This is a genomic window from Terrabacter sp. C0L_2 (genome assembly GCF_036352015.1).
In the GTDB taxonomy this organism is placed as follows: domain Bacteria; phylum Actinomycetota; class Actinomycetes; order Actinomycetales; family Dermatophilaceae; genus Terrabacter; species Terrabacter tumescens.
In genome coordinates this window covers 3,135,410-3,191,940 of the sequence record NZ_CP143557.1, presented here as the reverse complement: position 1 = coordinate 3,191,940, position 56,531 = coordinate 3,135,410, and the positions used below count along the sequence as shown (strand labels likewise).

At 71.8% G+C, this 56,531-nt stretch carries 54 protein-coding genes and 1 tRNA gene (2 of these 55 running past the window's edge); 25 read left to right on the top strand and 30 right to left on the bottom strand.

Going from position 1 to position 56,531, the window contains the following annotated elements:
• The 4 genes from arc to U5C87_RS14540 form a co-directional block, all read right to left on the bottom strand.
• A protein-coding gene (gene arc, locus U5C87_RS14555; RefSeq protein WP_330473255.1) for a proteasome ATPase crosses the window boundary here: on the bottom strand, nt 1-1,345 show its 5' portion. Its footprint begins 443 nt before the window's first position; only the first 1,345 of its 1,788 coding nucleotides appear in the window; it begins with the start codon at nt 1,343-1,345; its stop codon lies beyond the left edge, outside the window.
• 56 nt (nt 1,346-1,401) lie between these two features.
• Nucleotides 1,402-2,514: a tRNA (adenine-N1)-methyltransferase gene (locus U5C87_RS14550; protein ID WP_330473254.1), complete on the bottom strand. Its 1,113-nt coding sequence runs from the start codon at nt 2,512-2,514 to the stop codon at nt 1,402-1,404.
• Nucleotides 2,515-2,525: 11 nt separating this feature from the next.
• Nucleotides 2,526-3,053, bottom strand: a complete 528-nt coding sequence (locus U5C87_RS14545) for a single-stranded DNA-binding protein (protein WP_330473253.1) — start codon at nt 3,051-3,053, stop codon at nt 2,526-2,528.
• 238 nt (nt 3,054-3,291) lie between these two features.
• Nucleotides 3,292-4,437 carry a site-2 protease family protein gene (locus U5C87_RS14540; protein WP_330473252.1) on the bottom strand — a complete coding sequence of 382 codons (1,146 nt, stop codon included), beginning with the start codon at nt 4,435-4,437 and terminating at the stop codon, nt 3,292-3,294.
• Nucleotides 4,438-4,542: 105 nt separating this feature from the next.
• Here U5C87_RS14540 and U5C87_RS14535 point away from each other — a divergent pair, with 105 nt between their 5' ends.
• Nucleotides 4,543-5,382, top strand: a complete 840-nt coding sequence (locus U5C87_RS14535) for a RecB family exonuclease (RefSeq protein ID WP_330473251.1) — start codon at nt 4,543-4,545, stop codon at nt 5,380-5,382.
• A 93-nt stretch (nt 5,383-5,475) separates the two neighbouring features.
• Here U5C87_RS14535 and U5C87_RS14530 read toward each other — a convergent pair whose 3' ends face one another.
• Nucleotides 5,476-6,855, bottom strand: a complete 1,380-nt coding sequence (locus U5C87_RS14530; RefSeq protein ID WP_330473250.1) for an aspartate aminotransferase family protein — start codon at nt 6,853-6,855, stop codon at nt 5,476-5,478.
• Between the two features lie 13 nt (nt 6,856-6,868).
• A complete protein-coding gene (locus U5C87_RS14525) occupies nt 6,869-8,368 on the bottom strand; it encodes a CoA-acylating methylmalonate-semialdehyde dehydrogenase (protein ID WP_330473249.1) in 1,500 nt (499 codons plus the stop codon).
• Between the two features lie 60 nt (nt 8,369-8,428).
• Between U5C87_RS14525 and U5C87_RS14520 the strand changes: the two genes are divergently transcribed.
• Nucleotides 8,429-9,781 (top strand): aminotransferase-like domain-containing protein, encoded by a 1,353-nt coding sequence (locus U5C87_RS14520; protein WP_330473248.1) that lies wholly within the window; start codon nt 8,429-8,431, stop codon nt 9,779-9,781.
• 19 nt (nt 9,782-9,800) lie between these two features.
• On the opposite strand, the gene U5C87_RS14515 is transcribed toward U5C87_RS14520, so the two are convergent.
• Nucleotides 9,801-11,237 carry a carboxylesterase/lipase family protein gene (locus U5C87_RS14515; protein WP_330473247.1) on the bottom strand — a complete coding sequence of 479 codons (1,437 nt, stop codon included), beginning with the start codon at nt 11,235-11,237 and terminating at the stop codon, nt 9,801-9,803.
• 79 nt (nt 11,238-11,316) lie between these two features.
• Nucleotides 11,317-11,688 carry a DUF5997 family protein gene (locus U5C87_RS14510; RefSeq protein ID WP_330473246.1) on the bottom strand — a complete coding sequence of 124 codons (372 nt, stop codon included), beginning with the start codon at nt 11,686-11,688 and terminating at the stop codon, nt 11,317-11,319.
• Between the two features lie 124 nt (nt 11,689-11,812).
• Here U5C87_RS14510 and U5C87_RS14505 point away from each other — a divergent pair, with 124 nt between their 5' ends.
• Both U5C87_RS14505 and U5C87_RS14500 read left to right on the top strand, forming a co-directional pair.
• Complete coding sequence (locus U5C87_RS14505) at nt 11,813-12,628, top strand: LysR substrate-binding domain-containing protein (protein WP_330473245.1); 816 nt, start codon at nt 11,813-11,815, stop codon at nt 12,626-12,628.
• Nucleotides 12,629-12,702: 74 nt separating this feature from the next.
• Nucleotides 12,703-13,218: an SRPBCC family protein gene (locus U5C87_RS14500; RefSeq protein ID WP_330473244.1), complete on the top strand. Its 516-nt coding sequence runs from the start codon at nt 12,703-12,705 to the stop codon at nt 13,216-13,218.
• Here the strand turns inward: U5C87_RS14500 and U5C87_RS14495 are convergent.
• Both U5C87_RS14495 and metH read right to left on the bottom strand, forming a co-directional pair.
• Nucleotides 13,181-13,888: an HAD family hydrolase gene (locus U5C87_RS14495; RefSeq protein ID WP_330473243.1), complete on the bottom strand. Its 708-nt coding sequence runs from the start codon at nt 13,886-13,888 to the stop codon at nt 13,181-13,183. The two genes, U5C87_RS14500 and U5C87_RS14495, sit on opposite strands and share 38 nt — an antisense overlap.
• Nucleotides 13,889-13,892: 4 nt before the next feature.
• On the bottom strand, nt 13,893-17,675 hold the full coding sequence (gene metH / locus U5C87_RS14490; protein ID WP_330473242.1) for a methionine synthase: 3,783 nt from the start codon (nt 17,673-17,675) through the stop codon (nt 13,893-13,895).
• A gap of 285 nt (nt 17,676-17,960) precedes the next feature.
• Here metH and U5C87_RS14485 point away from each other — a divergent pair, with 285 nt between their 5' ends.
• Complete coding sequence (locus U5C87_RS14485; protein ID WP_330473241.1) at nt 17,961-18,815, top strand: PAC2 family protein; 855 nt, start codon at nt 17,961-17,963, stop codon at nt 18,813-18,815.
• A gap of 123 nt (nt 18,816-18,938) precedes the next feature.
• Here the strand turns inward: U5C87_RS14485 and mshC are convergent, their stop codons facing one another.
• The 4 genes from mshC to U5C87_RS14465 all read right to left on the bottom strand — a co-directional run bounded on the left by mshC (nt 18,939) and on the right by U5C87_RS14465 (nt 22,339).
• Nucleotides 18,939-20,195, bottom strand: a complete 1,257-nt coding sequence (mshC, locus tag U5C87_RS14480) for a cysteine--1-D-myo-inosityl 2-amino-2-deoxy-alpha-D-glucopyranoside ligase (protein WP_330473240.1) — start codon at nt 20,193-20,195, stop codon at nt 18,939-18,941.
• A 63-nt stretch (nt 20,196-20,258) separates the two neighbouring features.
• Entirely contained in the window at nt 20,259-21,068 is an 810-nt protein-coding gene (locus tag U5C87_RS14475) for an SCO1664 family protein (protein WP_330473239.1), read from the bottom strand.
• Nucleotides 21,052-21,597 (bottom strand): DUF3090 domain-containing protein, encoded by a 546-nt coding sequence (locus tag U5C87_RS14470; protein ID WP_330473238.1) that lies wholly within the window; start codon nt 21,595-21,597, stop codon nt 21,052-21,054. Before U5C87_RS14470 ends, U5C87_RS14475 begins: the two co-directional genes overlap by 17 nt.
• A gap of 10 nt (nt 21,598-21,607) precedes the next feature.
• A complete protein-coding gene (locus U5C87_RS14465) occupies nt 21,608-22,339 on the bottom strand; it encodes an MSMEG_4193 family putative phosphomutase (protein WP_330473237.1) in 732 nt (243 codons plus the stop codon).
• Nucleotides 22,340-22,429: 90 nt separating this feature from the next.
• On the opposite strand from U5C87_RS14465, the gene corA reads away from it, so the two are divergent.
• Nucleotides 22,430-23,431: a magnesium/cobalt transporter CorA gene (corA, locus tag U5C87_RS14460; RefSeq protein WP_330473236.1), complete on the top strand. Its 1,002-nt coding sequence runs from the start codon at nt 22,430-22,432 to the stop codon at nt 23,429-23,431.
• Nucleotides 23,432-23,530: 99 nt separating this feature from the next.
• On the opposite strand, the gene U5C87_RS14455 is transcribed toward corA, so the two are convergent.
• Together U5C87_RS14455 and U5C87_RS14450 are read right to left on the bottom strand one after the other, a co-directional pair.
• Nucleotides 23,531-24,391, bottom strand: a complete 861-nt coding sequence (locus tag U5C87_RS14455; protein ID WP_330473235.1) for an undecaprenyl-diphosphate phosphatase — start codon at nt 24,389-24,391, stop codon at nt 23,531-23,533.
• 141 nt (nt 24,392-24,532) lie between these two features.
• Nucleotides 24,533-25,645: an LLM class F420-dependent oxidoreductase gene (locus tag U5C87_RS14450; protein WP_330473234.1), complete on the bottom strand. Its 1,113-nt coding sequence runs from the start codon at nt 25,643-25,645 to the stop codon at nt 24,533-24,535.
• 75 nt (nt 25,646-25,720) lie between these two features.
• On the opposite strand from U5C87_RS14450, the gene U5C87_RS14445 reads away from it, so the two are divergent.
• Complete coding sequence (locus tag U5C87_RS14445; RefSeq protein WP_330473233.1) at nt 25,721-26,656, top strand: aldo/keto reductase; 936 nt, start codon at nt 25,721-25,723, stop codon at nt 26,654-26,656.
• 61 nt (nt 26,657-26,717) lie between these two features.
• On the opposite strand, the gene U5C87_RS14440 is transcribed toward U5C87_RS14445, so the two are convergent.
• Together U5C87_RS14440 and U5C87_RS14435 are read right to left on the bottom strand one after the other, a co-directional pair.
• The gene (locus U5C87_RS14440; RefSeq protein ID WP_330473232.1) at nt 26,718-27,092 is read right to left on the bottom strand and encodes a hypothetical protein; all 375 of its coding nucleotides are present in this window, start codon (nt 27,090-27,092) and stop codon (nt 26,718-26,720) included.
• 283 nt (nt 27,093-27,375) lie between these two features.
• Nucleotides 27,376-28,170: an LppX_LprAFG lipoprotein gene (locus U5C87_RS14435; RefSeq protein ID WP_330473231.1), complete on the bottom strand. Its 795-nt coding sequence runs from the start codon at nt 28,168-28,170 to the stop codon at nt 27,376-27,378.
• Between the two features lie 188 nt (nt 28,171-28,358).
• Here U5C87_RS14435 and U5C87_RS14430 point away from each other — a divergent pair, with 188 nt between their 5' ends.
• Nucleotides 28,359-28,544, top strand: a complete 186-nt coding sequence (locus tag U5C87_RS14430) for a DUF5703 family protein (RefSeq protein WP_030146024.1) — start codon at nt 28,359-28,361, stop codon at nt 28,542-28,544.
• A 40-nt stretch (nt 28,545-28,584) separates the two neighbouring features.
• On the opposite strand, the gene U5C87_RS14425 is transcribed toward U5C87_RS14430, so the two are convergent.
• Nucleotides 28,585-29,967: a M20/M25/M40 family metallo-hydrolase gene (locus U5C87_RS14425; protein ID WP_330473230.1), complete on the bottom strand. Its 1,383-nt coding sequence runs from the start codon at nt 29,965-29,967 to the stop codon at nt 28,585-28,587.
• 121 nt (nt 29,968-30,088) lie between these two features.
• On the opposite strand from U5C87_RS14425, the gene U5C87_RS14420 reads away from it, so the two are divergent.
• The 7 genes from U5C87_RS14420 to U5C87_RS14390 all read left to right on the top strand — a co-directional run bounded on the left by U5C87_RS14420 (nt 30,089) and on the right by U5C87_RS14390 (nt 34,942).
• Nucleotides 30,089-30,175, top strand: a tRNA-Leu gene (locus U5C87_RS14420).
• Between the two features lie 96 nt (nt 30,176-30,271).
• Nucleotides 30,272-30,874, top strand: coding sequence for a MarR family winged helix-turn-helix transcriptional regulator (locus tag U5C87_RS14415; RefSeq protein WP_330473229.1), 603 nt, complete (start codon nt 30,272-30,274; stop codon nt 30,872-30,874).
• Nucleotides 30,871-31,686, top strand: a complete 816-nt coding sequence (locus U5C87_RS14410) for an ABC transporter ATP-binding protein (RefSeq protein WP_330473228.1) — start codon at nt 30,871-30,873, stop codon at nt 31,684-31,686. Before U5C87_RS14415 ends, U5C87_RS14410 begins: the two co-directional genes overlap by 4 nt.
• Nucleotides 31,646-32,467: an ABC transporter permease gene (locus tag U5C87_RS14405; RefSeq protein ID WP_330473227.1), complete on the top strand. Its 822-nt coding sequence runs from the start codon at nt 31,646-31,648 to the stop codon at nt 32,465-32,467. The genes U5C87_RS14410 and U5C87_RS14405 overlap by 41 nt, the downstream gene beginning before the upstream one ends.
• A gap of 48 nt (nt 32,468-32,515) precedes the next feature.
• The gene (locus tag U5C87_RS14400) at nt 32,516-33,784 is read left to right on the top strand and encodes an MFS transporter (protein WP_330473226.1); all 1,269 of its coding nucleotides are present in this window, start codon (nt 32,516-32,518) and stop codon (nt 33,782-33,784) included.
• Nucleotides 33,785-33,788: 4 nt separating this feature from the next.
• Nucleotides 33,789-34,559, top strand: coding sequence for a HipA family kinase (locus U5C87_RS14395; RefSeq protein ID WP_330473225.1), 771 nt, complete (start codon nt 33,789-33,791; stop codon nt 34,557-34,559).
• Nucleotides 34,556-34,942, top strand: coding sequence for a DUF3037 domain-containing protein (locus U5C87_RS14390; RefSeq protein ID WP_330473224.1), 387 nt, complete (start codon nt 34,556-34,558; stop codon nt 34,940-34,942). Before U5C87_RS14395 ends, U5C87_RS14390 begins: the two co-directional genes overlap by 4 nt.
• 7 nt (nt 34,943-34,949) lie before the next feature.
• Here the strand turns inward: U5C87_RS14390 and U5C87_RS14385 are convergent, their stop codons facing one another.
• From U5C87_RS14385 to U5C87_RS14365, 5 genes are all read right to left on the bottom strand, one after another.
• Nucleotides 34,950-35,762, bottom strand: coding sequence for a TrmH family RNA methyltransferase (locus tag U5C87_RS14385; protein ID WP_330473223.1), 813 nt, complete (start codon nt 35,760-35,762; stop codon nt 34,950-34,952).
• Between the two features lie 96 nt (nt 35,763-35,858).
• Nucleotides 35,859-36,629 (bottom strand): sulfite exporter TauE/SafE family protein, encoded by a 771-nt coding sequence (locus U5C87_RS14380; protein ID WP_330473222.1) that lies wholly within the window; start codon nt 36,627-36,629, stop codon nt 35,859-35,861.
• A 45-nt stretch (nt 36,630-36,674) separates the two neighbouring features.
• The gene (locus U5C87_RS14375; protein ID WP_330473221.1) at nt 36,675-37,856 is read right to left on the bottom strand and encodes an SPFH domain-containing protein; all 1,182 of its coding nucleotides are present in this window, start codon (nt 37,854-37,856) and stop codon (nt 36,675-36,677) included.
• Between the two features lie 157 nt (nt 37,857-38,013).
• A complete protein-coding gene (locus U5C87_RS14370; RefSeq protein ID WP_330473220.1) occupies nt 38,014-38,463 on the bottom strand; it encodes an NfeD family protein in 450 nt (149 codons plus the stop codon).
• 130 nt (nt 38,464-38,593) lie between these two features.
• On the bottom strand, nt 38,594-39,379 hold the full coding sequence (locus tag U5C87_RS14365; RefSeq protein WP_330473219.1) for an ABC transporter ATP-binding protein: 786 nt from the start codon (nt 39,377-39,379) through the stop codon (nt 38,594-38,596).
• 60 nt (nt 39,380-39,439) lie between these two features.
• On the opposite strand from U5C87_RS14365, the gene U5C87_RS14360 reads away from it, so the two are divergent.
• Nucleotides 39,440-40,204 carry a hypothetical protein gene (locus U5C87_RS14360; RefSeq protein WP_330473218.1) on the top strand — a complete coding sequence of 255 codons (765 nt, stop codon included), beginning with the start codon at nt 39,440-39,442 and terminating at the stop codon, nt 40,202-40,204.
• 1 nt (nt 40,205) lies between these two features.
• Here U5C87_RS14360 and U5C87_RS14355 read toward each other — a convergent pair whose 3' ends face one another.
• Nucleotides 40,206-40,634: a pilus assembly protein CpaE gene (locus U5C87_RS14355; protein WP_330473217.1), complete on the bottom strand. Its 429-nt coding sequence runs from the start codon at nt 40,632-40,634 to the stop codon at nt 40,206-40,208.
• 55 nt (nt 40,635-40,689) lie between these two features.
• Here U5C87_RS14355 and U5C87_RS14350 point away from each other — a divergent pair, with 55 nt between their 5' ends.
• Nucleotides 40,690-41,421, top strand: coding sequence for a PIG-L deacetylase family protein (locus tag U5C87_RS14350; RefSeq protein WP_330473216.1), 732 nt, complete (start codon nt 40,690-40,692; stop codon nt 41,419-41,421).
• 16 nt (nt 41,422-41,437) lie between these two features.
• Here U5C87_RS14350 and glgA read toward each other — a convergent pair whose 3' ends face one another.
• Nucleotides 41,438-42,640 carry a glycogen synthase gene (gene glgA / locus U5C87_RS14345; protein WP_330473215.1) on the bottom strand — a complete coding sequence of 401 codons (1,203 nt, stop codon included), beginning with the start codon at nt 42,638-42,640 and terminating at the stop codon, nt 41,438-41,440.
• A 102-nt stretch (nt 42,641-42,742) separates the two neighbouring features.
• Between glgA and glgC the strand changes: the two genes are divergently transcribed.
• The 6 genes from glgC (at nt 42,743) to cphA (ending at nt 50,889) form a co-directional block, all read left to right on the top strand.
• Nucleotides 42,743-43,999 (top strand): glucose-1-phosphate adenylyltransferase, encoded by a 1,257-nt coding sequence (glgC, locus tag U5C87_RS14340; protein ID WP_330473214.1) that lies wholly within the window; start codon nt 42,743-42,745, stop codon nt 43,997-43,999.
• Complete coding sequence (locus U5C87_RS14335) at nt 43,996-44,880, top strand: LLM class F420-dependent oxidoreductase (RefSeq protein ID WP_330473213.1); 885 nt, start codon at nt 43,996-43,998, stop codon at nt 44,878-44,880. Before glgC ends, U5C87_RS14335 begins: the two co-directional genes overlap by 4 nt.
• Nucleotides 44,881-44,895: 15 nt before the next feature.
• Nucleotides 44,896-45,627: a ZIP family metal transporter gene (locus tag U5C87_RS14330; protein ID WP_330473212.1), complete on the top strand. Its 732-nt coding sequence runs from the start codon at nt 44,896-44,898 to the stop codon at nt 45,625-45,627.
• Nucleotides 45,628-45,719: 92 nt separating this feature from the next.
• The gene (gene serB / locus U5C87_RS14325; RefSeq protein ID WP_330473211.1) at nt 45,720-46,967 is read left to right on the top strand and encodes a phosphoserine phosphatase SerB; all 1,248 of its coding nucleotides are present in this window, start codon (nt 45,720-45,722) and stop codon (nt 46,965-46,967) included.
• A 9-nt stretch (nt 46,968-46,976) separates the two neighbouring features.
• The gene (locus U5C87_RS14320; protein ID WP_330473210.1) at nt 46,977-47,897 is read left to right on the top strand and encodes a cyanophycinase; all 921 of its coding nucleotides are present in this window, start codon (nt 46,977-46,979) and stop codon (nt 47,895-47,897) included.
• A gap of 115 nt (nt 47,898-48,012) precedes the next feature.
• Nucleotides 48,013-50,889, top strand: a complete 2,877-nt coding sequence (gene cphA, locus U5C87_RS14315) for a cyanophycin synthetase (protein ID WP_330473209.1) — start codon at nt 48,013-48,015, stop codon at nt 50,887-50,889.
• A gap of 279 nt (nt 50,890-51,168) precedes the next feature.
• Here cphA and U5C87_RS14310 read toward each other — a convergent pair whose 3' ends face one another.
• The 3 genes from U5C87_RS14310 to fabG all read right to left on the bottom strand — a co-directional run bounded on the left by U5C87_RS14310 (nt 51,169) and on the right by fabG (nt 55,046).
• Nucleotides 51,169-53,430: a tetratricopeptide repeat protein gene (locus tag U5C87_RS14310; protein ID WP_330473208.1), complete on the bottom strand. Its 2,262-nt coding sequence runs from the start codon at nt 53,428-53,430 to the stop codon at nt 51,169-51,171.
• 39 nt (nt 53,431-53,469) lie between these two features.
• A complete protein-coding gene (gene fabI, locus U5C87_RS14305; RefSeq protein WP_330473207.1) occupies nt 53,470-54,231 on the bottom strand; it encodes an enoyl-ACP reductase FabI in 762 nt (253 codons plus the stop codon).
• Between the two features lie 80 nt (nt 54,232-54,311).
• The gene (gene fabG, locus U5C87_RS14300; protein ID WP_330473206.1) at nt 54,312-55,046 is read right to left on the bottom strand and encodes a 3-oxoacyl-ACP reductase FabG; all 735 of its coding nucleotides are present in this window, start codon (nt 55,044-55,046) and stop codon (nt 54,312-54,314) included.
• Nucleotides 55,047-55,185: 139 nt separating this feature from the next.
• Here fabG and U5C87_RS14295 point away from each other — a divergent pair, with 139 nt between their 5' ends.
• Together U5C87_RS14295 and U5C87_RS14290 are read left to right on the top strand one after the other, a co-directional pair.
• On the top strand, nt 55,186-55,452 hold the full coding sequence (locus U5C87_RS14295; RefSeq protein WP_330473205.1) for a DUF3099 domain-containing protein: 267 nt from the start codon (nt 55,186-55,188) through the stop codon (nt 55,450-55,452).
• The gene (locus tag U5C87_RS14290) at nt 55,449-55,694 is read left to right on the top strand and encodes a hypothetical protein (protein ID WP_330473204.1); all 246 of its coding nucleotides are present in this window, start codon (nt 55,449-55,451) and stop codon (nt 55,692-55,694) included. The genes U5C87_RS14295 and U5C87_RS14290 overlap by 4 nt, the downstream gene beginning before the upstream one ends.
• Before the next feature lie 36 nt (nt 55,695-55,730).
• On the opposite strand, the gene U5C87_RS14285 is transcribed toward U5C87_RS14290, so the two are convergent.
• Nucleotides 55,731-56,531 carry the 3' portion of a carboxylesterase/lipase family protein gene (locus U5C87_RS14285; RefSeq protein ID WP_330473203.1) on the bottom strand. Its footprint extends 672 nt past the window's final position, so only the last 801 of its 1,473 coding nucleotides appear in the window; its start codon lies beyond the right edge, outside the window; it ends in the stop codon at nt 55,731-55,733.

The window sequence follows — 56,531 nt, the reverse complement described above, 5'->3', positions numbered from 1 at the left end:
CGTGCTCGTGGAGCGGCAGGGTGTCGGTGAGGTACTTGCTGAAGATGTCGCGCGCGCTCTCGGCGTCGGGCCGCTCGATCTTGATCTTCGCGTCGAGACGGCCGGGACGCAGGATGGCCGGGTCGATCATGTCCTCACGGTTGGAGGCGCCGATGACGATGACGTTGTCGAGACGCTCGACGCCGTCGATCTCGGCGAGCAGTTGCGGCACGATGGTCGTCTCGACGTCGCTGCTGACCCCCGAACCGCGGGTGCGGAACAGCGAGTCCATCTCGTCGAAGAAGACGACGACCGGCGTGCCGTCCGAGGCCTTCTCGCGGGCGCGCTGGAAGATCAGCCGGATGTGCCGCTCGGTCTCGCCGACGTACTTGTTGAGCAGCTCCGGGCCCTTGATGTTGAGGAAGTAGCTCTTCTCGAGCGGCTGCCCGGTGCGGGCCGACACCTGGCGCGCGAGCGAGGCCGCGACGGCCTTGGCGATGAGCGTCTTGCCACAGCCGGGCGGGCCGTAGAGCAGCACGCCCTTGGGCGGCTTGAGGGCGTGCTCCTTGTAGAGCTCCGGGTGCAGGAACGGCAGCTCGACGGCGTCGCGGATCTGCTCGATCTGGCCCGAGAGACCACCGATGTCCTCGTAGTCGACGTCGGGGACCTCCTCGAGGACGAGCTCCTCGACCTCGAGCTTGGGGATGACCTCGTGGACGAAGTTGGACCGCGGGTCGAGGGTCAGCGAGTCACCGACCCGGATGCGCTCGGCGAGCAGCGGCGTCGCGATGCGGCACACGCGCTCCTCGTCGCCGTGGGTGACGACGACGACACGCTCGTCGTCGATGCGCTCCTTGACGGTGACGACCTCGCCGACGCGCTCGTAGCCGTGCACGGAGACGACGTTGAGCGCCTCGTTGAGCATGACCTCGCGGCCCAGGCCGAGCTCCTGCTGGTCGACGGAGGGGCTGATCGCGACCCGCATCTTTCGCCCGCCGGTGATGATGTCGACGGCGCCGTCGTCGGGTGGGTCGATGACGAGCCCGTAGGTGCTCGGCGGCTGCGCGAGCCGGTCGACCTCCTTCTTCAGGGTGACGATCTGCTCGCGGGCGTCCTTGAGCGTGCGCACGAGGCGCTCGTTCTGCGACGAGAGCGTCGACAGGCTCGTCTGCACGTGGGCGAGCCGTGCCTCGAGCTCACGGGTGCGCTGCGGCGAGTGCCGCGTCACCTCCCGCAGGGACTCGACCTCGGCACGCAGGGCCGCGAGCTCGCGTTCCCCCGCTGCAGCGTCGCCCGCCCCCGGGGCTCCGGGGGCTCCGGCGCCGGCGGCACGCTCAGGGTCTGGGTTGCGGACGTCATCAGACATCTCGGCCTCCTCAATCCGTCACTCGCACATAGTGACGATTCGACCCTAACCCCGGCTCAGCCGATGTCGTCGGACGTTTCAGCCAGTGATCGTCGTACGCGTCGGATCGTCTTGTCGCTCTTGACGCGTTCGCCGAGCGCCTCGGGCGTCCAGGCCTCGGCCGGGATGTCCGTCGCGGTGGTGGAGCCGGGCACCACGGCCGGGCGCTCTGCACCGTCGCCGGGCGTGTCGACCGGGTCCCCGCCGGCGGCTCCGTTGTCGACCGCGTCGCCGTAGGCGCCCTTGGCCGGGCGGCGCTTGCGCTCGGGCGGGACGACCCCGGGAGCGAGGCGGCGCGTGGTGATGAGGAAGCCGGTGTGCCCGTGCATGCGGTGCTGCGGGCGCACGGCGAGGCCCTCGAGGTGCCAGCCACGCACGAGGGACTCCCACGCGGACGGCTCGGTGAAGCCGCCGTGGGCGCGGATGCCCTCGGCGACGCGGCTCAGCTGGGTGGTCGTGGCGACGTAGCAGATGAGCACACCGCCGGGGATGAGCGCGTCGGAGACGGCGTCGAGGCACTCCCAGGGCGCGAGCATGTCGAGCACGACCCGGTCGACGGTGCCCGGCTCGGCGACGGTCGGCAGGGACTCGACGAGGTCGCCCACCGTGACGGTCCACGCCGGGTGGTCACCGCCGAAGAAGGCCCGTCCGTTGCCCCGGGCGATGTCGGCGAAGTCCTCGCGTCGCTCGAAGGACAGCAGCCGGCCGCGCTCACCGATGGCGCGCAGGAGCGACATGGACAGGGCGCCGCTGCCGACGCCGGCCTCGACGACGGTCGCACCGGGGAAGATGTCGGCCATCTGGACGATCTGACCGGAGTCCTTGGGGTAGACGACCGCGGCGCCGCGCGGCATCGACATGACGTAGTCGCTGAGCAGCGGGCGCAGCGCGAGGTACTCCACACCGGCGGTGTTGGTGACGACCGAGCCGTCAGGAGAGCCGATGAGGTCGTCGTGGCGCAGGAACCCACGATGCGTGTGGAACTCGCGGCCGGGCTCGAGCGTGATCGTGTGCAGGCGCCCCTTGGGGTCGGTCAGCTGGATGCGCTCGCCGACCTCGAAGACGCCGCGGCGGTCGTGCGCTCCCGGGACGTGGGACTGCGCTGCGGAGGACTGCTCGGCGTCGGTCATGGGAGCACAGTCTAGGTGCCGGCGGGACCTGCCCCGGACACCCTCCGCAGCGCCGACGCCTCGACCTCGTAGCGGCTCTGCCGACCGCCCGGTCCGCCGAAGAACCGGCGGCGCAGGGCGCCCTCGAGCTCGACGAGGTCACCGGCCCGCAGTCGCATCGCGGTGCGTCGCGCGGCTGCCGTCCAGCACACGACGTCGATGGTGTCGACCGTCGCCCGCCTCGGGCCGTCGACGGCCGGGCGGCGCCGGCCGGCCGGGGCGTCGCGAGGGACCACGACACGCAGCACCGCGATGTGGTCGCCGCTCGGCAGCTCGCGCTCCTCGGCCTCGGCCGCTAGCCGGCCTCGGATGGCCACCTCGTTGCGCCCGGGGACGGTGTCGTCCTGGCTCGCGCCCGTCGTGCTCTTCGTTCCGCCCGTCGGGCCCGTCGTGCTCTTCCTCGCGCCCGTCGCGCTCTTCCTCGCGCCCGTCGCGCTCGTCGCGCTCGCAGTGCTCTTCCTCGCGCCCGTCGTGCTCGTCGCGGTCCGGCTCGCGGCCATGGTGCCTCCCTCCGGCCCGCGTGCCGGGCCACGGACCCACCGTGTCGGGCGGACGCGGCGGGCGCTGCCCCCTCCGGCGCGGCTGTGGACAGCGCCGCCGGGCCCGAGGGAGGTGTGGACAGCGTTGCAACCGCACCCACGGCGGCCGCTCGCCGCGAGAGATGGGCGGCTGCACACGGCATACGACTCCGTGGAGGGACGACCCCACCACCCCGCGGTGGCAGAGGGCCGAGGTGCGTCAGCGGCGGCCGCGGCGGGAGAGCTCGGCCCCGACGACGGCGTTGATGTGCTCGGCGCTCGCCAGGCCGCGGACGTCGCGCGTCACCTCGTCGACGACGACGGCGAGGGAGAGCTCACGCTCGCTCATGACGCGGATGAGCTCGGTCAGGACGGCGTCGCCGGGCAGCGCGATGACCCAGGAGGCCGGCTGCGCGACGGTGACCGACGCGATGGTCGTGCGCCCACGGCTCTCGGCCGGCACCGCGGCGGCGGAGTCGGCGTCGACGACACCGAGGGGCCAGCCGGCGGGGTCCGCCGCAGCGACCCAGGCGCCACTGGCAACCGCAGCCTCGACCTGGGCGACCGAGGCCGTGCCGGCGACGAGCGACAGCGGCTCGAGCACGTCGGTCGCGAGGCCCGCGGTCGCCTCGTGGATGTGCCCGGCGCGGACCGCGCCCGACGCTCCTTGCCAGAGGAAGAAGGCGATCGCGACCGGCCACACGAGGTCGAACAGCTGGGGCGGTCGTCCCTCGGCCAGTGGCCGCACGGCGAACCACACGACGGTGAGCACCGCGACGACCCGGCCGAGCCAGCCGGCCGCGACGAGGCCACGGCCCTTGCTGCCCGTGGCGCGCCACACGAGCGCGCTGACGATCTGGCCGCCGTCGAGCGGGAGCCCCGGCAGCAGGTTGAACAGGCCCACGAGCAGGTTGGCGACGGCGACGATGCCGAGCAGCGTCAGGGCCGTCTCGTTGGTCGTCAGGGAGCGGATGCCCCACACCACCGCCGCGAGGACGAGGTTGGACAGCGGACCGACGACGGCGACGATCGCGGTCGTGGTGGGCGAGCTGCGGGTCGAGTCGTAGACCGTGTGCCCACCCCACACGTCAGCCACGATCCGGCTGACCGGGTGACCGCGCCAGCGCGCGGCCAGGGCGTGGGCCGCCTCGTGCACGAGGACGGAGACGAGCAGCAGGACGGCGTAGCCGGCCGCGAGCAGGTAGCCGTACGAGGCTCCGCGGTCGGCGCGGGCGAGGTTGGGCCCGAAGACGACGACGATGAGCACGGCGATGACCGGCCAGGACCGACCGAGGTAGACCGGTGTCCCGGCGAGGCTGCCGATCCGCCACCCGTAGGCCGCGGAGGGGCGGACGGGAGTGCTCATGCACCCGAGCCTAAGCCCTGCGCGACGCCTCACCCTGTGCCGGTCCCGTGCGTGGCCTGTGGGCGTCGCGGGGGCGGTGTCGCCGCAGCGGCATACAGTCGCCCCATGGTTGCAGCGCTGTCCCCCAGTCGGGCCTCGGACTTCATGTCGTGCCCGCTGCTCTACCGCTTCCGCGTCATCGACAAGCTCCCCTCCCCTCCGACCCAGGCCACGGCGCGGGGCACGCTCGTGCACGCCGTCCTCGAGCGGCTCTTCGACCTGCCGGCCCACGAGCGCACCATCGAGGCCGCGGTGGGGCTCGTGCCGCAGGAGTGGGAGCGCCTCGCCGACGAGGAGCCGGCGATGCTCGACCTACTCACGGAGCAGGACGGGCGCACCGACGAGTGGTTCGCCGGCGCGGCGACCCTGCTGCAGACGTGGTTCGGCCTCGAGGACCCCACCCGTCTCGAGCCCGCCGAGCGTGAGCTCTACGTCGAGACCGAGATCGACGGCCTGGTCCTGCGCGGCTACGTCGACCGCCTCGACGTGGCGCCGGGCGGCGCGATGCGCGTCGTCGACTACAAGACCGGGCGCTCGCCCTCGGAGCACTTCGAGGCCAAGGCGCTCTTCCAGATGAAGTTCTACGCGCTCGTGCTGTGGCGACAGCGGGGCGTCATGCCCAAGCGCCTGCAGCTGGTCTACCTCGGCAACAGCGAGATCGTCGCCTACGAGCCGGACGAGCAGGACCTGCTCGGCACCGAGCGCAAGGTCAAGGCCCTGTGGCAGGCCATCGAGCGTGCGGCGACCACGGGCGACTGGCGGCCCAGCCCGAGCCGGCTCTGCGACTGGTGCGACCACCGGGCGCTGTGCCCGGCCTGGGGCGGCACTCCCCCGCCCCTGCCCGTCGATGCCGCCGAGCGCGCCGTCGACCCCAATGTCACGGGCGTCGTCGAGCTCGACGCCTGACGCCTGAGCCACGTACGACCCGCGGACGACCGAGGACGTATGCCGTGCGGCCGGGCCACGCGGCATACGTCCTCGATGTCGTCCGGTCGGCTCTCAGACGGTGAACTCGTCCGCGACCGAGAGCGCCTCGTCGAGCACCGCGAGACCGTCCTCGACCTCGGCGGCCGTCGTCGTGCACGGGGGCACGACGTGCGTGCGGTTGAAGTGCGTGAACGGCCACAGCCCGCGCTGCTTGCACGCCGCGGCGAAGGCCGCCATCGGGCGGGCCGCCTCGCCTGCCGCGTTGTAGGGCACCAGCGGCTCGCGGGTCTCGCGGTCCCGGACCAGCTCGACCGCCCAGAAGACGCCGAGGCCGCGCACGTCGCCGACGCTCGGGTGCTTCGCCGCGATCTCGCGCAGCCGCGGCCCGATGACGTCGGTGCCGAGCATGCGGGCGTTGCCGATGATGCCCTCCTCGTGGAAGGCGTTGATCGAGGCGACCGCCGACGCGCAGGCCAGCGGGTGGCCCGAGTAGGTCAGGCCGCCGGGGAAGGCGCGCTGGTCGAACGTCGCCCGGATCTCGTCGGAGATGACGACACCGCCGAGCGGCACATAGCCGGAGTTGACGCCCTTGGCGAAGGTGATGAGGTCGGGTCGGACGCCCCAGTGGTCGACGGCGAACCACTCGCCGCACCGGCCGAAGCCGGCCATGACCTCGTCGGCGATGAGCATGATGCCGTGCTCGTCGCACAGGTCGCGCACGCCCTGCAGGTAGCCGTCCGGCGGGACGAGGATGCCGTTGGTGCCGACGACGGTCTCGAGGATGATCGCGGCGATCGTGTGGGCGCCCTCGACCATGATCGTGTCGCGCAGGTGCTGCAGCGCCCGGTCGCGCTCCTGCTCCTCGGTCTCGGAGTGGAACGCCGACCGGTAGGTGTAGGGGCCCCAGAAGTGCACCACGCCGGCGATGCCCGGCTCGGACGGCCAGCGCCGCGGGTCGCCGGTCAGGGTGATCGAGCCGGCCGTGGCGCCGTGGTAGCTGCGGTAGGTCGCGAGGACCTTGTGCCGGCCGGTGTGCAGACGCGCCATCCGGATCGCGTTCTCGTTGGCCTCGGCCCCGCCGTTGGTGAAGAACACCGCCGACAGGCCCTCGGGCGCGACCTCCGTGATGAGGCGCGCCGCCTCGCTGCGGGCGTCGTTGGCGAAGGCGGGCTGGATCGTCGCGAGCCGGGCGGCCTGCTCCTGGATCGCGGCCACGACCTTGGGGTGGCCGTAGCCGATGTTGACGTTGACGAGCTGGCTGCTGAAGTCGAGGTAGCGCTTGCCGTCGTAGTCCCAGAAGTAGGAGCCCTCCGCCCGGGCGATGGGCAGCGGGTCGATGAGGCCCTGAGCGGACCACGAGTGGAAGACGTGGGCGCGGTCGAGCGCGCGGACCTCGTCGCCGGTCATGGCCTCGAGGCGGGCGGCGACGACGGTGTGGTCGATGTCGGTCATGGCGTGGGTCCTCTCAGCGGGTGCGCGGGAAACCGAGGTCGACGCTCGAGGTGGCGGGGTCGGGCCAGCGCTGCGTCACGACCTTGCCGCGCGTGTAGAAGTTGATCCCCTCGGGCCCGTACATGTGGGTGTCACCGAAGAGCGAGTCCTTCCAGCCGCCGAACGAGTAGTACGCGACGGGGACGGGGATGGGGACGTTGATGCCGACCATGCCCACCTCGACCTCGTTCTGGAACCTCCGGGCGGCGCCGCCGTCGCGGGTGAAGATCGCGGTGCCGTTGGCGTACTGGTTGTTGTTGATGAGCGCGAGGCCCTCGTCGTAGGTGTCGACACGGACCACGGACAGGACCGGTCCGAAGATCTCGTCGCGGTAGACCGTCATGTCGGGCGTCACGTCGTCGAGCAGCGTCATACCGAGGAAGAAGCCGTCCTGCGGGACCTCCTGCTCACGTCCGTCGACGACGACGGTCGCCCCCGCCTCGGCGCCGGCGGCGACGTAGCCGGCGACCTTGTCGCGGTGCTCGGCCGTGATGAGCGGCCCCATGTCGGTGCCCTCGTCGGCGCCGGGGCCGACGGTCAGCTTGGGCAGCCGGGACGAGATCGCCGCGACGAGCTCGTCGCCGACCCCACCGACGGCCACGGCGACCGACAGCGCCATGCAGCGTTCGCCGGCCGCGCCGTAGGCGGCCGACACGATGGCGTCTGCGGCCATGTCGACGTCGGCGTCGGGCAGCACGAGAGCGTGGTTCTTCGCCCCGCCGAGCGCCTGCACGCGCTTGCCGTTGGCGGTCCCGCGCTCGTAGATGTACTTCGCGATCGGCGTCGAGCCGACGAAGCTGACCGCGGCGACGTCGTCGTGGTCGAGCAGCGCGTCGACGGCCTCCTTGTCGCCGTGCACCACGGTGAAGACGCCGTCGGGCAGACCGGCCTCCTTCCAGAGCTCGGCGAGGAAGAGCGAGGCGGACGGGTCCTTCTCGCTGGGCTTGAGGACGAACGCGTTGCCGCAGGCGATGGCGTTGGCACACATCCAGAGCGGCACCATGACGGGGAAGTTGAACGGCGTGATGCCGGCGACGACGCCGAGCGGCTGGCGGATGCTGTAGACGTCGACGCCGCTCGCGGCCTGCTCGGAGAAGCCGCCCTTGAGCAGCTGCGGCACGCCCGTGGCGAACTCGACGTTCTCGAGGCCCCGCGCGATCTCGCCGACGGCGTCCGAGAGGACCTTGCCGTGCTCTGCCGTCACGATCGCGGCGAGCTCGTCGGTGCGGGTGTGGAGCAGCTCCCGGAAGGCGAAGAGCACGGCCGCCCGCTTCGACAGCGAGCTCGTGCGCCAGTCGCGGGCCGCTGCGACCGCCGTCTTGACGGCGGCGTCGACCTCGGTGGCCGACGCGAGCGACACCTCCCCCGTCACGCGCCCCGTCGCGGGGTCGTGCACCGGAGCGGTCCGGCCTGAGGCGCCGGGCACGCGCGCGCCCGAGATCCAGTGGTCGATGGTCACAGCCTGGGTCGTCATGCCGCCCACGCTACGTGCCACCACTACCCCACACAAAGTGTCGATTGCTATGTTACGAAGATGCGCGCCGTCATCTCAGCCCTCGAGGAGCGTCTCGACGCCCCGACCGCCAAGGGCTTGGCCCAGGCGGTGTCCCGAGCCATCCGCGATGCGGCGCTGCAGCCCGGTGACCAGCTGCCCCCGATCCGGCGGGTGGCCGAGGAGCTGATGATGTCGCCCACCACGGTGAGCGCGGCGTGGCAGCTGCTCGCGCGGTCGGGGACGATCCGCTCGGACGGTCGGCGCGGCACGACGGTCGCCCCCACTGCACGCGGCGGCGAGCGCTACACCCGGGCGCTGCGCCACGACTCCCCCGTGAGCCTCGACCTCTCGACCGGCATCCCCGACGGCGCCCTGCTGCCGCCCGTCGTGCCTGTGCTCTCGGGCCTGTCCGAGCCCGCGACCCCCAGCAGCTACCTCGACGACCCCGTGCTCGACGAGCTGCGCGCCGTGCTAGTCGAGGACTGGCCGTATGCCGCCGAGGAGCTCCTCGTCGTCGACGGCGCCATGGACGCGCTGGACCTGGTCTCCCGCACCCTCCTGCGTCCCGGCGACCTCGTGCTCGTCGAGAACCCCGGCTTCCCACCGCTGCTCGACCTGCTCGAGGACCGGGGGGTCGAGGTCGTGGGGGTGCCGCTCGACGAGACCGGCCTCGACCTCGACCGGGTCGAGGAGCTCCTTCCGAGGCGACCGGCAGCGGTCGTCCTCCAGCCTCGTGGCCAGAACCCGACCGGGGTGTCGATGTCGCCCACCCGCGCGCGCCGCCTGGCCGCGCTGCTGCGCGGGCACGACTGCATCGTCGTCGAGGACGACTCGAGCGGACCCATCTCGACGTCCGCGGCGATCAGCCTCGGAGCCTGGATCCCGGACCAGGTGCTGCACATCCGCAGCTTCAGCAAGTCGCACGGTCCCGACCTGCGCATCGCCGCGATGAGCGGTCCGGCGGCGCTGCTCGCGCCCGTGCGTCACGCCCGGGCGATCGGTCAGGGCTGGACGAGCCGACTGCTGCAACGGGTGCTTGCCGGCCTCCTGCGTGACGACGAGTGCGCCAGGCGCACTGCTGCGGCGCGCGGCGAGTACGCCCGGCGGCGCGAGCTCGTCGTGGATCGCCTCGCGACGCACGACATCGACGTGCCGGGCACCGACGGCCTCAACATCTGGGTGCCCGTGCGTGACGAGGCCGCAGCAGTGCTCCGGCTGGCGAGCCAGGGGCTCGCCGTGACGCCCGGGTCGCCGTTCTCGGTCGAGCACCCGGCAGGCCCCGCCGGCCACGTCCGGGTCACCACGGGACTCGTCCGCGAGAACCACGCCGAGGTGGCCGACCTCATCGCCGAGGCCGCGACCGCGGGGGCGTGGACCGCGCAGCACCGGTGACACCCCGGCTACCGCACCCTCAGGGCGTCCGGGGCAGGTCCAGCACCTCGGGCGCTCGGGTCCAGATCTCCCGCGACACCTTCTCGGGGTACTCCCCGACCGCGGGCTCGCCACCGAACAGACGAGTCGTGCCGGTCTCGAAGCCCGGCCAGCGGGGGTCCCCGTCGCGCGCGAACGAGGTCCAGGCCTCGCGCATCTGCCGCGACAGCTCCTCAGCCTCCGGGCCGGGCTCGCCGATCAGCAGGGCGGGCTGTCCCGCGGTGAGGTTGCCGAACACCAGGGGCACGTCGAGACCGTGGCAGGCGCCGAGCACCCCGCCCATGCCGGGCGCCGGCCAGGTCAGCTCGTAGAGGTGCACCCGCCCGCCGGCCGCGAGCTGCGCCTCGGCGAGCTTGAGCGACGGCATCCGGAAGAGCCAGTCCGAGCGCACCACCTCGTACAGCTCCTCGGGGTCCGGGAAGGCGCGGCGGTAGCGCTCCGGGTCGGGCCCGAAGACCTCGGCGGTCTCCACGGCCTGCGCCGGCGAGACCTCGCCGAGCATCCCGGTGAGGGCCGTGAGCAGCCGCTGCTCCTCGCGCGTGTGCCCGACCATGAGCTCCACCCGACCCGTGAGGCCCTGCCACGGCGTCGTGGGCAGCACGTCCCCGTCGACGACCGGGGCGAAGAGCACCTGGGCGTGTGCCGTCGGCCCCCACCGACGGGTCAGCTGTCCCAGCCGTGCCGAGACGGCGTCACCGGCCGCGGGAAGCAGCCGGGGGTCCACCGAGGGCAGGTCGGCGGGCTCCACGCCCAGCTCCGCGGCGCACTCCCTCGCGATGTCGGCCGCGAGCGCCGGGGTGAAGAAGGTGCCGGGCACGCTCTGCGCGACGGCCCGCTGGAACAGACCCGCGGCCCGGGGCATGGCGAGCAGCGCCCCCACCGACCCGCCACCCGCGGACTGGCCGAAGAGAGTGACCCGCGCGGGGTCACCGCCGAAGGCGCCGATGTTGTCGCGGACCCACTCGAGGAGGGCGACCTGGTCGAGCAGGCCACGGTTGGCGGGCATCCCCTCGACGTGGCCGAAGCCCTCGAGACCGACGCGGTAGTTGAAGGTCACGAGGACGACGCCTGCGCGGGCCAGCGTGCTGCCGTCGTACTCGGGGAGGCCGGACGTGCCGAACGCGTACGCGCCGCCCTGCACCCACACCATGACCGGGAACCTGCCGCCCAGGTCGGGCGACCACACGTTGACGGTCAGCCACTCGTCGCCCGCGTCGCCGAGGGTGTCCATCCCGAACGACCCGGACTGCGGCGGCGGCGGCCCGAAGGCCGTGGCCTCCCGCACGCCGTCCCAGGCGCGGACGGGACGCGGCGCCGAGAACGGGACGGGCGGCGCGGCATACGGGATCCCGCGGAAGACGGCGAGCCCGCCCTCGCTCCTGCCACGCACGACCCCACCGGCGACCTCGACGTCCACCCGAGCAGTGTCGTCGCCGCGGCCGCGGCCGTGCCAGCCGGTTTCCCGTGGCCCTCAGCGGATGCGAGGGCGGCGTGGCTCAGGCGCGCTCGGCGTCGCGCGCCTTGAGACGCGCCTCCTCGGCGCGGACCTGCGCGAGGATGTCGCGCTCGGCCACGAGCCAGTCGGGCATCTCGTCGAGCACGGCCTTGATCTCATCCGTCGTCAGGTGCTCGCCGATGCCGCTGCGGGTCAGGCCCGAGTTGGAGATGCCGAGGCGACGTGCCGTCTCCTGGCGGGTGTGCGGGCCGTTGCGGCGAAGGTTCGAGAGCCACTCCGGCGGCTCGGCCTGCAGGGCGTTGAGCTCGTCGCGGCTCACGACGCCCTCCTGGAACTCGGCGGGAGTCTCGGCCAGCAGGACGCCGAGCTTCTTCGCGGCCGTCTGGGGCTTCATGGTCTGCGGCTTCGGCATGGGGCAAGCCTAGGGCGCCCCCGGACCCCTGCGCGCCACCCCGTCGTCGTGCCGGGCGCCCGGCCCGGCCCGGCGTCGCTGCCGCGTCGCCGTCGGCCCCTGCGACGTCCTCTACGCTCGGACGGTGACGGACGACGCAGCGGTGGACGGCCAGACCGACGGGGTCGCCCGCGACGGCACGGCCTTCCGGGTCGAGTTCGTGCCCGGGGTGACGCCGGACAAGTGGCGTCGTACCTGGCTGCAGCGGCTGCCGGACACCGTCCTCGACCTGGCCCCCGTCGACGAGGCCGAGGCGGTGGCCCACCTGCGGGACGGCAGCGCCTCGATGGCGCTCGTGCGCCTGCCCGTCGACCGTGAGGGCCTGCACGTCATCCCCCTCTACGAGGAGGTCCCGGTCGTCGTCGTGGCCAAGGAGCACCTCGTCTCGGCGGTCGACGAGGTCGACGTCGCCGACCTCGCGGACGAGGTGCTCATGCAGGACCCCGCCTCGGTGCCGGAGTGGCTCGCCGTGGCGACCGCCGAGGCTCGTGAGCGGTCGTCGGCGATGCCGCCCATGACGACGAAGCAGGCCGTCTCGGTCGTGGCGACCGGCTCCGGCATCGTCGTCTTGCCGATGTCGGTCGCGCGCCTGCACCACCGCAAGGACGTCGTGCACCGTCCCGTGACCGGGGTCGCGCCGTCGCGCATCGGCCTCGCCTGGCGCACCGACGACGAGGACCCCCGCATCGAGGGCTTCATCGGCATCGTCCGGGGCCGCACCGAGCGCAGCACCCGAGGGGGCGGCGCGGACGCGTCCCCCAAGGCTGCTCCTGCCGCCACGTCGGGAGGACGCGAGACGTCACCCGGGCGTGCGAAGCACCCCGCTCCCCGACGTGGCCAGCCCGCCGGTCGCAAGGGCGCCCCGCGCGGGGGTGCCTCCCGCCGCAGGGGCCGCCGGTGACCGGCTCCCCTCCCAGCGCCCTGGCTCCGCGAGCCGAGCTGCCTTGGCGTTGGGGAGAGTTCGGCGAATCACGTATGCCGGCACGCCTGGTCGGTCACGACGGCCCGGTCGTGAGCCGGGCCGTCACCGTGCAGGCCCAGCCGCACGTCGTCTTCCGCTGGGTGTGCCAGCTGAGGGTGGCGCCGTACAGCTACGACCTGCTGGACAACCTCGGCCGCCGCAGCCCGCGCTCCCTGACGCCGGGCCTGGAGAGGCTCGAGCTAGGACAGCGTTTCGCGTCGATCTTCACGCTCGTCGACTGGGTGCCCCACGAGATGGTCGCCCTCGAGATCACCGAGCCGGCCGGCATACGCCTCTTCGGGCGCCTGCCGCTCGTCTACCAGACGGTGCCGCTGGCCAACGGTCCCACCGAGGGCGTGGGCGCGCGCACGACGCTCCGCGGCGACATCGCGCTCCCCCGGCCTCGGTCGGCCCTCGCCCGTACGCGCTCCACCGCCCTCGCCTGGGGCGACCTCGTGATGATGCGTCGTCAGCTGCTGACGCTGGCTCGCCTCAGCGAGCAGACCGCACGCTCGACACGATCCTCGTGAGGTCGGCGGCGCCGACTCCCGCGAGGGTGTCGATGTGCACCGCGCCGTCGATGGGCGGCACGGGGACGACGTGCGGGATCGCGATCGTCGGGACCCCCGCGGCCGTCGCGGAGCGCACGCCCGCCGGCGAGTCCTCGATGGCGATGCAGTCGGCCGGGTCGACCCCGACGAGGCGCGCAGCTGCGAGGTAGGGCTCCGGGTGGGGCTTGCCGTGGCTCACCTCGTCACCCGTCACGAGGTGGTCGAAGGCCCCCTCCGGGAGGCGCTGCACGACCATGTCGGCGAGGGCGCGCCACGACATGGTCACGAGCAGCGACGGCACCCCGAGCGTGCCCAGCTCGAGCAGCAGCTCGCGCGCCCCTGGACGCCACGGCACGCGCCGCTCGACCTGGGCGATGACGCGCTGGAGCAGGGCGTCGATGATCTCGGGGACCGTCAGGGAGATCCCGGACTTGTCGATGATCAGCTGCGCCGAGACCTCGAGGGCGTTGCCGACGAGCTGGTGGGCGTACTCGTCGTTCCACTCGCCGCCGTGGGCCGCGACGAGCTCGTGCTCCGCCTGGATCCAGTAGGGCTCGGTGTCGACGAGCGTGCCGTCCATGTCCCACAGCACGGCTGCGGGCAGGGCCGGGACCACGACGTCGGTCTCCGAGGTGTGCGAGAGGGTCACCGGGTCAGTCCTCCGGGTCGTAGGCGAGATTCGAGGACAGCCAGCGCTCGGCCTCGGCGAGCGTCCAGCCCTTGCGGTCGGCGTAGTCCTGCACCTGGTCGCGGCCGAGCCGGCCGACGACGAAGTACTGCGCCTGCGGGTGCGACAGGTACCAGCCGCTGACGGACGCGCCGGGGGCCATCGCCATGCTCTCCGTGAGCGTGATGCCGGTGTTGGCCTCGACGTCGAGCAGGCGCCAGAGCGTCTCCTTCTCGGTGTGCTCGGGGCACGCCGGGTAGCCCGGGGCCGGGCGGATCCCGGCGTACTGCTCCTTGATGAGCGCGACGTTGTCGAGGTGCTCGTCGGGCGCGTAGCCCCAGAACTCCTTGCGGACCCGCTCGTGCATCCGCTCGGCGAAGGCCTCGGCCAGACGGTCGGCGAGCGACTCGAGCAGGATCGCGTTGTAGTCGTCGAGCTCCGCCCTGAACGCGGCGACGCGTTCCCCAGAGCCCAGCCCGGCCGTGACCGCGAAGCCACCGACCCAGTCCTTGGTCCCCTTGGGGGCGACGTAGTCGGCGAGCGACCGGTTCGGCACGCCGGCGCGGTGCTCACCCTGCTGGCGCAGGTGGTGCAGGACGGTGAGCGGCTCGGTGCGGGCGTCGTCGAGGTAGACCTCGACGTCGTCGCCGACGGAGTTCGCGGGGAAGAAGCCGATGACACCGTTGGCGGTGAGCCAGCGCTCCTCGACGATGCGGTCGAGCATGGCCTGCGCGTCGTCGTAGAGCTTGCGCGCGGCCTGACCGCTCGCCGGGTTGTTGAGGATGTCGGGGAAGCTGCCCTTCATCTCCCACGCGTTGAAGAAGGGCTGCCAGTCGATGTAGCGGCGCAGCTCGCCCAGCGGGTAGTTGCGGAACACCTTGACGTGCTGGGAGATCCGGTGCGACCGCGTGATCGACGAGACGTCGTGGTCCTGTTGGAGCAGGAAGTGCGGGTGGGGCGGCCGGTAGCCGGACCAGTCGACGGGGGTGCGGCGCTCGCGGGCCTGCTCGAGGGTGAGCAGCGGCCGGTCCGCCTTGCCGGCGTGACGGGCCCGGAGCGAGTCGTAGTCCTCCTTGACCTGGGCCAGCAGCTTGGGCCGCAGCTCGTCGCTGAGGAGCGCGGCGGCCGTCGGCACGGAGCGCGAGGCGTCCTTGACCCAGACGACCGGCCCGTCGTAGCGCTGGTCCACCTTGACCGCCGTGTGGGCGCGCGAGGTCGTCGCTCCGCCGATGAGCAGCGGGATGGTGAGGCCCTGCCGCTGCATCTCGGCGGCGAAGCTGACCATCTCGTCGAGCGAGGGCGTGATGAGGCCGGACAGTCCGATGATGTCGGCGTCGTGCTCCTTGGCCGCGTCGAGGATCTTCTGGGCCGGCACCATGACGCCGAGGTCGATGACCTCGTAGTTGTTGCACTGGAGGACCACGCCGACGATGTTCTTGCCGATGTCGTGCACGTCGCCCTTGACCGTCGCCATGACGATGGTGCCGTTGGTGTCCTTGGCGGTGGCCAGCTCGGGGTTGTCCGCCTTCTCCTTCTCGATGAACGGGATCAGGTAGGCGACGGCCTTCTTCATGACGCGGGCGCTCTTGACCACCTGCGGGAGGAACATCTTGCCGGCGCCGAAGAGGTCACCGACGACGTTCATGCCGTCCATGAGCGGACCCTCGATGACCTCGATGGGTCGTCCACCGCGCTCGGCGATCTCGGCGCGGAGCAGCTCGGTGTCGGCCTCGACGTGCGCGTCGATGCCCTTGACGAGGGAGTGGGTGATGCGTTCGCCGATCGGCAGGGCGCGCCACTCCTCCTCGCTGACCTCGGCGGCCTGGCCGACCTTGTTGTACTCCTCGGCGATCTCGAGCAGCCGCTCGGCCGCGTCGGGTCGACGGTTGAGGATGACGTCCTCGATGCGCTCGCGCAGCTCGGGGTCGACCTCGTCGTAGACGGCGAGGGCGCCGGCGTTGACGATGCCCATGTCGAGGCCTGCGGAGATCGCGTGGTAGAGGAAGACGGCGTGGATCGCCTCGCGCACCGGGTTGTTGCCGCGGAAGCTGAACGAGACGTTGGAGATGCCTCCGGACACCTTGGCGCCCGGGAGGTTCTCCTTGATCCAGCGCGTGGCCTCGATGAAGTCCAGGCCGTAGGAGGCGTGCTCCTCGATGCCGGTCGCGACGGCGAAGACGTTGGGGTCGAAGATGATGTCCTCGGCCGGGAAGCCGACCTCCTCGGTGAGGAGGCGGTAGGCCCGTGAGCAGATCTGCTTGCGGCGCTCGAGCGAGTCGGCCTGGCCGTCCTCGTCGAAGGCCATGACGACCGCGGCTGCGCCGTACTTGCGCACGAGCCGGGCCTGTCGCAGGAACGGCTCCTCACCCTCCTTGAGGGAGATCGAGTTGACGATGGCCTTGCCCTGCACGCACTTGAGGCCGGCCTCGATGACCTCCCACTTGGAGGAGTCGACCATGACCGGCACCCGGCTGATGTCGGGCTCGCTCGCGACGAGCTTGAGGAAGCGGTCCATGGCCGCGACCCCGTCGATCATGCCCTCGTCCATGTTGACGTCGATGACCTGGGCGCCGCTCTCGACCTGCTGCGCAGCGACCGACAGGGCGGTGTCGTAGTCGCCGTCCTTGATGAGCTTGCGGAAGCGCGCGGAGCCGGTGATGTTGGTGCGCTCGCCGACGTTGACGAAGAGGCTGTCCTCGGTGATGGTGAACGGCTCGAGCCCGGACAGGCGCATGGCCGGGGTCACCGTGGAGGGCTCGCGGGCCGGCTTGCCGTCGACCGCCCGCGCGATCGCCGCGATGTGCTCCGGCGTCGTGCCGCAGCAGCCGCCCACGAGGTTGACCAGGCCCGCCTCGGCGAACTCGCCGACGATGCCGGCCGTCTCGTCGGGGGCCTCGTCGTACTCGCCGAAGGCGTTCGGCAGACCGGCGTTCGGGTAGCAGGAGACGAACGAGTCCGCGAGGCGCGACATCTCGGCAATGTAGGGCCGCATGTCCTTGGCGCCCAGCGCGCAGTTGAGGCCGACGGCGAGCGGCGAGACGTGGCGGACCGAGTCCCAGAACGCCTCGGTCACCTGTCCCGAGAGGGTGCGCCCGGAGGCGTCGGTGATGGTGCCGGACACGACGACGGGCCAGCGCCGGCCCTGCTCCTCGAAGAGGGTCTCGACGGCGAAGATGGCGGCCTTGGCGTTGAGCGTGTCGAAGATCGTCTCGATGAATATGAGGTCGCTGCCGCCGTCGACGAGGCCGCGCGCGGCCTCGAGGTAGGCCGCGACGAGCTCGTCGTAGGAGACGTTGCGTGCGCCGGGGTCATTGACGTCCGGTGAGATCGAGGCCGTACGCGTCGTCGGCCCGAGCGCGCCCGCGACGTAGCGGGGCCGGTCGGGGGTGCGCGCCGTCATCGCGTCGGCCTCGCGCCGGGCCAGTGCCGCCGCCTCGAAGTTGAGCTCGAAGGCGAGCTCCTCCATGCCGTAGTCGGACAGCGAGATCGCGTTGGCGTTGAAGGTGTTGGTCTCGATGATGTCGGCGCCGGCCTCGAGGTACTCCCGGTGGATGCCGGCGATGATCTCGGGCGCGGTCAACGTCAGCAGGTCGTTGTTCCCCTGGACGTCGCTCGGCCAGTCGGCGAAGCGCTCGCCGCGGTAGCCGGCCTCGTCGGGCCGGTCGCGCTGGATGGCCGTGCCCATGGCGCCGTCGAGGATCATGATGCGCTGGCCGAGCGTGGCGGTCAGGCTCTCGGTGGCGTCGGGTCGCTGCAGCGACTGGGACAACGTGGCTCCTCTCGGCGGCACGGGTCTCGTGCCGAGTGACGGGACCGGCCCGATTCTACGGACCCGCCACCGGCGCCGCGTCGCCGCCCGCACTGCGGGCACCTGGCGCGACCACACGGCATACGCCGTCGTATGCCGTGGGGTGGCCGCGGTGCGGCGTCACCGTCCGTACCCGGGTGAGTCCGCGTGCGCCCGGACGCGCCCGTCGGGAGTCCGGTGCAACGGCTCCGGCAGGTCCTAGGCTGGAGGGGTGGACGCGACCGCGGCCACGGTGAAGGAGACAAGGTGCTGGAGTTCGAGGACGTGCCGGAGCTGAACGACCCGGTGCTCATCGCGGCCTTCGAGGGCTGGAACGACGCGGGTGAGGCCGCCACGAGCGCGGTCCGTCACCTCGCCGAGGTCTGGGACGCCGAGGTCGTCGCGGCCTTCGACCCCGAGGAGTACTACGACTTCCAGGTCAACCGTCCCCGCGTCTCCCTCGAGGACGGCCGCCGCACCCTGACGTGGCCGACGACGCGCATCCTCGTCGCCACAGAGACCGGTCTCGACCGCGACGTCGTGCTCGTGCAGGGCATCGAGCCCTCGATGCGCTGGCGCGCCTTCTCCATCGAGCTGCTCGAGCTCGCCGAGCGGTTCGGCGTCACGACCATCGTCACCGTCGGCGCGCTGCTCGCCGACGTGCCGCACACCCGCCCGATCCCGGTCACGGCCACCGCGGAGGACGAGGCGGCCATCCACCGGTTCGACGTCGAGGCGTCGCGCTACGAGGGCCCGACCGGCATCGTCGGAGTGCTCAGCCACGCGGCCACCGACTCAGGGATCCCGACGGTCTCTGCCTGGGCGGCCGTGCCGCACTACGCGGGTGGCGCTCCGTCGCCCAAGGCCACCCTCAGCCTGCTGCGCCGCATCGAGTCGCTGCTCGGCGTCACGGTGCCGCACGGCGAGCTCGAGGAGAACGCCCGCGCCTGGGAGCGCGGCGTCGACGAGCTCGCGCAGTCCGACGAGGAGGTCGCAGAGTACGTCCAGTCCCTCGAGGAGGCGCAGGACACCGCAGAGCTCCCCGAGGCGAGCGGTGACGCGATCGCGCGTGAGTTCGAGCGCTACCTGCGCGGCCGCGACGACGACCAGACCGGACGCTGACCCACCCCGCTCCACAGACCGAACGCAGCGTTCGGTCGCGAACTCACTGTTGGACCAGCGCGTTCGAGACCGAACGCTGCGTTCGGTTGCAGGCGGTGAGCGGGGTGCGGCCGCGGCTGGGGGCTAGATCCGGATGCCGAGGAGGGCGTCGAGGGCGCGGCCGAGCACGCCCGGCGCGCCCGGGTCGTCCCCGCCGCGGCTCAGCGACTGGCTGGCCCAGCGGTCGACCGCCTCGAGGGCCCGCGGGCTGTCGAGGTCGTCGGCCAAGGCTGCCCGGATGTCGTCGACGGTCTGGTCGGCGACCGGTCCGCCGTTGCCCGAGAGGGCCTCGCGCCAGGTCTCGAGACGCTGCTGGGCCTCGAGGAGCTGGTCGTGGGTCCACATCCAGTCGTGGGCGTGGTGGCGCGCGAGCAGGGCCAGCCGGATGGCCATCGGGTCCACACCGTCACGGCGCAGCTGTGACACGAGCACGAGGTTGCCCTTGCTCTTGCTCATCTTCTCGCCGTCGAGGCCGACCATGCCCTGGTGCACGAAGGACCCGGCGAAGGACCCCGACCCGCTGAGGGCACGGCCGTGGGCCGAGCTCATCTCGTGGTGCGGGAAGACGAGGTCGGTGCCGCCGCCCTGGACGTCGACGGGCAGGCCGAGGTGGTCGAGGGCGATGCACGCGCACTCGATGTGCCAGCCGGGGCGTCCGGAGCCGAGCTCCCCGCCGTCCCACTCGGGCTCGCCCTCGCGATGCGCCCGCCACAGCAGGGCGTCGAGACGGTTCCGCTTGCCCTCGCGGTAGGGGTCGCCGCCCCGCTCGGCGAAGACCTCGAGCATGCCGGCCTCGTCGAGGTGGCTCACGGAGCCGAAGCGCGGGTCACGGCTGACGTCGAAGTAGAAGTCCTGCGCACCCGGCCGGGATGCGTCGGGTGCCGGCACGGCATACGCCCAGCCGTCGGCGACGAGCTTCTCGATGGGGCTCACGAAGGTGGGAATGCTCTCGACGGCCCCGAGGTACTCGTCGGGCGGGATGACGGCGAGCGCCGTCATGTCCTCACGGAACAGCGCGATCTCCCGCGTGGCGAGGTCACGCCAGTCGACGGCGTCGCGCTCCGCACGCTCGAGCAGCGGGTCGTCGATGTCGGTGATGTTCTGGACGTAGCGCACCTGGTGGCCGCTGTCGCGCAGCACACGGCCGAGCAGGTCGAAGGTCACGTACGTCGCGGCGTGCCCCATGTGCGTCGCGTCGTACGGCGTGATGCCGCAGACGTAGAGGGTCACGAGATCACCGCGGGCGGCGGGGACCAGCTCGCCGGATGCCGTGTCGCGGACCCGCACCTCGGGTGCGCGGCCGGGGACCTTGGGGATGAACGGCATCGGCCAACTTCTCACGCGCAGACTCTATCCCGGCTCAGGCGGCCCCTCCGGACGGGTCCGAACCGCAGCGACAACGGGTCAGAGCGGCGGCCACGGCACGGACGGCCAGTCGGGGCTCGGGAAGGGGTGGACGCCCCGCTCGAGGAGCGCCACCACGCGCAGCGCGAGCGCCTCGACGTCGTCCTCGGGCAGCAGCGCGAGGAGGCGGTCGAGAGCCGTGTCGTCCTCGAGCGCCCGCCGCAGCCGGGTCAGCCGCTCGACGTCCCGCTCCGCGAGCGGCTCACCCGCCCAGCCCCAGAGCACGGTGCGCAGCTTGGGCGTGGGCGAGAACGTCACGCCGTGGTCGATGGCCCAGAGGCGGCCCTCACTGTCGCGCAGGCAGTGCGAGCCCTTGCGGTCGGAGTTGTTGAGGGCGGCGTCGAGCACCGCGAGCGAGCGCACGTCGTCGGCGCCCGAGTGCACGACGGTCACGGCCGACCCGCCGGGCGTCTCCCCGTCGAACACGGCGCGCCACCCGGACGGGGTGCGCCCCTCGGGCACGAGGTCGACGACGACGTCGTCGGCCACGGGGTCGAACGGGTCGCCGATCCACAGCTGCACCGACCCCGGGCCGAGCGGCCCGTCACGCATGACGGTCGGCGGCACGACCTCCCAGCCACCGAGCTCGGACACGACGTGCGCCGCCACCTCGCGGCCGGCGAGCGTGCCCTCGGGAAAGTCCCAGAGCGGGCGCTCGCCGCGGACCGGCTTGTAGATGACGTGGCCGCCGGGCAGCGTCGAGACCCGCGCGACGACAGCGAGGTTCGAGGAGTCGGTGATGCGCCCGAGGACCTCGATCTCGCCGGTCAGGTCGACCGACGACGGAGTCCCGTCAGCGCTTGTAGCCATTGGCCCGCGGGCAGATGTGGCCCGTGGGGTCGAGCGGGTTGCCGCAGAACGGGCACGGTGGCCGGCCGGCAGCGACGAGCGCGCTGCTGCGTCGGGCGAAGGCGCGGGCCTCAGCGGGGGTCAGGGCCACCCGCAGGGAGTTGCGCCCGAGCGGTCCCACCTCGTCGTCGGCGTCCTCGTCGACCTCGTCGGGATCGTGGTCGTGGCACTCGATGACGAGCTTCTGCGCGTCCTCGTCCCACGCGAGCGACAGGGTCTGCACCTTCCAGTCCTCGTCGAAGGGCGTCTGCAGCGGGTCGGTGTCCTCGGGGGCGCCTCCGGGCTCGCCGGGCTCGGCCGCCGCGGCGGGTGCGAGCTGGTCGAGCACGTCGTTGACGCGGTCGGCGAGGATAGAAACCTGCTGCTTCTCGACCCCCACGGTCACGACCAGTGGGCCGGTGCTCGCCTGGAGGTAGAAGGCCCGCTGGCCGGCGGGGCCGACCGTCCCGGCGACGAACCGGTCAGCGGGATCGAAGTCCTGGACCGTCATGCGTTCGACCCTATCCGACGGGGTCCGGTGTCCCGGCGCCCCCGCCCACGACGGCGTCGCCGTCGTCGGCCGCCGGCTTCTCCGGCGGACGCAGGCCGGTCAGGTCTCCCCCGACGTCGTTGAGCCGCAGCACGAACGGCTTGCGGCTGGTGTAGCGCACGACGCTGACCGATGCGGGGTCGACGTTGATCCGCTGGAAGTCGTCGAGGTGGGCGCCCGTGGCGTGCGACAGGATCGACTTGATGACGTCGCCGTGCGACACGGCGACCCAGACCGCGTCCTTGCCGTGCGTCTCGAGGATCCGCGCGTCGATCTCGCGGACGGCGCGCAGCGCCCGGTCCTGCATCTCGACCATCGACTCGGCGGGGTATGCCGCGGAGTCCGGGAAGCGCGCCTCGCTGGGCCGGTCCTGCACGACCTTCCAGAGCTCCTCCTTGGCGAGCTCCGCGATGGGCCGCCCGGTCCAGGCGCCGTAGCGGCACTCCCCCAGCCCGGCGTGGACGCTGCGGGCGACGTGGGACGGCAGCGGCGCCGCCAGCAGGTCGGCCGTCTGCACGCAGCGGTCGAGCGGCGAGCTGACCACCTCGACGACGGGCAGCACCGCTGCGGCGATCCGCTGCCCGACGGCGGCGGCCTGCGCCTCGCCGGTCTCGTCGAGGAAGACCCCGGGCATCCAGCCGGCCAGGGTGCCGGCGGTGTTGGACGTGGAGCGCCCGTGGCGCACGAACAGGACGGTGGGCACGAGCGCCACCCTAGCCCGCGGACGCGACGCCACCTCCGGCGTACGCCCGTGGTGCACGACGCCGGACGGCGGACGTGGTGAAGTAGTGGCGTGATCGTGGACAAGGCCATCTACCGCAACGGCCGGCGGCAGGGCTGCGGCGACCTCAGCGACGAGCTCGACGTGCTGCGCCTGACCCAGGACGGGTTCCTCTGGATCGGGCTCAAGGACCCGACGGACGCGGAGTTCGAGCTCGTCAACGAGGAGCTGCACCTGCACCCCCTCGCCGTCGAGGACGCCGTCAACGGTCACCAGCGCGCCAAGATCGAGAAGTACGAGTCGTCGGTGTTCGTCGTGCTGAAGACACTGCGCTACATCGAGGCGACGAGCGACATCGAGACCGGCGAGGTCATGCTCTTCATCGGCGACCGTTTCGTCGTCACCGTCCGGCACGGCGAGGGCAACCCGCTTGCGGGCGTGCGCCAGCGTCTCGAGACCGAGCCCGAGCGCCTGGGCCACGGCGCCATGACGGTGCTGCACGCGGTCATGGACTCGGTCGTCGACAACTACCTCGTCGTCGACCGCGAGGTGCGTAAGGACCTCGAGCAGATCGAGGAGCAGGTCTTCGCCTCCAACGAGGGCGGCGACGCCAACACGATCTACCGGCTCAAGCGCGAGGTCCTCGAGTTCCGGCGCGCCAGCCAGCCGCTCGCCGACACCCTGACGCAGTTCATGGAGCGGGCCCGCGGCCGGGGCCTGACCGAGGAGATGCTGCCCTTCTTCCGGGACGTCGCCGACCACCTTCGCCTCGTCAACGACCACGTCGAGTCCTACGACCGGCTGCTGACCGACGTCCTGTCCGCCCACCTCGCGAGCGTCTCGGTCAAGCAGAACGAGGACATGCGCCGGATCTCCGCGTGGGTCGCCATCGCGGCGGTGCCGACGATGATCGCGGGCATCTACGGCATGAACTTCGAGCACATGCCCGAGCTGACGGCGAGCATCCACCTCGGGACCGGCGAGTTCCAGTACGGCTACTTCCTCGTGCTCGCGGTCATGGCCACCGCGTGCGTCGGCCTCTACCGGGCCTTCAAGCGGTCGGGCTGGCTGTAGCGGCTCCTCGACGACGAGACGGCCGGCCCCCGCATGGGGGGCCGGCCGTCCGGTCTGCGCCAATGGCGCGCCGCTGTGCGGCGGCCGGGCGGGCTGCGGTCAGGTCGCGCTGACGAGCCCGGCCCCGAGCACGCCGGCCAGCAGGATGCCGAGGCCGACGCGGTACCAGACGAAGGGCAGCAGGGTGTTGCTCGCGACGAAGCGCAGCAGCCACGCGATGGAGGCGTAGGCCACGACGAAGGCCACGACGAGTCCGACGAGGACCGGGCCGATGCCGAGGGCCGAGAGGCCGTCCTTCTCCTCCACGGCCTGGAACAGTCCGGCGGCCGTCAGGGCCGGGATCGCCAGGAAGAAGCTGAGTCGCGTGGCCGTGACGCGGTCGATGCCGCGGGCGATGCCGGCCGAGATCGTGGCGCCCGAGCGCGAGACGCCGGGGATGAGCGAGAAGCACTGCACGAGGCCGATGACCAGACCGTCGATCGGGCGCACCGAGTGCTCACCGCGCAGCACGCCGCGTGCGTCGTAGCGGGCGTAGACGCGCTCCGCGACGACCATGACGACGCTCCACAGGAGCAGGGCGACCGCGACGACCCACAGGCTGCGGAGCGCACCGGAGATGACGTCGCGGGCGAGGAAGCCGACGATGCCGACCGGGATCGAGCCGATGACGACGGCCCAGGCCAGCCCGTAGTCGGGGTCGTGGCGTGCCTCGGCCGAGCCCAGGCCACGGAACCACGCCACCGCGAACCGCACGATGTCGCGGAAGAAGTAGAGCAGCGTCGCCGCGATGGCCCCGAGCTGGATGACGGCGGTGTAGGCCGTGACGGCCGGGTCGTTCACCTCGAGGCCGAGCAGCTTCTCGGTGATGGTCAGGTGGCCGGTCGAGGAGACCGGGAGGTACTCGGTGAGGCCTTCGACGACGCCGAGGATGACGGCGTCCAGGTAGCTGAGGTCAGCCATGGGTCAGGGTGGGCCTTCTGCGCAGGAGGGACGGGACGAGACCGCCGACCCTGTCGGGTCCGCGGCCGCTGGGCACAATGTCGCACCCTATCCACAACGCCGACTGGGAGCCGTCCGGGACGGGGACGGGCAGGAGAAGTCTCAGGGAACGTCCGGGGTGCCACGTCCAGGCGCGTCGGCGGGCGCGTCCACGGGTGCCTCGAGCCCGGCGATCCCGGCCACGACGTGCAGGGTCGCCACGGCCTGGTCGCGCGACATGCCGCCTCCGACGGCGACGGCGAGCGTCGTCACCCCGGCTTCCTCGTAGCGCCCGAGCCGCCGGGCCACGCGCTGTGGCGAGCCGAGCAGGGCGGTCTCGTCGATGAACTCCAGCGGCACGGCGGCCGCGGCCTCGCGGTGGCGTCCGGCGAGGTAGAGGTCCTGGATGCGGGCCGCGTCCTCCTCGAACCCCATCCGACAGGCGAGCTGGTTGTAGAAGTTCTGCTCACGCGAGCCCATGCCGCCGATGTAGAGCGCGCAGTAGTCCCGCACGTGGTCGGCAGCCGCCTCGACGTCGTCGACGAGCACGACGGGCGTGGTCGCCACGACGTCGAAACCCGTCATCGGCGCGTCGACCGGGCCGCGGCCTCCCTTGCGCCGACCGGTCTCGAGCGTCGAAAGCAGGTCGCCGGCGTGCTCCGGGCTGAAGAAGATGGCGAGCCACCCGTCGGCAATCTCGCCGGTCAGCTCGAGGTTCTTCGGCCCCACCGCGGCGAGGTAGACGGGCACGTCGGGGCGCACCGGACGCGCGGACAGCTTGAGCGGCTTGCCCGGGCCGTCGGGCAGCGGCAGCGGGTAGTGCGGTCCGGCGTGCGTCACGGTGTCGCGCCGCAGCGCCGCGCGGACGATCTCGACGTAGTCGCGGGTGCGACCGAGGGGGCTGCGGAACGGCACCCCGTGCCAGCCCTCGCTCACCTGCGGACCCGACACGCCGAGCCCGAGCCGGAATCGCCCACCCGACATCGTGTCGATCGTCGCGGCGGTCATCGCCGTCATGGCCGGCGTGCGCCCCGGGATCTGCATCACGGCGGACCCGAGGCCGACGTGCTCGGTCAGCGCGCCGATCCACGCGAGCATCGACGGGCTGTCGGAGCCGTATGCTTCCGCGACCCACACGCTGTCGTAGCCGAGCCGGTCGGCGGCCTGCGCGACCGCCACCTGGTCCGCTCCGGTCGTGCCGCGTCCCCAGTAGCCGAGATTCACACCGATCCTCATGCGGGGCAGGCTATCGGCGTCACCCTCGTCGTGCCGGTCGCTCGCGGTGCGGCGTCGCCCACTACCGTTCGTGACATGCGCAGGCGTCTCGGCTCGTCCGGTCTCTCGGTCACCCCACTGGCACTCGGGACCATGCTCTGGGGCAACTCCGTCGACCGCCACGAGGCCGGTGACCACCTGCGCGCGTTCGTCGAGGCGGGCGGCAACCTCGTCGACACGGCATACGGCTACGGCGGCGGCGACGCCGAGACGATCCTCGGCGGCCTGCTGGCCGGGACGGTGCCGCGCGACGACCTCGTCATCTGCACCAAGGCGGGCATCTCGCGGGCGGGCGGCGAGCGACGGGTCGACGTGTCGCGCCGAGGGCTGATGTCGCAGCTCGAGACGTCGCTGCAGCGGCTGGGCACCGACCACGTTGACCTCTGGCTCGTGCACACGTGGTCCGACGACGTCCCGCTGTCCGAGACGCTGTCCGCGTTGGAGTGGGCCGCCGCGTCGGGCCGTGCGCGCTACGTCGGCGTCTCCAACTACTCCGGCTGGCAGTCGGCGCGCGCCTTCAGCCTGCTCGAGTCCGCCCGGATCCCCTTGGTGGCCAACGAGATCGAGTACTCCTTGGTATGCCGTGTGCCTGAGCAGGAGGTCACGCAGGCCGCGACGTCGCTGGGTTTCGGGCTGATGCCCTGGTCGCCGCTGGGACGAGGCGTGCTCACCGGCAAGTACCGCAACGGCATCCCGTCGGGGTCGCGCGCGGCGTCGGCGGACTTCCCCGGTTTCGCCGAGCGTTTCCTCGACGAGCAGACGACCCGGGTGGCCGACGCGGTGGCGATGGCGGCCCGCGGTCTGGCCGCCAAACCGTCTGAGGTGGCGCTGGCCTGGGTGCGGGACCGCCCCGGCGTCGCGGCCCCCATCGTCGGCGCCCGGACCTCGGCCCAGCTGCGGTCGGCGATCGCGAGCCTCGAGCTGACGTTGCCGTCGGAGATCGTCGCGGCCCTGGACGACGTCTCCGCCTAGCGCAGGACCGCTTCGCGCTCGGAACCAGGGCGTGAGGCGCGAGGGCCCACAACCACAGGGCTCAGGAGCGCGGCGCGCCGGCTCCGTTGCTCGCCGGCGGTGTGGCGACGGTGCGGGTCGCGCCCGTCACGCCGTCGTCGAGGTCGTCGTCGTCCTCGTCGTCATACTCGTAGTCGTCGTCTTCGTCGTCATCATCGTCGTCATCATCGTCGGCGTCGTCATCGTCGGCGTCGTCGTCGTCATCGTCGTCGTCGTCTTCGTCGTCGTAGTCGTCCGAGTCGAGGCCCGCGTAGACCCGACCCTCGGTGCCGTCCTCGTCCTCGTGGCCGTCGAAGTCGTCGCCGTAGATCGCGAGCGGCGTGGCGACCTCGGTCGCCTCGTAGAGCGCCTCGTCGTAGTCGTCGAAGGCCTCGGCGAGGTCCTGGGCGGCCGCCATGACCATGGGGTGGTCGGGGTCTCGGCTCGCGTTCGCGGCCTCGAGGTGGCGTTCGAGGGCGGCGATCAGCTGCTCGAGGGCGGCGCGGGGGTCGGCGGTCATGCTTCGACCGTAGTCGACCCGTGCGCGGCGGAGCACCGATTCGGCGGCGGTTTCGGGCCCGACATGCGACGATCCCGCAGCGCCACGTGCTCGCTGCGGGATCGTTCATGCGTGGTCGGCAGGCCGTTCACCCACCTCGACGCGGAAGGTCACGTGCTCGTCACGTGACACTCACCAGCTGTCACATGGGCGCCTTGACGGTCTCGCCGGCGGGCGGGGCGGTGATGTCGACGGGCTCGCCGTACTTGCTCATCGTCATCTCGGCCTTGACGCCGGACAGGTCGAAGGTGACCTTGCGCAGCTGGTCCTTCTCGTCGAGCCACGCGGTGTAGTCGATGGTGCTCGGCATCTGCGTCTTGGAGTCGGCGGGGAGCTGGGCCTGCATCGCCTTCGTGTCGAGGGTCAGGTCGTACTTCCACGTCTTGTCGCCGTCGACGGTGTCCTCACCGACGAACTTGACGTCCGTGACCGCAGCGCCGAACTGGTCGTACATCTTCGTCGGGTCGGCCTGGTCCAGCGACTGCGAGAGCTGCTTGCCCAGGCTCGAGCTGCTGTCGATGACGGCCCACTTCCCGGCGGCGAGGCCCGGGAAGCCCTTCATGTAGACCTTCTTGTCGACGAGGATCATGTCGAGCTTCATGCTCGAGCCCATGTCCATCGACATCTTCATGGCGGGGTTGCTCGCGTCGACCTTGGTGTCGCCGGTGATGGCGATCTTCTGGCCGGCGGCGTCCATGGCCATGGTCACGTGGGCGGTGGTGGCGTTCTTGCCGGCTGCCTTCATGGCGGCGACGAAGGATGCCTTGTCCTTGTACGGCTGGCCGGCGGCCGGCGCCTCGCTGGTCGCGGCGGCCGAGCTGGCCTGGGTCTGACCCGCCGCGGGGGCCGGGCTCTCGCTCTTGCCACAGGCGGCGACGCCGAGGACCGCGGGAAGGACGATGACTGCTGCCGCGATGCGGCGGGTGTTCCATTTCATGTGTGTTTGACCTCCTGGGCCCTTGACGCCGGGCTGTGCCGAGCGGTTCCCCTGTTGCCGCGCCGCACGGGCTCACGAGGAGGTCCGGGCTGCGGTCGGATGACCCAGCGACGGTACCGCGGGCACCTATCCGCCACACCACGCATACGGTCTCGGTGGGGTCACGGTTGGTGTCAGAATGGTGGACGATGACGGATTACGAGTACCGGGTCCTCACGTTCGACCGCCACACGTCGAAGGCCCAGGCGCGGCAGGCGGTGCGCGAGCACGCGGAGTACGGCCGCTGGGAGCTGTCGCGCACGGTGATCTACGAAGGCGGCGTGCGCCGGATGTGGCTGCGGCGCAAGATCATGCGCGTGCAGCGCACGGCCTGACGCGCCCTACCCGCTCTGCCCCAGCGGGCCTTGGCGGGCCTCAGCAGGTCCGCAGGAAGTCACCGAGGACGCGCGCCCCGAAGCGGAGCGAGTCGACGGGCACCCGCTCGTCGATGCCGTGGAACATCGGGGCGAAGTCGAGGTCGGCGGGCAGCCGGAGCGGGGCGAAGCCGTAGCCGCTGATGCCCAACCGTCCGAGCGCCTTGTTGTCGGTGCCGCCGGAGAGGCAGTAGGGCAGGACGGCGGCCTCGGGGTCCTCCCGCAGCAGCGACTGCTTCATCGACTCGACGAGGTCGCCGGAGAAGGGCGCCTCGATCGCGACGTCGCGGTGCACGACCTCGACCTCGACGTGCTCGCCGGCGAGCTCGCGGATCGTGGCCATCAGGGCGTCCTCGTGGCCGGGCAGGAAGCGGCAGTCGACCGCTGCCGACGCGGTCTGCGGGATGACGTTGTGCTTGTAGCCCGACTCGAGCATCGTGACGTTGGCCGTGTCGCGCAGGGTGCCGCGCACGAAGCCCTGGGCGCCGCCGAGGGTGGCGAGCAGGGGCTCGAGGTCGTCGTCGGCCGACGAGAGGCCGGTCATGGTGCTGAGGGTGTCGAGCAGCTCCCGGACCGACGCGATGTACTCGCGCGGCCACTCGTGCGCGGCGATCCGTCCGATCGCGGCAGCGAGCCGGACGATGGCGTTCTCGTCGTTGGGCACGGAGCCGTGGCCGGCGCGACCGTGCGCCCGCAGGCGCAGCCACGCGATGCCCTTCTCCGCGGTCTGGAGCAGGTAGGCCCGCTGCTGGCCCTGAGGCGTCGGCACGGTGACGCTGTAGCCCCCCACCTCGCTGATGGCCTCGGTCACGCCGTCGAACCACTGCGGGTGGTGGTCGACGAGCCAGTGGCTGCCGTAGGTGCCGCCCGCCTCCTCGTCGGCGAAGAAGACGAACGTCGTGTCTCGGGCCGGCTTCGTGCCGGTGCGGGCGAAGTGACGGATGTTCGCGAGGATCATCGCGTCCATGTCCTTCATGTCGACGGCGCCGCGACCCCAGATGCACCCGTCGCGCTCCTCGGCGGCGAACGGGTCGACCTGCCAGTCGGCGGCGTTCGCCGGCACGACGTCGAGGTGGCCGTGCACGGCGAGGCCCGGGCGGGAGGAGTCCTCGCCCTCGAGGCGCACGACGACGGTCGCGCGCCCCGGCTCGCTCTCGAGCAGGGTGCCCTCGAGGCCCACCTCGGCGAGCTCTCCCATGACGTACTCGGCAGCCTTGCGCTCCCCCGGTCCCGAGCCGTCGCCGTAGTTGGACGAGTCGATGCGGATGAGCTCGGCGCACAGCCGCGCGACCTCGTCCTCGGGCGCCGAGGCGGTGCGGGAGGCCGGGGTCGTGGGGTGGGCTGGGGCGGTCGTCACGGGGCGGTCGGCGTCGGCGTGGCTCATGGCGATCAGCGTATGCCGCGGGCTCCGGACCCCTGCAGCCGCCCGTTTGGTCTTTTGGTCGGGCCACGTGTAACGTTTCGCCTCGCCGCAAGGGAATCCCACGAGCCCCTTGCATCACCTTGTCGGGGTGGCGGAATGGCAGACGCGCTAGCTTGAGGTGCTAGTGCCCTTAACGGGCGTGGGGGTTCAAGTCCCCCCCTCGACACCATGAGACCCCCGGGTTCCTGCAGGTCAGGACCCGGGGGTCTTCTCGTACCCGGCATTTTCTCTGGCGACGCCTCTGGCACAGACGTAACCTTTCATCGTGAGCGACGACATCGTGGCCGACGACGACACGGCGGACCTGACGGGCGACGTGACCGGTCTGGCGGACGACCTCTACGACGTCATCGGCCTGCTGCGGCGGCGGTCGCGGCGCCTCGTGGGCGCGCCGCTGCCCGAGCTGAAGCTCTCCGGCGCACAGCTCGAGCTCGTGCGGGTCGTGCGGCGCAACCCCGGCATCACCGTGGCGGAGTCCGCGCGCGTCCTGGGACTGGCCGCCAACACCGTCTCGACCCTCGTGGGACAGCTGCTCGCCGTCGACGTCCTCGTGCGGGAGCGGGACTCCAGCGACCGCCGGGTCGCCCGGCTCGACCTGACCGCGTCGGCGCGCACCGCGCTCGAGCAGTGGCGCGACCGGCGCGCCCAGACCACGGCCACGGCGCTGGCCGGACTCCCGGCCGACGAGCGTGCCCGCCTGGGCGACGCGCTCGTCACGATCGCGCGGATCGCCGCCGACCTGCCGGAGTCCACCGACGCCTCGCAGTCGCCGCCGGCCCCGGCGTCCGGGACGTCGGCCACCTCCCACGCAGTCCCCTCCGGCGCCGTCGCGCGCGAGCACCAGCCCTCGGGCGGCGACGGGTCGTGACGCCGGCCATCGACATCCGGGCGCTGACCTACAGGTTCGGCACCCACCTGGCCGTCGACGACCTGACGCTGGCGGTCGAGCCCGGCGAGTGCTTCGGGCTGCTCGGCCCCAACGGTGCCGGCAAGACGACGACGATCCGGCTGCTCAACACGCTGCTGCCGCTCCAGGCCGGTGAGGTCGACATCTTCGGGCGCTCGGTGCGCACCGACGCGATGCTCGTGCGGCGCCTCCTCGGCTACGTCCCCCAGCAGCTGTCCATCGAGGGCGCCCTGACCGGCCGCGAGAACGTCGAGTGGTTCGCCCGCCTGTTCGACGTCCCGCGCCGCGAGCGGTCTGCGCGCGCGGACGAGGTGCTCGACATGGTCGACCTGCGCACCGACGAGTCACGCCTGGCCTCCACCTACTCCGGCGGGATGGTGCGCCGCCTCGAGCTGGCCCAGGCCCTCGTCAACCGTCCGGCGCTGCTCGTCCTCGACGAGCCGACCGTCGGCCTCGACCCCGTCGCCCGCGACAGCGTGTGGCAGCGGGTCGCCGAGATGCAGCGCGACCACGGCATGACCGTGCTGCTCACGACGCACTACATGGAGGAGGCCGACGCGCTCTGCGACCGGGTCGCCCTCATGCACCGGGGTGCGTTGCGCGCCCTTGGGTCACCCGACGACCTCAAGGCCGCAGCCGGGCCCGGTGCGAGCCTCGAGGACGTCTTCCGCCACCACACCGGAGAGACCCTCGCCGACGAGCTCGCAGAGGGCGAGAATGGAGGGCTGCGCGGTGTCCGAGCGACTCGCCGAACCGCCCGCCGTCTGGGCTGACCGTCAGACCCGGACGGGTCCGGGTCTGCTCGCCTCGCGCATCGGCACGTTCTGCCTCGTCGAGCTGCAGAAGCTGCGGCACGACCGCAGCGAGCTCGTGACACGGGCGATCCAGCCGATCCTGTGGCTCGTCATCTTCGGCACGACCTTCACCCAGATCCGGGCGATCCCCACGGGCGGGATCCCCTACCTCGACTTCCTCGCGCCCGGCGTCATCGCGCAGTCGGCCCTGTTCATCGCGATCTTCTACGGCATCCAGATCATCTGGGAGCGCGACGCCGGCGTGCTGACCAAGCTGCTCGTGACACCGACCCCGAGGTCGGCCCTCGTGGCGGGCAAGGCGTTCGCCGCCGGGGTACGGTCCGTCGCCCAGGCCGTCATCGTCATCGTCGTCGCGGCCCTCATGGGCGTGGCAATGACGTGGAACCCGGTCCGGCTGCTCGGCGTGGTCGTCGTCGTCATGCTCGGCGCCGCGTTCTTCTCGTGCCTGTCGCTCAGCATCGCCGGCGTCGCCCTCAAGCGCGACCGCCTCATGGGCATCGGGCAGGCGATCACGATGCCGCTCTTCTTCGCCTCCAACGCGCTCTACCCGATCGAGATGATGCCGGGCTGGCTCCAGGTCGTCAGCCACGTCAACCCGCTGACCTACGAGGTCTCCGCGCTGCGCGGTCTCCTGCTCGGGACGACGACGAACTACTGGGTCGACTTCGGCGTCCTCGTCGGCAGCGCCGGGGCCGGCATCGTCTGCGCCGCCTCGCTCATCGGCCGTCTGGCGCGCTGACACCGTCCCGACACCGCCCGTTGTCGCCGTGACCGTACGCTGTGCCGCGTGACCTTCCTGCGTGCCCTGTTCACCCTGCTGCGGGGACGCGGATTCCGACGGCTCTTCGTCAGCCGCGTCACGTCCTCGTTCAGCGACGGGGTGTTCCAGGTCGCGCTCGCCAGCCACATCCTCTTCAACCCGGAGCAGGCCGCCGACGCGCAGGGCATCGCCATCGCCTTCGCCATCGTGCTGCTGCCCTACAGCGCCCTCGGCCCGTTCGTCGGGGTGCTGCTCGACCGGTGGCCACGGCGTCGGGTCATCGTCGTCAGTCAGCTCGTGCGAGCAGCCGCGATCCTCGGGGTGGCCGGCCTGGTCTCGGGAGCCGGCACGGGGCCGGCCTTCTTCGGGCTCGTCCTGCTCGTCTTCTCCGTCAACCGCTTCATCCTCGCCGGACTCTCGTCGGCCATGCCGCACGTCGTTCCTCGGGAGTCGCTCGTCAGTGCCAACTCCGTTGCGCCGACGTGCGGTTCGCTCGCCTACCTGCTCGGCGGCGCCGTCGGCACCGGCCTGCGTGCGCTGGGCGGCAGCGACGTCCTCGACGTGCTCCTCGCCGCGGCCGGCGTGGTGGCCGCGACGTGGGCCGCGACCCGGCTGCCGTTCATCGGACCGGACGACACGAGCGGCGCACCGTCGGTCGGCCAGATCACCCGGTCGGTGGTGACGGGCCTGGCCGAGGCCGTGCGCACGCTCCCCCGCCGAGCCCGGCTGCTTCTCGTGCTCGTCTTCCTCACCCGCATCCCCTTCGGCTTCCTCCTTCTCCAGACGCTGCTGCTCTTCCGGGGCCCCTTCGAGTCCGGCCACGGCGCGCGCGGCTTCGGCATCGCCGCGGCCGCCTCCGCCGTCGGGTTCGCCTCGGCCGCGTTCGTCACGCCGTGGCTCGCCCCCCGGCTGACCGCCGTGCCGTATGCAGCCCGCATGCTCGCGCTCGGGGCCTTCGTCTGTGCCGTGCTGGGGCCGTTCCTCACGCCGTGGAGCATCGTCGTCGTCGGCTTCTTCGTGTCCTTCACCTCGCAGTGCGTCAAGATCACCGTCGACTCCCTCCTGCAGGCCCACGTCGACGACCACCTCCTCGGCCGCGCCTTCTCGGCCTACGACGTCGTCTACAACGCGGGCATGGTCGCGGCTGCGGCGCTCGGTGCGCTCGTGCTGCCCGCGACCGGCCTCGCCTGGTGGCCCCTCGCGTCGTTCGCCGTCATCTATGCCTGCGCCGCGATGCTGCTGGGCCGGCTGTGGTCACGCGCCACGGTGCTCGACCACGAGCGGCCACTAGGCTGACCGCGTGCTTCCCGAGCTGACCGCCACCCGCTACGTGACGCCGCTCAAGGAAGGCGGTTCGCTGCCCGGCATCGTCGAGGCCGACGACGACGGCACCTACGTCCTAAAGTTCCGTGGCGCCGGGCAGGGGCTCAAGGTCCTCGTGGCCGAGGTGCTCGTCGCCGGCATCGCCCGCCTGCTCGAGGTGCCGGTCCCCGACCTCGCCGTCATCCGCCTGGACCCGCGGATCGCGAAGTACGAGGCGGACGAGGAGGTCCAGGACCTGCTCACCGCGTCGGTCGGGACCAACCTCGGCGTCGACTTCCTGCCCGGCTCCCTCGGCTACGACGGATCGCGTCCGCCGGACGCCGACCTCGCCGAGCGGATCATCTGGCTCGACGCCCTGACCGCGAACGTCGACCGCACGTGGTCCAACCCCAACCTGCTCGTCTGGCACGGCCGCACCTGGGCCATCGACCACGGCGCCGCGCTCTACTTCCACCACTCGTGGCCGAGCCGGGCGCCCTCCCCCGAGCGCTTCGCCGCCCAGCCCTTCGACGCGAGCCGGCACGTCCTGCGCGACGTCGCCGGTGACGTCGGTCGCCGCCACGACGAGCTCGCAGCCGCCCTGACGCCGAAGGCCCTCGAGGCCGTGGTCGCGGAGGTGCCCGACGAGTGGATCGAGCCGACCCCCGACCTCGCCGACGCACCCGCGGTGCGCGCGGCATACGCCCAGATGATCCGCGCTCGTCTCGACGGGCCACTCACCTGGGTGCCGAGGGGGGTCGCGGCGTGAACGCGTACCAGTACGTGCTGCTCCGGCTCGTGCCGCGCGTCGACCGCGAGGAGTTCATCAACGTCGGCGTCGTGCTCTACTCCCAGGACGCCGGCTTCCTCGACGCCGCCTGGGAGCTCGACGAGCACCGCGCCGCGGCGCTGTCCCCCACCTGCGACCTCGACGGCGTGCGCTCGATGCTCGAGCGGGTGCGGGCGGTGTGCCGGGGCGAGACCGGACGCGGGCTGCCGACGCTCGACAAGCCGGGTCAGCGGTTCGGCTGGATCATCGCCCCGCGCTCGACCGTCGTGCAGCCCGGGCCGGTCCACGGCGGCCTCTGCGACGACCCGGCCGTCGAGCTCGAACGCCTCCTCACCCGGCTCGTCCGGCCGGCGAACGCCTGACCGACCGTCAGCCGCGCCGGCGCAGTGCCCACATGGCGACCGCGCTCGCGGCCGCGACGTTGAGCGAGTCGACGCCCCCGGCCATGGGGATGCGCAGGGTGAGGTCGGCGTCGGCGACGGTCCGGTGCGACAGGCCGTCGCCCTCGGTGCCGACGACGAGCGCGAGCCGCTCCGGCGGCGTCGACTCCAGGTCGTCCAGCGAGACGGAGTCGTCGGAGAGTGCCATCGCGGCGACCGTCAGACCGGCCTCGTGAAGCAGGCCGATCCCCTGCGGCCACGGGTCGATCCGCGTCCACGGCACCTGGAAGACGGTGCCCATCGAGACGCGGATCGAGCGGCGGTAGAGCGGGTCGGCGCACCGCGGTGTGATGAGCACCGCGTCGACTCCAAGAGCCGCGGCGGACCGGAAGATCGCGCCGACGTTGGTGTGGTCGACGACGTCCTCGAGGACGATGACCCGCCGCGCGTCGGCGATGAGCGACTCGACGCTCGGCAGCGCGGGGCGCTGCATGGCAGCCAAGGCGCCCCGGTGGAGGTGGAAGCCGGTCAACTGCTCGATGACCTCGTGCTCACCGAAGTAGACGGGGATGCCGTCCGCCTCGGCCTCGGCGACGATGTCGGCGAGGTCGTCGAGCCAGCGCCGCGCCATGAGGTAGGACCGTGGCCGGTGCCCGGCCCGCAGCGCCCGCCGGATGACCTTCTGGCTCTCGGCGATGTAGAGCCCCTTCTCGGGCTCGTGGCGCCGGCGCAGCACGACGTCGGTGAGGGACACGTAGTCGGCGACGCGGGGGTCGGTGGGGTCGGAGATCTCGATCGGCACGCCCGTCAGGTTAGTGGCGGCCGTGTGTCATCCCGACATCGCGTGAGGAGGCGGCTGGCGCCCTCGGGCAGCCCCGGGCTCCCGAGGCGGCCTCGCTCAGGGGAACCAGACGAGCTTGACGATGGCGACGAGGCCGATGGCGATGATGAGTCCGCGCAGCACGTTCGGCGGGATGCGGCGTCCGACGCGCGCACCGATGATCCCGCCGACGAAGGCGCCGACGCCGATGAGCAGGACGATGAGCCAGTCGATGTGCTCGCGCGCGAAGAGCACGAAAACCGCTGCCGCGACGAGGTTCACGACGAGCGAGAGGACGTTCTTGTAGCCGTTGAGGCGCTGGAGAGGCTCGAGGCTCAGGGCACTGAGCAGGCCCATGAGCAGCACGCCCTGGGCCGCCCCGAAGTAGCCGCCGTAGACCCCCGCGAGGAAGACGCCCGCCGCCATGGCCGGCGTGTGCCAGCGAGGCGTCGGCTCGCCCTCGCCCCGGGAGTGCACGTGGCTCTGGATGCGGGGGCCGGCGAGCACGAGGACCAGCGCGATGAGGATGAGCACCGGGACGATGGCCCGGAAGGCCGACGCCGGAAGGACGAGCAGCAGGCCCGCCCCCACCACCGAGCCGACGAACGACATCGGCATGAGGCGGCGCAGCGTCGGCGCCTGTCCCCCGAGCTCGTGCCGGTAGCCCCAGGCGCCGGTCACGCCCCCCGCGACGAGCCCGATGTTGTTGGACACGTTGGCGACGAGCGGGTTGACGCCGAAGAAGAGCAGCGTCGGGAAGGTGATCAGCGTGCCCGAGCCGACGATGGTGTTGATGATCCCGGCCCCGGTCCCGGCGAGCGCGACGGCGACGGCGGACCAGAACGACACCCGGTCACCCTACAGAGGGTGACCGGGTGTCGTCGGAAGGGACCGTCAGCGCTGCGTGGGCGGGACGTCGGGCAGGTCGCCCGGCTGCGCCGGTGCAGCGATGTCGGGCGCGGGCGGCAGGACCGGCGGCGTCGCGGCGGGCGGCGGCGGCACGTCGAGGCCCTCCGAGCCGTAGCCGGGCTGCTGGCGACCGATGGGCGCCGCGTGCTCGGTGGACTCGGCACTGGCCTGGGCGGCCTGGCCCCGAGCCTCGGCGAGAGCCTTGGCCGGGTCCTCGAGCACCGTCTCGGCGAACGCGTTCTCGACGCTGTCCCCGCTGTCGACCCACTGCTCGTCGTCGTGGTCGCTCGGCGCCTGCTCGCTGCCACCGAGCGCGTTGCCGATGCCCTTGAGGGCGTCGGTCAGCTCCGACGGGATGATCCACATCTTGTTCGAGTCGCCGCGCGCGATCTGCGGTAGCACCTGGAGGTACTGGTAGGCGAGCAGCTTCTGGGTCGGCTTGCCGCGGTGGATGGCGTCGAACACCTGCTGGATGGCGCGTGCCTGGCCCTGGGCCTCGAGGATGCGGGCCTGGGCCGAGCCCTCGGCGCGCAGGATCTGGCTCTGCTTCTCACCCTCGGCCGTGAGGATGGCCGACTGCTTGAAGCCCTCTGCGGTGAGGATCGCGGCACGACGGTCGCGCTCGGCACGCATCTGCTTCTCCATCGTCTCCTGCACCGAGTGGGGCGGGTCGATGGCCTTGAGCTCGACGCGGTTGACGCGGATGCCCCACTTGCCGGTGGCCTCGTCGAGGACGCCACGGAGCTGGCCGTTGATCTGGTCGCGGCTCGTCAGCGCCTGCTCGAGGTCGAGCGAGCCGATGACGTTGCGCAGCGTGGTGACGGTCAGCTGCTCGATGCCCTGGATGAAGTTCGCGATCTCGTAGACCGCGGCCTTCGCGTCGGTCACCGAGTAGTAGATGACGGTGTCGATGTTGACGACGAGGTTGTCACTGGTGATGACGGGCTGCGGCGGGAAGGTCACGACCTGCTCGCGCAGGTCGATGTTGGCGCGCACCTTGTCGACGAACGGGATCAGGAAGTGGATGCCTGCCGTCAGCGTCTTGTTGTAGCCGCCGAGCCGCTCGACGATCTGTGCCGTCTGCTGCGGCACGATGCGCACGGTGCGCAGCACGACGACGAGCGCCACGATGACGATGAGAATTGGAATGATGAGTACCGGGTCCACGACCTTCTCGACCTTCTCCCTGTTGCGTCCGTGCTCCCCCGAGGAGGCACGGCTGGTGCGGGCGGGCCGGTCGACCCGCTCGTTCGTTCGGTGGTGACGGTTGGTGACGGTTGCTGACGTCCCTCTGGCTCGTGCCGTGGTGCCGTGGCCGTTCGGCTCAGCTCCCCACGACGCGTGCGCGGCTCACGATGGCGGTCGCCCCGTCGATGGAGTCGACGACGACCTCCTCGCCGGGTTCGATGTCGTCGCCCAGGGTGCGGGCCGACCACGTCTCGCCGGCGAGCTTGACCTGCCCGCCGGCGGGGTTGACCCGGTCGATGGCAACGGCCGAGCGCCCCACGTGGGCGGCGGTGCCCATGATCTGCTGGGGAGTGCTGGCCTGGAGCCGGTTCTTCAGCCACGGGCGCACGATCGCCAGCAGCGCGACGGCGACGAGCGCCGCGACGACCGCCTGCACGACCGGTGGCGCTCCGAAGGCCGCCGCCACCGAGCCGCCGACGGCACCGCCGGCGAGCATGAGGAAGGTGAAGTCGACGGTCACCGTCTCGATGGCCACCAGCACGAGGGCCACCCCCAGCCAGACCATCCATGCGTGCCCCTCGAACACGTGCCCCCACCCTGCCTTCGATCGAGCCGGCGACGGACGCCGACGTCCCGTGCGTCACTCCAGTGACGTTCTCGATTCTGCCTCAGTTCCCTCCACCGACCTACGGATCGGGGCGGTGGGCAGGTTGCGATCAGGACTCGGCGCGCGCCGACCAGCGCTCACCGTGGTGCTCGAGCACGAGCGGCAGCCCGAAGGTGGCGCTGAGGTTCTCGGCGGTGAGGGTGATCGGGATGGGCCCGGCGGCGACGACCTTGCCGTCGCGGATCATGAGGACGTCGGTGAACGACGGCGGGATCTCCTCGACGTGGTGGGTCACGAGGACCATCGCCGGGGCCTCGGTGTCGGCCGCCAGGTCACCGAGCCGGCGCACGAGGTCCTCGCGGCCACCGAGGTCGAGGCCGGCGGCGGGCTCGTCGAGCAGCATCAGCTCGGGGTCGGTCATGAGGGCCCGCGCGATCTGGACGCGCTTGCGCTCACCCTCGCTCAGCGTGCCGTAGGCGCGGTCGGCGAGGTGGTCGGCGCCGAGCGCCTTGAGCAGCTCCATGGCGCGGACGTAGTCGACGTGGTCGTAGCTCTCGCGCCAGCGGCCGATGATGCCGTAGGACGCGGTGACGACGACGTTGCCGACGAGCTCGTCGCCGGGGATCCGCTCGGCCATGGAAGAGCTGGCCAGACCGATCCGGGGCCGCAGCTCGAAGACGTCGACCGCGCCGAGGACCTCGCCGAGGATGCCGGCGACGCCGGACGTCGGGTGCATGCGGGCGGCGGCGATCTGGAGCAGTGTCGTCTTGCCGGCACCGTTGGCGCCCAGCACGACCCAGCGCTCGCCCTCCTCCACCTCCCACGTGACGTCGTCGAGCAGCGTCGAGGCACCGCGACGAACGGTGACTCCGGCGAAGGCGAGGACGTCGCTCATGGCTCGACCCTATGGCAAGGCACTCCGGGGTGCCGACGCGGAGCCCCCTAGGATGACGACGTGTCCGAGCTGCCCGCGTCCGTGCGCCTCGCGCTCTGGGTGACGGCCTCGTGGCGCGGTGACCTCGGCACGACCGATGCCCTCGCCCGCGCCTTCCCGGACCTCGACCACGTCGCCGGTGACCTCGCCCGCCTGGACGTGTGGCGCGACCTCGGGGAGCGCGCGCTCTTCGTGGCGCTGCCCCGTCCGGGCGACATCAGTCGTATGCCGCGTGGCTCGGCCGAGGCGACCGCCCACGCCGCCGACGCCGGCGAGTGCGTCTTCGTCGCAGGCATCGGCGGGGTCCTCGTGCCGACCCTGTCGGAGTTCGGCCCCGAGGGTGACGTCGGGGTGCGCGCGGACTGGACCGCCTACGAGGCGGACCCGGTGCCGCGCCACCGGATGGAGATGCTCGACCTGCGCGAGATCGAGCGCGAGCTCATGACCCGCCTGCGCGAGCACACGGCACGGTTCGAGGAGGTCGGCGGGCACCCGTGGGGTGACGAGGCGCGCGCCGAGGCTCGCGCCGACCTCGACACCGCGCTCTGGGGCATCCCACCGGAGACGTCCGGCCGTGCGTTGCGCCTCATGTCGCTCGCGGCCAACCTCTCCCGGGTCGCGCACCGCAACGCCACCCGGACCTCCCTCGGGTCGGGCGGGCTCGACGCGGCGACGACGGCCAACCGGACGCGGCTGCTGCGCGACCTCGCGGCGGACGCCGACGCGGCCCTGGCCGACGCGACCAACGTCGCCGTCATGTCCATCGCGGGCTGGCGACCGGCCTGACTCAGGCGCTCTGCTCCCCCTCGGCCGAGGCGGCCTCGAGACGGGCGATCAGCGCTCGAGCATAGGCGCGCTCGGCGTCGATGTCGGCGTGGCGCTCGACCGCGCCGTGACGACCACGGGCCGACACGGCATACCCGCCCTCGAGCGGCTCGAGCGCGACGAACGACTCCCCGAGCAGCTCGCGCAGCTGGTCCTCGCGCGGCAGCCACACGACTTTGTCCTGCTCGACGCTGTCGAGCGCCCACTCGGTCGTGCCGTTGAAGCCGATGACGTCGCCGGTCGTGAAGTGGTGGACGTCGACGGTGATCTCGCTGATGACGAACACATCGTCCTCCATGCCGCTCACGGGCACGACGAACCGGTCACCGGAGACGGGCTCCCAGCGCAGTCCGGCGTCGGAGAGCCGGCGGGCGAGCTCGATGGTCAGCATGCCCTCCATCGTCACATTCCCCCGTGTGATCGCCAAGCAACCCTAGATTTGGTCCATGACCGAGCGACCGGAGCTGGAACCGCTGGACGAGGGCACTTTCGAGACCGTCCTGTGCGTCGTCGCCCATCCCGACGACCTCGAGTACGGCACGGCTGCGGCGGTCGACAAGTGGGTGCGGGCGGGCAAGACCGTGACGTACCTGCTGGCGACGCGCGGCGAGGCCGGCATCGACACGATGCCGCCCGAGCAGGCGGGACCGGCACGCGAGCAGGAGGAGCGCGACGGCGCCGCCCGGGTCGGCGTCCACGTCGTGGAGTTCCTCGACGGGTTCACCGACGGCGTCGTGGAGTACGGCCTGCCACTGCGCCGGGCGATCGCGCGCGAGATCCGGATCCGCAAGCCCGACCTGCTCGTCACCACGACGTATGCCGACCGCTTCCCCGGCGGCTTCGTCAACCAGGCCGACCACCGCGCCGTGGGCCTCGCCGTCGTCGACGCCAAGGCCGATGCCGGCAACCGCTGGATCTTCCCCGACCTGCTCGACGAGGGACACGAGCCGTGGCAGGTCGCGCGCCTGCTCGTCGTCGCGGACAGCGACCCGACGCACTTCGTCGACGTCTCGGACCACTTCGACGCCGCGGTGGCGTCGCTGTCGGCCCACGACGCGTACCTCACCGCCCTCGGCCCCGACTACCCGAAGCCGCCGGACCTGCTCGGCACGATCCTGGGCGGCGCCGCCGATGTCGTGGGCGTGCCCTACTCGCTGACGGGACGGCTCGTCGGCTGACTGGGGCCAGCCGGGGCTAGCCGCCGAGGACCGACCGGTAGACCTCGAGCGTGCGGTCGCCGATCGACGCCCACGAGAAGGAGTCGACGGCGCGCTGCCGGCCGGCCCGGCCGAACGCGTGCGCCCGGTCGACGTCGGACACGGCCTCGGTGAGGGCGGCGGCCAGGTCGGCGACGAACCCGTCCGGGTCGACGGGCGTGCCGGTGCCGTCCTGGACCTGCTCGATGGGCACGAGCCACCCGGTCTCCCCGTCGACGACGACCTCCGGGATGCCGCCCGTGGCGGTGGCGACGACGGCGAGCTCGCACGCCATCGCCTCGAGGTTGACGATGCCGAGGGGCTCGTAGACCGACGGGCACGCGAAGACGGTGCCGTGGCTGAGGAGCGCGACGACCTCGTTGCGGGGCAGCATGTCGGGGATCCACACGACGCCCTCGCGCTGGGCGCGGAGGTCGTTCATGAGCCCTTCGACCTCGGCGAGGATCTCCGGGGTGTCGGGGGCGCCGGCGCACAGCACGAGCTGGACGTCGGGCGGCAGCTGGGCGCAGGCCCGCAGCAGGTACGGCAGGCCCTTCTGGCGGGTGATGCGACCGACGAAGACGACCGAGCGCTTGTCGGGGTCGACGCCGTGCTTGCGCACGATCGCGTCGGCCTCGGGTGAGCGGTCGGCCTGCCACAGCTGCGAGTCGATCCCGTTGTGCACCACGTGAACCCGCGCCGGGTCGAGCGTCGGGTAGCTCTTGAGGATGTCCTCGCGCATGCCCGCGCTGACGGCCACGACGGCGGCCGCCGACTCGTAGGCGGTGCGCTCGGCCCACGACGACACGCGGTAGCCGCCGCCGAGCTGCTCGGCCTTCCACGGCCGCATCGGCTCGAGCGAGTGAGCCGTGACGATGTGGGGCATGCCGCCGAGCAGGGAGGCGAGGTGGCCCGCCATGTTGGCGTACCACGTGTGCGAGTGCACGAGGTCGGCGCCGACGCAGTCGCCGGCCATGCTGACGTCGACACCCAGGGTCTGCATCGCCGCGTTGCCGTCGGCGAGCTCGCTCAGGTCGGCGTACGCCGTCGTGCCCTCCTCGTCGCGCGGGGCGCCGAAGCAGCGCACCTGCACGTCGATGTCGCCGCGCGAGCGCAACGCCCGGACGAGCTCTGCCACGTGAACACCCGCGCCTCCGTAGATGGCCGGCGGGTACTCCTTGCTGAGGATGTCGACGCGCACGTTCCGACCCTAGTGCCGGTCCGATCCCGAGGAGCGAAAAGCTCTGTCCATCTTGCGCGCTGAACCTGCCGAGCGACGGATCGCTGCCCTAGGGTGGCGTGCATGGCCCGACGAAGCCCAGCAGCTGGTCCGAAAGTCCTCGCGATCGTGCTCGCTGGCGGTGAGGGCAAGCGCTTGATGCCGCTCACCGCCGACCGGGCCAAACCCGCCGTACCGTTCGCCGGCATCTACCGGCTCATCGACCTGGCCCTGTCCAACGTCGTCAACTCCGGCTACCTCAAGGTCGTCGTGCTGACGCAGTACAAGTCGCACAGCCTCGACGCGCACGTCACGAAGACGTGGCGCATGTCGACGCTCCTCGGCAACTACGTCACGACGGTGCCGGCGCAGCAGCGTGTCGACAAGAACTGGTACCTCGGCAGCGCGGACGCGATCTACCAGAGCCTCAACCTGATTCACGACGAGCGGCCCGACATCGTCGTCGTCGTCGGGGCCGACCACGTCTACCGCATGGACTTCAGCGCCATGGTCGACCAGCACATCGAGTCGGGCGCCGCGTGCACCGTCGCCGCCATCCGCCAGCCGATCTCGCTCGCCAACCAGTTCGGCGTCATCGAGGTCGACGACACCGACCCGTCCAAGATCGCCGCGTTCCTCGAGAAGCCGAGCGACCCCAAGGGGCTGCCCGACAACCCCGAGGAGGTGCTCGCCTCGATGGGCAACTACGTCTTCACCGCAGCCGCCCTCGAGGAGGCCGTGACGACCGACCGCGACACCGACTCGAACCACGACATGGGCGGCGACATCGTGCCGTACTTCGTCGGTCGCGGTGAGGCGGGCGTCTACGACTTCAAGGACAACGACGTCCCCGGGGCGACCGAGCGCGACCGCGGCTACTGGCGCGACGTCGGCACCATCGAGTCGTACTACGACGCGCACATGGACCTCATCTCGATCCACCCGGTCTTCAACCTCTACAACTACGAGTGGCCGATCTACACCCAGCACAGCCCCTACCCGCCGGCGAAGTTCGTGCACGGCAGCGGTGACCGCATCGGTGAGGCGCTCAACTCGGCCGTCTCCCCCGGCGTCGTCGTCTCGGGCGCGCACATCTACGCGTCAGTGCTCTCGCCCCTCGTGCACGTCCACTCCTACGCGAGCATCCAGGGGTCGGTGCTGCTCGACGGCGTCGAGGTCGGACGGCACGCCCAGATCCGTCGCGCGATCATCGACAAGAACGTCGTGATCCCCGAGGGCTGTCAGATCGGCATCGACCACGAGCACGACCGGGCCCGCGGCTTCCACGTGACCGAGACGGGCATCGTCGTGGTCGGCAAGGGCCAGGTCGTCACCCGGTGAGCTCGGGCATCACCGAGGAGCTCGCGGCGCCGGCGAGCGCGGCCGACCCACGGCCCGCGCGGGTCGGCGTCCAGATCCCGCCGCAGCACGCGACGTGGGCGCAGATCCGCCGCACCGCAAGCACGCTCGAGGAGATGGGCGTCGACCTGCTGCTGACGTGGGATCACTTCTTCCCCCTGAGCGGTGACAGCGGCGGGATGCACTTCGAGTGCTGGACGATGCTCGGTGCCTGGGCGGAGTCGACCGAGGCCGTCGAGATCGGCGCGCTCGTCACGTGCAACAGCTACCGCAACCCGAACCTGCTCGCCGACATGGCCCGCACCGTCGACCACGTGAGCGGTGGGCGGCTGATCCTCGGGATCGGATCTGGCTGGAAGCAGCTCGACTACGACGAGTACGGCTACGACTTCGGCACGGCCGGCGGTCGCCTCGACGACCTCGCCCGCGACCTTCCGGTCATCCGTGACCGCTGGACGCGCCTCAACCCGCCACCGACCCGCGACATCCCGATCCTCATCGGCGGTGGCGGCGAGAAGAAGACGCTGCGCATCGTGGCCGAGCACGCGGACATCTGGCACGGCTTCGGCGACCGCGCCGAGATCGCGCACAAGCACCGGGTCCTCGACGAGTGGTGCGCCCGCCGCGGCCGGGACCCGCTCGAGATCGAGCGGTCGGCCGGTGTCGCCTTCGTCCCGGGCCGCAACCCGGACCAGTCCGGCGACTACGCGAGCAACGCCCAGCAGCTGCACGAGATCGGCACGCGCCTGTTCACCGCGAGCGTCGCCGCAGCCGACCCGGACATGGCACGGGTGCGGGACCTGCTGCAGTGGCGCGACGAGATGAACTCCTCACGAGCGAGTGCGAGGACAGCACCCGCCTGAGGGTACGAACCGGGCATGTTTACCGCGACCTTCTGGGGACTCGTCGGCGGGGCTGCCCTGCTCGTCGGCGCACTGCTCGGCCTCTACGCTCGTGCCTCGTACCGGGCCATCGGGCTCGTCATGGCGTTCGGGGCCGGCGTGCTCATCAGCGCCGTGGCCTTCGAGCTGACCGAGGACGCCTTCCGCTCCGGCGGCACCGCGCCCGTCGTCATCGGGCTCGTCAGCGGTTCGCTCGTCTTCTTCGTCGGCGACTGGCTCATCGACCGCCGCGGCGGCCACCGTCGTAAGAGCCCCACCGGCGGACCGCAGCAAGGGGCCGGCGCCATGGCGCTCGTCCTCGGAGCCCTTCTCGACGGCATCCCCGAGTCGGCGGCGATCGGCGTGAGCCTGCTCGGTGGCGGAGAGGTCGGCATCGCGATGGTCGCGGCCGTCTTCCTGTCCAACGTGCCCGAGTCGATGTCGGCCAGCGCCGGCCTCAAGCGGGCCGGACGCTCGACCGGCCAGATCCTGCGACTGTGGCTCCTCGTGATGGTCGCCTCGGGACTCGCCGCGGGGGCCGGCTTCGTCCTGCTCCAGGGCGCCTCCCCCGCCCTCGTGGCAGGCATCCAGACGTTCGCGGCCGGCGCCATCATCACGATGCTCGCCGACACGATGATGCCCGAGGCGACCGAGCACGCGGGGCGGCTCGTCGGCCTCGTGACGATGCTCGGTTTTGCCCTCGCGTTCCTGCTGAGCGCGCTGGGTTGACGAACCGCGCCACCCGGCATACGCCCTCGGACGACCGGCCGCATCCCGGAAGGGAGCGCGGCGAGGCGCGCGGCGTCACTACCCTGACGCGGGTGACCGAAGCGAACAGCACGGACGGAACGGACATCCACACCCTCAGCGTGACCGTGACGGGGGACGACCGTCCCGGCGTCACCGGGACCCTCCTGGGAGCGCTGTCCGGCGTCGACGCCGAGGTCCTCGACATCCAGCAGGTCGTCGTCAACGGCCACCTGACGCTGACCGTCCTGCTGCGCCCAGGCGCCCACGTCGAGCGGCTGCGCGACGCCGCCGCGGTGGCCGCGCACCGTCTCGGCCTGACCCTGACCGTCGACGAGGGCACCGGCGTCAACGCGCGGTCACGCCAGGGTCGAGCGGCCGTCGTCGTCCTCGGGGCACCTCTGCGCGCGGACGCGGTCTCGCTCGTGACGAGCCGCATCGCCGACCACGGCGCCAACATCGATCGCATCCGCCGGCTGTCGCGCTACCCCGTGACGACCGTCGAGTTCGACATCTCCGGCGCCGACGTGCCCTCGCTGCGCACCGAGCTGGCCCTCGTGGCCACCTCGGAGGGGATCGACATCGCCGTGGCGCCGGGTGGTCTCGCCCGCCGCGGTCGGCGCCTCGTCGTGCTCGACGTCGACTCGACGCTGATCCAGCAGGAGGTCATCGAGCTGCTCGCCGCGCACTGCGGCCGCGAGGCCGAGGTGGCCGAGGTGACGGCCCGTGCCATGGCGGGTGAGCTCGACTTCGAGGAGTCCCTGCGGGCGCGCGTCGCGACCCTCGCAGGCCTGCCGGCATCGGTGCTCGACGAGGTGCGCGAGGCCGTGGAGCTGACGCCGGGAGCTCGGACGCTGGTGCGCACCCTCAAGCGCCTCGGCTTCACCGTCGGGCTCGTCAGCGGCGGCTTCATCGAGATCGTCGGCGAGCTCGCCGACGACCTCGGGATCGACCACGCCCGCGCCAACCGGCTCGAGATCGTCGACGGGCACCTGACCGGGCAGGTCGTCGGCGAGGTCGTCGACCGCGCCGGCAAGGCCCGCGCCCTGCGCGAGTTCGCCGACGAGGAGGGGCTGCCGCTCAGCCGCACCGTCGCCATCGGGGACGGCGCCAACGACCTCGACATGCTCGACATCGCAGGCCTCGGGGTCGCCTTCAACGCCAAGCCCGTCGTGCAGGAGCAGGCCCAGACCGCGGTCAACGTGCCCTACCTCGACTCGGTGCTCTACCTGCTCGGGATCTCGCGCGAGGAGATCGAGGAAGCCGATCTCGACGACGGCACGCCGACCCAGGCTCCGCCCGTCCCACACGCCGGTCACTAGGCTGGCGCGATGCAGTCCGTCGCTCCACCGTCCACACCCCCGAATACCGGCGGCGTCCGCCGCACGTTGCTCATCATCGGCGGTGCAGAGGACCGGATCGGTCGTTCGGTCGTGCTCAAGCGCTTCATCAAGCTCGCCGGGGGTCGGCGCTCGCACATCGTCGTCATCCCGACGGCCTCGTCGTACGCCGGCGAGGTGTCCGAGGCCTACCGCGACGTCTTCACCCGCCTGCGTGGCGGTGACGTCTCGGTCGTCCACCCGGAGACGCGCCGCGACTCGAACGACCCCGCCATGGTCGAGGCCCTCGACACGGCGACCGGTGTCTTCCTCACCGGAGGCAGCCAGGTCAAGCTCGCCCAGAACATCGTCGGCACCCCCGTCGGCGCCGCGATCGTGCGGGCCTACGAGCGCGGCGCCGTCATCGCCGGCACGTCCGCCGGTGCCTCGATCATGAGCCGGTTCATGATCTCGCTCGGCGAGGAGGGCCTGACGCCCAAGCAGCGCGCCAGCCAGATCTCGGCCGGGCTCGGTCTCGTCGAGGACGTCATCATCGACCAGCACTTCGACCAGCGGGGTCGCTACGGGCGGCTCATGTCGATGGTCGCCGCGTCGCCCAACCTGCTCGGCATGGGCATCGACGAGAACACCGCCGCCGAGATCCGTGACGGCAAGGTCATGTCGGTCATCGGGGCCGGTTCGATCTTCCTCGTCAACGCCCGCAACGCCATCACCGACGCCCCCGACGCGCGTCGCGGGGCGCCCCTGCTCGTTTCGGGCGCGGTCGTGCACTCGCTGCCCACGGGCAGTACGTTCGACCTGGACCACGTCGAGCTGACCGCCTTCGTCGAACGCCACCCGGACATCGAGGGCGCGGTCGTCCCCGCCAAGGTCCGTGCGGCGCGCTCGACGACGAGCAGCGCCGCTCACTGAGTCCCGCCCGCCCGCACCAGCACGTCGCACCAGCACGCCGCACCAGCACGCCGCACCAACGGTCGGGGGCCTGCCGCACGGCACGCCCCGCACGACCCCCCGTAGGAGGAGACCCATGGCCGTCGAGGTACCCACCCCCACAGGACCGGCCCGACCGGACCTGAAGATCCTCGAGACCCGGATCTACCGCGGACCCAACGTGTGGTCCTACCAGCAGGCGATCCACCTCGTCGTCGACCTCGGCAGCCTCGAGGAGTACCCCACCGTCTCGCTCCCGGGCTTCACCGACCAGCTCGTCGAGCTCGTCCCGGGCCTCGAGCGGCACACCTGCTCGCTCGGCCGGCGCGGCGGCTTCATCGAGCGCCTGCACGAGGGCACCTGGCTCGGCCACGTCGCCGAGCACGTCGCGCTGCAGCTGCAGACCCTGGCCGGCCACGACTCGCGCCGGGGCAAGACCCGCGCGGTCAAGGGCAGGCCCGGGCACTACAACGTCGTCTACAGCTACACCGACGAGACGGTGGGCGTGGCCGCGGGCAAGCTCGCCGTGCGCCTCATCAACCACCTCGTCGACGCCGAGGACGGCTTCGACTTCGAGACCGAGTTCAACGCCTTCCTGCGCCAGGCCGAGCGGGTCGCCTTCGGGCCGTCCACCGCGGCCATCCTCGAGGAGGCCGCCTCGCGCGACATCCCCTTCATCCGACTGAACGCGGCCTCGCTGGTCCAGCTCGGCCAGGGCGTCCACGCCCAGCGCATCCGCGCCACCATGACCTCCAAGACCGGCGCCCTCGCCGTCGACATCGCGAGCGACAAGGACCTGACGACCAAGCTCCTCGGCTCGGCCGGCCTGCCCGTGCCGAAGCAGGAGGCCGCGCGGACGCTGCGGGGCACGCTCGACGCCGCCCGACGCATCGGGTTCCCCGTCGTCGTCAAGCCGCTCGACGGCAACCACGGTCGCGGTGTGTGCCTCAACCTCATGAGCGACGAGGAGGTCGAGAAGGCCTACGAGATCGCCAAGGCGGAGTCGCGACGCGGCACGATCATCGTCGAGTCCTTCGTGACCGGCCGCGACTACCGCTGCCTCATCGTCGGCGGACGCATGCAGGCCATCGCCGAGCGCGTGCCCGCCCACGTCGTCGGCGACGGCACCCACACCGTCGCCGAGCTCGTCGACATCACGAACGCCGACCCGCGCCGCGGTGTCGGCCACGAGAAGGTCCTGACGAAGATCAAGGTCGACGCCAACGCCATCGACATCCTCGCCGGCCAGGGGCACACGCTCGAGTCGGTGCCGCCCGAGGGCGAGATGGTCAAGCTCGCCCTGACCGGCAACATGTCGACCGGCGGCATCTCGATCGACCGCACCTTCGACGCGCACCCGGACAACGTGGAGATCGCCGAGGAGGCGGCGCGCATCGTCGGTCTCGACGTCGCCGGCATCGACTTCATCTGTCCCGACATCACCTACCCCGTGCGCGAGACCGGCGGCGCGATCTGCGAGGTCAACGCCGCGCCCGGCTTCCGCATGCACACGCACCCGACCGTGGGTGAGCCGCAGTTCATCGCCAAGCCTGTCGTCGACCTGCTCTTCCCGCCGGGCGCGCAGTCGCGCGTGCCGATCGTCGCCGTCACCGGCACCAACGGCAAGACGACGACCTCGCGCATGATCGCCCACATCTTCAAGGGCCTCGGGCGCAAGGTCGGCATGACCTCGACCGACGGTGTCGTCATCGACGAGCGTCTCGTCATCAAGGCCGACGCGTCGGGTCCCCGCTCGGCCCGGATGGTGCTGCAGAACCCGCGCGTCGACTTCGCCGTCATGGAGGTCGCCCGTGGTGGCATCCTCCGCGAGGGTCTCGGCTACGACCGCAACGACATCGCCGTCGTCACCAACGTCGCCCCGGATCACCTGGGCCTCAAGGGAATCGACACGCTCCGCCAGCTCGCCGACGTCAAGGCCGTCATCGTCGAGGCCGTGCCGCGCGACGGCTTCGCGGTGCTCAACGCCGACGACGTCAACGTGCGCAACATGCGCCGGCGCTGCTCCGGCGGCATCGTCTGGTTCACCATGGCCGAGCCCGGCAGCGAGGTCCGCGAGTTCGTCGACGACTACTGCCGTCGCGGCGGACGCGCAGTCGTGCTCGAGCCGAGCGACCGCGGCGAGATGATCGTCATCAAGCACGGTCGCCGCAGCATGCAGCTCGCGTGGACGCACCTGCTGCCCTCGACGTTCGGCGGCGCGGCGCGCTTCAACGTGGCCAACGCGCTCGCTGCCGCCGGCGCGGCGTTCGCCGCGGGCGCGCCGCTGCACGACATCCGGCAGGGACTGCGCACGTTCGCGACGACCTACTACCTCTCCCCCGGACGCCTCAACCTCGTGCAGGTGGGCAACGCCGACGTCTTCGTCGACTACTGCCACAACGCCGCCGGCATGAAGGAGCTCGGCGCGTTCGTCGACCGCTACGCCGCCCAGAGGGAGGGTCAGTCCGACCTCGGCCGCAGCTCACGCATCGGCATGATCGGCGCGGCCGGCGACCGCCGCGACGACGACATGCGCGAGCTCGGCGCGGTGGCCGCCCAGCACTTCGACGTCATCGTGGTGCGGGAGGACGAGCGCCTTCGCGGCCGCAAGCCCGGCGAGACCGCCGCACTCGTGGCAGAGGGAGCCCACGCCGCCATGAAGGACGGCGCCCGCTGCCGTCAGGTCGAGGTGGTGCTCGACGAGCTCGAGGCCGTGCGCCACGTGCTCGCCAGGACCAACCCCGGCGACCTCGTCGTCATGTGCGTCGACCAGCACGCGCTCGTCGTCGCCGAGCTCGAGGAGCGCACCAAGCACGCCCAGGCCGGTGCCCGCATCGGCACGCCGGCTGCAGCGACGAGCGACCCCGACCTCGACCCGACCACCCTCACCGAGACGGCCGAGGCCGAGGGTGAGGCACTCGGCGCCGTGCCGACGGACGCGCAGCCCGTGCCAGCGGACGACACCGCCATCTGACCTCGACAACTCCGCCCGGGCGGACCTATCGCGGTCGATCACGCACCAAACCCCACCACAACTCCGCCCCGGCGGACCTACCGAGGTCGATCAGGCGACAAGCCCCTCGACAACTCCGCCACGGCGGACCTATCGAGGTCGATCACCCACGGAACCCCACCACAACTCCGCCCGGGCGGGCCTTGCGGGTCGATCGCGCGACAAGCCCCACCACAACTCCGCCCGGGCGGAGTTGTGGTGCGGGCGGGCGCGCGGGTGGTTGGCCCCGGTCGCGCGGGGTCAGTCGGCGGCGGGGGCGAGCTCGTCGGCGTAGGCCCGCAGCGCGCGGCGGTAGGCCTGCGTGTCGACGTCGGTCGTCGCCTCGAGCGTCGCGCGGATGAGGTCCGCGACCGCCTGGCGCTCCTGGCCGAGGTCGGCCTGCACGAGCGCCCGCAGCATGAGCGCGGCGGTGTTGTGCGGACGGGCCTCGAGCACGTCGGCGACGAGCTGCTGCGCCTCCGAGGCGCGTCCGACGACGCGCAGGCTCGAGGCGAGCTGCAGCTGGGCACGGTGTCGGTGCGGCTCGCGCAGGCCACCCTCGAGCGCCTCCTCGTAGAGGCCGATGGCGCCCTGCTCGTCGCCCAAGGCGTCCTTGGCCCCGGCCAGCTCGAAGACGAGTCGCGGGTCGCCGGGGTGCCCGTCGACGAGCTCCTGGGCCGCGGCCAGGCGGGCCTGCTCGTCGGTCATCTCCCACAGTGCCGAGATCTCGGCCTCGAGCTCGTGCTCTCCGCGGGCGGCGACGACCTTGCGGCGGATCGAACGCGCGTCGTCGACCTTTCCGCCGTGCGCGCGGATCCACGCGTCGACCTCGGAGCGCTCCGCGTGGCACATGAGGGCGATGACGTCCCCGTCCAGAGCGTGGGGCACGAGAGCCTCGAGGGCCTCGAGCTCGGTGTCGTGTCCCGGCACGTCGAGGACGCCGACCTTGGCGAGTCCCTCGCGGAAGAGCCCGAGCAGCTCCTCGGGCTCGCGGCCGCGCAGGTAGTGGCGAGCGATCTTCAGGGCCACCTCCTCGGCTCCCCGGCCGGCGATCTCGCCCATGGCGATGATGGCGTCGTCGGCACGGTCGCCGGCGCAGCCGAGTCCGAGACGCACGGCGCCGCCGGGCGCGGCGAGGCCGCGGGCGACCTCGAGCAACGCCTCGAGGCCAGCCTCGTTGTGGGCCATGTCCATGATGACCGTGGCCTTGCCGCCGCTCGGCAGCGGCAGGGAGTAGGTGTTGAGCCGCCCCCAGTTGTGCTCGGGGTCAGGGGCGAAGGTGCGCAGGCCCTCGACGACGGCCGAGCGCGGGACGCCGAGGCCGAGCGCAGCAGCAGCGCCGGCCAGCGCGTTGGCGATGTTGTTGCGGGACAGCCCGCTCAGCGTCATCGGCACGTCGACGATCTTGACGAGTCGGTCGGGGTCGCCGTTGGGCGACAGCACGACGATCTCGCCGTCGAGGACGGTGATGCCGCGACCACCGGAGTTGATCGACTCCCAGAGGGCCGGCGACGCCGGGTCGAGGCTGAAGGCCCACGGCTTGGCCTTGATGCCGAAGCGCATCGCCCACACGCGTGGGTCGTCGCCGTTGAGCACGACCCAACCCTGGGGCTTGGTCACCGTCGTGACGATGGCCTTGACCTCGGCCAGCTGGTCGAGGGTGTCGATGCCCTGCAGGCCGAGGTGATCGGCGCTGACGTTGGTGACGACGCTGACGTCGTTGGCCGTGACGCCCATCCCCTTGAGGAGCATGCCGCCTCGCGCGGTCTCGAGGATGCCGATGTCGAGGCCGGGCGTCTCGAGGACCCCACGCGCACCGGCGGGTCCGGAGAAGTCGCCCTCCTCCTTGGTCTCGCCCATGACGACGACGCCGTCGGTCGAGCTCCACGCGGTGGTGAGGCCGGCGCTCATGCACATGTGCGCCATGAGGCGCGTCGTCGTGGTCTTGCCGTTGGTCCCGGTGACGGACGCGACGGGCACCGTGGGGGTGATGACGCTCGGCCCGGGACCGTCCGGCGCCGCGAGGATGACGGCGGCGGCCGCCTCGATGACCTCGTCGGCACGACGTGACGGGTCGAGCAGCCCGGCCATGACGGCGCCGACCTGCTCCCCCGCGACGCGGCCGCGCGTGCGGTGCACCCACGGGAAGGCGAGCACGACGTCGTCGACCGTCTGACCGGCCCGCACGCGTACGCCCAGCCGTCCGGCACCGATCTCGCTGCCGACCCGGCGCGTCACGGTACGGATGACGCGCATGACGAACCGCTGGCGCAGCGCGGTGCCCCGCTTGCCCGGACGGGCCGAGCGCATGCCGAGCCTCTGGGCCAGCGCCTCGGCATCCGTGCGCTTGAGCGCGAGGTAACCGGGGACGTGCAGGATGACCTTGATCGTGGGCCGGGCGAAGTAGAGGTTGGGCCCGTCGAGCACCCGCACCTCGTCGACCCGCACCGCCGCCACCGGGGCCGGCACCGCCTCGGGATCGTTCGTCGTCAGGGGGCTGGACTCGGTCCCGGCGTGAGGCATGGGCAGGACTCTAGCGAGAGCGCCGGAAGGCGTGCGACGTCACTGCCCCATGGCGTGGACGCCGCCGTCGACGTGGACGATCTCGCCGGTCGTGGCGGGGAACCAGTCGGACAGCAGGGCCGCGCAGGCCTTGGCCGCGGGCACCGGGTCGTTGACGTCCCAGCCGAGCGGCGCGCGGTCGTCCCAGACCTTCTCGAACTGCTCGAAGCCCGGGATGGACTTCGCGGCCGTCGTGCGGATGGGCCCGGCGGCGACGAGGTTGCAGCGCACGTCGCTGGGGCCGAGGTCGCGGGCGAGGTAGCGGTTGGTGGACTCGAAGGCCGCCTTGGCGACGCCCATCCAGTCGTAGACCGGCCAGGCGAACTTCGCGTCGAAGGTGAGCCCGACGACGCTGCCACCCTCGGACATCAGGGGCAGGGTGGCGACCGCGAGGGCCTTGAGGCTGTAGGCCGAGATGTGCACGGCCGTCGACACGTCCTCCCAGGTGCCCTCGAGGAAGTTGAAGGCGCCCTGCGGGGCGAAGCCGATGGAGTGCAGCACGCCGTCGAGGCCGTCGACGTGCTCGCGCAGACGCTCGGCGAGGGTGTCGAGGTGCTCCTGGTCGGCCACGTCGAGCTCGATCACGACAGGCGTCTCGGGCAGGCGCTTGGCGATGGTCTGGGTGATCTTCATCGTCCGGCCGAACGAGGTGAGGATGACGGTGGCACCCTCCTGCTGGGCGATCTTCGCGACGTGGAACGCGATCGAGCTGTCCATGAGGACACCGGTGATGAGGAGCTTCTTGCCTTCGAGGATTCCCATGCCTGCGACTTTCTCGTGTGGTGGGGACGCTTGGTGCGCAACGCTGCTGACGGCATACGTGCGTATGCCGTGTGGTGGGCTCAGTGCCCCATGCCGAGCCCGCCGTCGACCGGGATCACTGCACCGGTGATGTAGGCGGCGTCGTCGCTCGCGACGAACCGCACGACCGCGGCGACCTCCTCGGGCGTGGCGAATCGGCCCGCGGGGATGTTGGCGAGGTAGGCCTTCTTCTGCTCGTCCGGCAGGACTGCCGTCATCTCGGTGTCGATGAAGCCGGGCGCCACGACGTTGGCCGTGATGCCGCGGCCACCGAGCTCGCGCGAGATGGAGCGGGCGAGACCGACGAGGCCCGACTTGGACGCGGCGTAGTTCGTCTGGCCCGGCGAGCCGTAGAGGCCGACGACGCTGCTGATCAGCACGATGCGGCCGCGACGCCGGCGGATCATGCCGGTCGCGGCTCGGCGGGCGCAGCGGAAGGCGCCGGCGAGGTTGGTGTCGATGACGGAGTCGAACTCGTCGTCGCTCATGCGCATCAGGAGGGTGTCGCGGGTGATGCCGGCGTTGGCCACGAGCACCTCGACGGGGCCGCCGAAGATCTCCTCGGCGGCCTTGAACGCGGCGTCGACGGAGGCGGAGTCGGTGACCTCGCAGATGACGCCTTGCAGGCCCTCCGGCGGCTCCCCGGAGCGGTGGGTGATGACGACGTTGTCGCCGGCGTCGGCGAAGGCCCTGGCGATGGCCAGGCCGATGCCGCGGTTGCCTCCGGTGACGAGCACGTTGCGCGCCTCGGTCGTTGACACAGTGCGTTCCTCCATCCGTCCGGCCGCTGCCGGGTCGCTGCCGGGTCGCTGCCCTGCACGGAAACCTAACGGACTACCGAAGGGTAGACAGCACCGCGGCACGCGGCTGGGACAGGCTTATGGTGGAAGGGTGCCAAGAGCCAAGAACGAACCCGTGGTGCACACCGTCACCTCGGCCTCGACGTCCAGCACGGACGACCAGGACCAGCGCGTCAGGCGCTACCTGACGATGATGGGCATCCGCATCGCGTGCTTCGGCCTCGTCTTCGTCACGTCGGGGTGGCTGCGCTGGACCGCCGTCGTCGCCGCCGTGTTCATCCCCTACGTCGCCGTCGTGCTCGCGAATGCCGTGAGCCCGCGTCAGCCCGGCAGCATCCAGTCGGTGGTGCCGCGGGACGACACGCAGCGCCTCGAGCAGTGAGCGGTCCGCTCTCCCCGGCCTCGTCCGCGGTCGAGGTCGAACACGTCTGCAGCGCGAAGGGCTGCCGTGCCACCGCCCGTCACGCCGTCATCTGGAACAACCCCAAGCTGCACACGGCCGACCGTCGAAAGGTGTGGCTGGCCTGCGACGAGCACGAGAAGTCGCTGGCCGACTTCGTGGCGCTGCGGGGCTTCCTCATCGAGGTCGTCCCCGTCGGACAGCTCACCGACACCGACGGTTGAGCGCTCCCGGGCGTGGGGTGCCGGCCGTCGGCGCCCTCAGCCCCAGAGGCGCAGCTCGTCGGCCCGGGGCCCGGTGACGACGGACGACTCGATGTCGAACGCCATGACGGTCGGGTGCTCCGGGGTCCATCGGGGCCATCCGGCGTCACCGGTCCGACCGAAATCGACCCAGGCGCGGTGGACCTGGTCGGCGAGGTGCTGCGGGGCGTTCTGGCCGACCATGGCTGTCGCGGCCTCGAGGGTGTCGAAGACGAACGGCAGCTCGAGCGCGTGGGACGCGCCGAGCGCGGCCACGTCTGTCCCCCAGTCGAACTCGTATAGCTGCACCGATCCCCCGGCAGCGTGGTGCGCGTCGGCCAGACGGGTCGTGGGCGCGCGGAAGGCGGCGTCGGTGAGGATCGCGGCCGCGACGTCGCCGGGCGCTGCGGTGGGTCGGTTCGCGGCATACGTCGTGACGGCCTGCTCAGGCCAGCCGTAGCGCTGTCCCAGGAGCGGCAGCACCTCAGCCGTGACGCCGGCGGCCACGCCGGTGGGCACGAGGAAGAGCCGGAACTCGTCGCGCGTCGTGCCGATGAGCAGCGGGATCCCGGCCCCGGCGCCCTCGCGGAGACGCTCCTCGGGGACTCCCGGCACGATGTCGCCGTCGACGACGGGGAAGAGGCTCATGATGCCGAGGCCCCCGCGCAGCACCGATGCGCCCCACCGAGCCGGGTCGGGGTCGGCCTGGATGGCCAGCCCCACGGCCGACTGTGCGGCGACGACGGTCTCGGGGTCGAGCGCGGCGAAGGCCTCGGCCGTGGCGGGGACGCCCAGCCGGGCCGCGATCTCGGCGCTGAC

Bases quoted from the DNA above. Each gene is read 5' to 3' on its own strand.
- U5C87_RS14550 (WP_330473254.1), bottom strand. From the start codon at position 2,514: ATGACCGACGCCGAGCAGTCCTCCGCAGCGCAGTCCCACGTCCCGGGA.
- U5C87_RS14545 (WP_330473253.1), bottom strand. From the start codon at position 3,053: ATGGCCGCGAGCCGGACCGCGACGAGCACGACGGGCGCGAGGAAGAGC.
- U5C87_RS14540 (WP_330473252.1), bottom strand. From the start codon at position 4,437: ATGAGCACTCCCGTCCGCCCCTCCGCGGCCTACGGGTGGCGGATCGGC.
- U5C87_RS14535 (WP_330473251.1), top strand. From the start codon at position 4,543: ATGGTTGCAGCGCTGTCCCCCAGTCGGGCCTCGGACTTCATGTCGTGC.
- U5C87_RS14530 (WP_330473250.1), bottom strand. From the start codon at position 6,855: ATGACCGACATCGACCACACCGTCGTCGCCGCCCGCCTCGAGGCCATG.
- U5C87_RS14525 (WP_330473249.1), bottom strand. From the start codon at position 8,368: ATGACGACCCAGGCTGTGACCATCGACCACTGGATCTCGGGCGCGCGC.
- U5C87_RS14520 (WP_330473248.1), top strand. From the start codon at position 8,429: ATGCGCGCCGTCATCTCAGCCCTCGAGGAGCGTCTCGACGCCCCGACC.
- U5C87_RS14510 (WP_330473246.1), bottom strand. From the start codon at position 11,688: ATGCCGAAGCCGCAGACCATGAAGCCCCAGACGGCCGCGAAGAAGCTC.
- U5C87_RS14500 (WP_330473244.1), top strand. From the start codon at position 12,703: ATGCCGGCACGCCTGGTCGGTCACGACGGCCCGGTCGTGAGCCGGGCC.
- U5C87_RS14475 (WP_330473239.1), bottom strand. From the start codon at position 21,068: ATGGCTACAAGCGCTGACGGGACTCCGTCGTCGGTCGACCTGACCGGC.
- U5C87_RS14470 (WP_330473238.1), bottom strand. From the start codon at position 21,597: ATGACGGTCCAGGACTTCGATCCCGCTGACCGGTTCGTCGCCGGGACG.
- U5C87_RS14455 (WP_330473235.1), bottom strand. From the start codon at position 24,391: ATGGCTGACCTCAGCTACCTGGACGCCGTCATCCTCGGCGTCGTCGAA.
- U5C87_RS14450 (WP_330473234.1), bottom strand. From the start codon at position 25,645: ATGAGGATCGGTGTGAATCTCGGCTACTGGGGACGCGGCACGACCGGA.
- U5C87_RS14445 (WP_330473233.1), top strand. From the start codon at position 25,721: ATGCGCAGGCGTCTCGGCTCGTCCGGTCTCTCGGTCACCCCACTGGCA.
- U5C87_RS14440 (WP_330473232.1), bottom strand. From the start codon at position 27,092: ATGGCGGCCGCCCAGGACCTCGCCGAGGCCTTCGACGACTACGACGAG.
- U5C87_RS14435 (WP_330473231.1), bottom strand. From the start codon at position 28,170: ATGAAATGGAACACCCGCCGCATCGCGGCAGCAGTCATCGTCCTTCCC.
- U5C87_RS14430 (WP_030146024.1), top strand. From the start codon at position 28,359: ATGACGGATTACGAGTACCGGGTCCTCACGTTCGACCGCCACACGTCG.
- U5C87_RS14425 (WP_330473230.1), bottom strand. From the start codon at position 29,967: ATGAGCCACGCCGACGCCGACCGCCCCGTGACGACCGCCCCAGCCCAC.
- U5C87_RS14365 (WP_330473219.1), bottom strand. From the start codon at position 39,379: ATGAGCGACGTCCTCGCCTTCGCCGGAGTCACCGTTCGTCGCGGTGCC.
- U5C87_RS14355 (WP_330473217.1), bottom strand. From the start codon at position 40,634: ATGCTGACCATCGAGCTCGCCCGCCGGCTCTCCGACGCCGGACTGCGC.
- U5C87_RS14350 (WP_330473216.1), top strand. From the start codon at position 40,690: ATGACCGAGCGACCGGAGCTGGAACCGCTGGACGAGGGCACTTTCGAG.
- glgC (WP_330473214.1), top strand. From the start codon at position 42,743: ATGGCCCGACGAAGCCCAGCAGCTGGTCCGAAAGTCCTCGCGATCGTG.
- U5C87_RS14330 (WP_330473212.1), top strand. From the start codon at position 44,896: ATGTTTACCGCGACCTTCTGGGGACTCGTCGGCGGGGCTGCCCTGCTC.
- U5C87_RS14320 (WP_330473210.1), top strand. From the start codon at position 46,977: ATGCAGTCCGTCGCTCCACCGTCCACACCCCCGAATACCGGCGGCGTC.
- cphA (WP_330473209.1), top strand. From the start codon at position 48,013: ATGGCCGTCGAGGTACCCACCCCCACAGGACCGGCCCGACCGGACCTG.
- U5C87_RS14310 (WP_330473208.1), bottom strand. From the start codon at position 53,430: ATGCCTCACGCCGGGACCGAGTCCAGCCCCCTGACGACGAACGATCCC.
- fabI (WP_330473207.1), bottom strand. From the start codon at position 54,231: ATGGGAATCCTCGAAGGCAAGAAGCTCCTCATCACCGGTGTCCTCATG.
- fabG (WP_330473206.1), bottom strand. From the start codon at position 55,046: ATGGAGGAACGCACTGTGTCAACGACCGAGGCGCGCAACGTGCTCGTC.